At 70.6% G+C, this 54,560-nt stretch carries 58 protein-coding genes and 2 pseudogenes (2 of these 60 only partly in view); 22 read left to right on the top strand and 38 right to left on the bottom strand.

Annotated features, from left to right (window positions below):
* Positions 1-102, top strand: the final stretch of a protein-coding gene (locus tag ACQEV2_RS24735) for a cold-shock protein (protein WP_003992177.1). Its footprint begins 102 nt before the window's first position; 102 of the gene's 204 nt are visible here — the last part of the coding sequence; its start codon lies off the left edge, out of view; the stop codon is at positions 100-102.
* 99 nt (positions 103-201) lie between these two features.
* On the opposite strand, the gene ACQEV2_RS24730 is transcribed toward ACQEV2_RS24735, so the two are convergent.
* On the bottom strand, positions 202-750 hold the full coding sequence (locus ACQEV2_RS24730; protein ID WP_433045481.1) for a helix-turn-helix domain-containing protein: 549 nt from the start codon (positions 748-750) through the stop codon (positions 202-204).
* Between the two features lie 96 nt (positions 751-846).
* On the opposite strand from ACQEV2_RS24730, the gene ACQEV2_RS24725 reads away from it, so the two are divergent.
* From ACQEV2_RS24725 to ACQEV2_RS24715, 3 genes are all read left to right on the top strand, one after another.
* Entirely contained in the window at positions 847-1,560 is a 714-nt protein-coding gene (locus ACQEV2_RS24725; protein WP_433045478.1) for an AzlC family ABC transporter permease, read from the top strand.
* Entirely contained in the window at positions 1,557-1,871 is a 315-nt protein-coding gene (locus tag ACQEV2_RS24720; RefSeq protein ID WP_433045475.1) for an AzlD domain-containing protein, read from the top strand. The genes ACQEV2_RS24725 and ACQEV2_RS24720 overlap by 4 nt, the downstream gene beginning before the upstream one ends.
* A 65-nt stretch (positions 1,872-1,936) precedes the next feature.
* The gene (locus ACQEV2_RS24715; RefSeq protein ID WP_433045472.1) at positions 1,937-2,584 is read left to right on the top strand and encodes a class I SAM-dependent DNA methyltransferase; all 648 of its coding nucleotides are present in this window, start codon (positions 1,937-1,939) and stop codon (positions 2,582-2,584) included.
* 18 nt (positions 2,585-2,602) lie between these two features.
* Here ACQEV2_RS24715 and ACQEV2_RS24710 read toward each other — a convergent pair whose 3' ends face one another.
* A complete protein-coding gene (locus tag ACQEV2_RS24710; RefSeq protein ID WP_433045469.1) occupies positions 2,603-3,355 on the bottom strand; it encodes a helix-turn-helix domain-containing protein in 753 nt (250 codons plus the stop codon).
* Positions 3,356-3,579: 224 nt separating this feature from the next.
* On the opposite strand from ACQEV2_RS24710, the gene ACQEV2_RS24705 reads away from it, so the two are divergent.
* From ACQEV2_RS24705 to ACQEV2_RS24695, 3 genes are read left to right on the top strand one after another with little or no spacing between them, the layout of a single operon-like run.
* Positions 3,580-4,251 carry a DUF4097 family beta strand repeat-containing protein gene (locus ACQEV2_RS24705; protein ID WP_433045466.1) on the top strand — a complete coding sequence of 224 codons (672 nt, stop codon included), beginning with the start codon at positions 3,580-3,582 and terminating at the stop codon, positions 4,249-4,251.
* A gap of 20 nt (positions 4,252-4,271) precedes the next feature.
* The gene (locus ACQEV2_RS24700) at positions 4,272-5,237 is read left to right on the top strand and encodes an ATP-binding cassette domain-containing protein (protein ID WP_433045463.1); all 966 of its coding nucleotides are present in this window, start codon (positions 4,272-4,274) and stop codon (positions 5,235-5,237) included.
* Positions 5,234-6,022, top strand: a complete 789-nt coding sequence (locus ACQEV2_RS24695) for an ABC transporter permease (protein WP_433045460.1) — start codon at positions 5,234-5,236, stop codon at positions 6,020-6,022. The genes ACQEV2_RS24700 and ACQEV2_RS24695 overlap by 4 nt, the downstream gene beginning before the upstream one ends.
* Positions 6,023-6,164: 142 nt before the next feature.
* On the opposite strand, the gene kstD is transcribed toward ACQEV2_RS24695, so the two are convergent.
* Complete coding sequence (gene kstD, locus ACQEV2_RS24690) at positions 6,165-7,931, bottom strand: 3-oxosteroid 1-dehydrogenase (protein WP_433045457.1); 1,767 nt, start codon at positions 7,929-7,931, stop codon at positions 6,165-6,167.
* Positions 7,921-8,541, bottom strand: coding sequence for a DUF6817 domain-containing protein (locus ACQEV2_RS24685; protein WP_433045454.1), 621 nt, complete (start codon positions 8,539-8,541; stop codon positions 7,921-7,923). Before ACQEV2_RS24685 ends, kstD begins: the two co-directional genes overlap by 11 nt.
* A 211-nt stretch (positions 8,542-8,752) precedes the next feature.
* Here ACQEV2_RS24685 and ACQEV2_RS24680 point away from each other — a divergent pair, with 211 nt between their 5' ends.
* Positions 8,753-9,667 carry a LysR family transcriptional regulator gene (locus ACQEV2_RS24680; protein WP_433045451.1) on the top strand — a complete coding sequence of 305 codons (915 nt, stop codon included), beginning with the start codon at positions 8,753-8,755 and terminating at the stop codon, positions 9,665-9,667.
* A 40-nt stretch (positions 9,668-9,707) separates the two neighbouring features.
* On the opposite strand, the gene ACQEV2_RS24675 is transcribed toward ACQEV2_RS24680, so the two are convergent.
* The 3 genes from ACQEV2_RS24675 to ACQEV2_RS24665 all read right to left on the bottom strand — a co-directional run bounded on the left by ACQEV2_RS24675 (position 9,708) and on the right by ACQEV2_RS24665 (position 13,036).
* Positions 9,708-10,844, bottom strand: coding sequence for a sugar ABC transporter substrate-binding protein (locus tag ACQEV2_RS24675; RefSeq protein WP_433045448.1), 1,137 nt, complete (start codon positions 10,842-10,844; stop codon positions 9,708-9,710).
* 357 nt (positions 10,845-11,201) lie between these two features.
* On the bottom strand, positions 11,202-11,999 hold the full coding sequence (locus ACQEV2_RS24670) for an alpha/beta fold hydrolase (RefSeq protein ID WP_433045445.1): 798 nt from the start codon (positions 11,997-11,999) through the stop codon (positions 11,202-11,204).
* Between the two features lie 485 nt (positions 12,000-12,484).
* On the bottom strand, positions 12,485-13,036 hold the full coding sequence (locus ACQEV2_RS24665; protein WP_433045442.1) for an EF-hand domain-containing protein: 552 nt from the start codon (positions 13,034-13,036) through the stop codon (positions 12,485-12,487).
* A gap of 245 nt (positions 13,037-13,281) precedes the next feature.
* Here ACQEV2_RS24665 and ACQEV2_RS24660 point away from each other — a divergent pair, with 245 nt between their 5' ends.
* Positions 13,282-13,824 (top strand): hypothetical protein, encoded by a 543-nt coding sequence (locus tag ACQEV2_RS24660; protein ID WP_433045439.1) that lies wholly within the window; start codon positions 13,282-13,284, stop codon positions 13,822-13,824.
* A gap of 132 nt (positions 13,825-13,956) precedes the next feature.
* The gene (locus ACQEV2_RS24655; protein WP_433045436.1) at positions 13,957-14,529 is read left to right on the top strand and encodes a hypothetical protein; all 573 of its coding nucleotides are present in this window, start codon (positions 13,957-13,959) and stop codon (positions 14,527-14,529) included.
* 36 nt (positions 14,530-14,565) lie between these two features.
* Here the strand turns inward: ACQEV2_RS24655 and ACQEV2_RS24650 are convergent, their stop codons facing one another.
* From ACQEV2_RS24650 to ACQEV2_RS24635, 4 genes are all read right to left on the bottom strand, one after another.
* A complete protein-coding gene (locus ACQEV2_RS24650; protein WP_433045433.1) occupies positions 14,566-15,519 on the bottom strand; it encodes a CU044_5270 family protein in 954 nt (317 codons plus the stop codon).
* Positions 15,512-16,159 carry an RNA polymerase sigma factor gene (locus tag ACQEV2_RS24645; protein ID WP_433045430.1) on the bottom strand — a complete coding sequence of 216 codons (648 nt, stop codon included), beginning with the start codon at positions 16,157-16,159 and terminating at the stop codon, positions 15,512-15,514. Before ACQEV2_RS24645 ends, ACQEV2_RS24650 begins: the two co-directional genes overlap by 8 nt.
* A 113-nt stretch (positions 16,160-16,272) precedes the next feature.
* The gene (locus tag ACQEV2_RS24640) at positions 16,273-18,201 is read right to left on the bottom strand and encodes an AMP-dependent synthetase/ligase (protein WP_433045427.1); all 1,929 of its coding nucleotides are present in this window, start codon (positions 18,199-18,201) and stop codon (positions 16,273-16,275) included.
* A 213-nt stretch (positions 18,202-18,414) separates the two neighbouring features.
* On the bottom strand, positions 18,415-19,701 hold the full coding sequence (locus tag ACQEV2_RS24635) for an acetyl-CoA C-acetyltransferase (RefSeq protein ID WP_433045424.1): 1,287 nt from the start codon (positions 19,699-19,701) through the stop codon (positions 18,415-18,417).
* A gap of 84 nt (positions 19,702-19,785) precedes the next feature.
* Between ACQEV2_RS24635 and ACQEV2_RS24630 the strand changes: the two genes are divergently transcribed.
* Both ACQEV2_RS24630 and ACQEV2_RS24625 read left to right on the top strand, forming a co-directional pair.
* A complete protein-coding gene (locus ACQEV2_RS24630) occupies positions 19,786-21,090 on the top strand; it encodes a 3-oxoacyl-ACP reductase (RefSeq protein ID WP_433045421.1) in 1,305 nt (434 codons plus the stop codon).
* Complete coding sequence (locus ACQEV2_RS24625; RefSeq protein ID WP_433054738.1) at positions 21,090-21,980, top strand: MaoC family dehydratase; 891 nt, start codon at positions 21,090-21,092, stop codon at positions 21,978-21,980. Before ACQEV2_RS24630 ends, ACQEV2_RS24625 begins: the two co-directional genes overlap by 1 nt.
* On the opposite strand, the gene ACQEV2_RS24620 is transcribed toward ACQEV2_RS24625, so the two are convergent.
* From ACQEV2_RS24620 to ACQEV2_RS24575, 10 genes are all read right to left on the bottom strand, one after another.
* Complete coding sequence (locus ACQEV2_RS24620) at positions 21,962-22,624, bottom strand: TetR/AcrR family transcriptional regulator (RefSeq protein WP_433045419.1); 663 nt, start codon at positions 22,622-22,624, stop codon at positions 21,962-21,964. The two genes, ACQEV2_RS24625 and ACQEV2_RS24620, sit on opposite strands and share 19 nt — an antisense overlap.
* A gap of 60 nt (positions 22,625-22,684) precedes the next feature.
* Positions 22,685-24,016, bottom strand: coding sequence for an SPFH domain-containing protein (locus ACQEV2_RS24615; RefSeq protein ID WP_433045416.1), 1,332 nt, complete (start codon positions 24,014-24,016; stop codon positions 22,685-22,687).
* Positions 24,013-25,653, bottom strand: coding sequence for an SPFH domain-containing protein (locus ACQEV2_RS24610; RefSeq protein ID WP_433045413.1), 1,641 nt, complete (start codon positions 25,651-25,653; stop codon positions 24,013-24,015). Before ACQEV2_RS24610 ends, ACQEV2_RS24615 begins: the two co-directional genes overlap by 4 nt.
* 205 nt (positions 25,654-25,858) lie before the next feature.
* Positions 25,859-26,170, bottom strand: coding sequence for a DUF4229 domain-containing protein (locus ACQEV2_RS24605; RefSeq protein WP_433045410.1), 312 nt, complete (start codon positions 26,168-26,170; stop codon positions 25,859-25,861).
* 107 nt (positions 26,171-26,277) lie between these two features.
* Entirely contained in the window at positions 26,278-26,802 is a 525-nt protein-coding gene (locus tag ACQEV2_RS24600) for an N-acetyltransferase family protein (RefSeq protein ID WP_433045407.1), read from the bottom strand.
* A 16-nt stretch (positions 26,803-26,818) separates the two neighbouring features.
* Positions 26,819-27,478, bottom strand: a complete 660-nt coding sequence (locus ACQEV2_RS24595) for a UdgX family uracil-DNA binding protein (RefSeq protein ID WP_433045404.1) — start codon at positions 27,476-27,478, stop codon at positions 26,819-26,821.
* 60 nt (positions 27,479-27,538) lie between these two features.
* Positions 27,539-28,114, bottom strand: a complete 576-nt coding sequence (locus tag ACQEV2_RS24590) for a hypothetical protein (RefSeq protein ID WP_433045402.1) — start codon at positions 28,112-28,114, stop codon at positions 27,539-27,541.
* Between the two features lie 24 nt (positions 28,115-28,138).
* Complete coding sequence (gene mqnE / locus ACQEV2_RS24585) at positions 28,139-29,302, bottom strand: aminofutalosine synthase MqnE (protein WP_433045400.1); 1,164 nt, start codon at positions 29,300-29,302, stop codon at positions 28,139-28,141.
* An 80-nt stretch (positions 29,303-29,382) separates the two neighbouring features.
* Positions 29,383-29,838 (bottom strand): Lrp/AsnC family transcriptional regulator, encoded by a 456-nt coding sequence (locus ACQEV2_RS24580; protein WP_433045398.1) that lies wholly within the window; start codon positions 29,836-29,838, stop codon positions 29,383-29,385.
* Between the two features lie 80 nt (positions 29,839-29,918).
* Positions 29,919-30,602: a UbiX family flavin prenyltransferase gene (locus tag ACQEV2_RS24575; protein WP_433045396.1), complete on the bottom strand. Its 684-nt coding sequence runs from the start codon at positions 30,600-30,602 to the stop codon at positions 29,919-29,921.
* A gap of 91 nt (positions 30,603-30,693) precedes the next feature.
* On the opposite strand from ACQEV2_RS24575, the gene ACQEV2_RS24570 reads away from it, so the two are divergent.
* Positions 30,694-31,308 (top strand): rhomboid family intramembrane serine protease, encoded by a 615-nt coding sequence (locus tag ACQEV2_RS24570; RefSeq protein ID WP_433045394.1) that lies wholly within the window; start codon positions 30,694-30,696, stop codon positions 31,306-31,308.
* On the opposite strand, the gene ACQEV2_RS24565 is transcribed toward ACQEV2_RS24570, so the two are convergent.
* The 3 genes from ACQEV2_RS24565 to ACQEV2_RS24555 form a co-directional block, all read right to left on the bottom strand.
* Positions 31,286-31,762 (bottom strand): Uma2 family endonuclease, encoded by a 477-nt coding sequence (locus tag ACQEV2_RS24565; RefSeq protein WP_433045391.1) that lies wholly within the window; start codon positions 31,760-31,762, stop codon positions 31,286-31,288. The genes ACQEV2_RS24570 and ACQEV2_RS24565 overlap by 23 nt on opposite strands.
* 94 nt (positions 31,763-31,856) lie before the next feature.
* Positions 31,857-32,759, bottom strand: a complete 903-nt coding sequence (gene mqnP, locus ACQEV2_RS24560; RefSeq protein WP_433045388.1) for a menaquinone biosynthesis prenyltransferase MqnP — start codon at positions 32,757-32,759, stop codon at positions 31,857-31,859.
* Positions 32,756-34,213, bottom strand: coding sequence for a menaquinone biosynthesis decarboxylase (locus ACQEV2_RS24555; RefSeq protein ID WP_433045385.1), 1,458 nt, complete (start codon positions 34,211-34,213; stop codon positions 32,756-32,758). The genes mqnP and ACQEV2_RS24555 overlap by 4 nt, the downstream gene beginning before the upstream one ends.
* 87 nt (positions 34,214-34,300) lie before the next feature.
* Here ACQEV2_RS24555 and ACQEV2_RS24550 point away from each other — a divergent pair, with 87 nt between their 5' ends.
* On the top strand, positions 34,301-34,627 hold the full coding sequence (locus ACQEV2_RS24550; protein WP_433045382.1) for a PLD nuclease N-terminal domain-containing protein: 327 nt from the start codon (positions 34,301-34,303) through the stop codon (positions 34,625-34,627).
* Positions 34,628-34,685: 58 nt separating this feature from the next.
* Here ACQEV2_RS24550 and ACQEV2_RS24545 read toward each other — a convergent pair whose 3' ends face one another.
* Positions 34,686-35,027 carry an ArsR/SmtB family transcription factor gene (locus ACQEV2_RS24545; RefSeq protein ID WP_433045379.1) on the bottom strand — a complete coding sequence of 114 codons (342 nt, stop codon included), beginning with the start codon at positions 35,025-35,027 and terminating at the stop codon, positions 34,686-34,688.
* 132 nt (positions 35,028-35,159) lie between these two features.
* Between ACQEV2_RS24545 and ACQEV2_RS24540 the strand changes: the two genes are divergently transcribed.
* Complete coding sequence (locus ACQEV2_RS24540) at positions 35,160-36,137, top strand: quinone oxidoreductase family protein (protein ID WP_433045376.1); 978 nt, start codon at positions 35,160-35,162, stop codon at positions 36,135-36,137.
* An 11-nt stretch (positions 36,138-36,148) separates the two neighbouring features.
* Here ACQEV2_RS24540 and ACQEV2_RS24535 read toward each other — a convergent pair whose 3' ends face one another.
* The 3 genes and pseudogenes from ACQEV2_RS24535 to ACQEV2_RS24525 all read right to left on the bottom strand — a co-directional run bounded on the left by ACQEV2_RS24535 (position 36,149) and on the right by ACQEV2_RS24525 (position 39,897).
* Positions 36,149-36,670 carry a hypothetical protein gene (locus tag ACQEV2_RS24535; protein WP_433045373.1) on the bottom strand — a complete coding sequence of 174 codons (522 nt, stop codon included), beginning with the start codon at positions 36,668-36,670 and terminating at the stop codon, positions 36,149-36,151.
* An 87-nt stretch (positions 36,671-36,757) separates the two neighbouring features.
* Positions 36,758-36,939 (bottom strand): annotated as a pseudogene (locus ACQEV2_RS24530) (hypothetical protein); the annotation flags it as partial.
* A gap of 351 nt (positions 36,940-37,290) precedes the next feature.
* Entirely contained in the window at positions 37,291-39,897 is a 2,607-nt protein-coding gene (locus ACQEV2_RS24525; RefSeq protein ID WP_433045370.1) for an excinuclease ABC subunit UvrA, read from the bottom strand.
* 103 nt (positions 39,898-40,000) lie between these two features.
* Between ACQEV2_RS24525 and ACQEV2_RS24520 the strand changes: the two genes are divergently transcribed.
* The 7 genes and pseudogenes from ACQEV2_RS24520 to ACQEV2_RS24490 all read left to right on the top strand — a co-directional run.
* Complete coding sequence (locus ACQEV2_RS24520) at positions 40,001-40,723, top strand: MerR family transcriptional regulator (protein ID WP_433045367.1); 723 nt, start codon at positions 40,001-40,003, stop codon at positions 40,721-40,723.
* 66 nt (positions 40,724-40,789) lie between these two features.
* Positions 40,790-41,005: a hypothetical protein gene (locus ACQEV2_RS24515; protein WP_433045364.1), complete on the top strand. Its 216-nt coding sequence runs from the start codon at positions 40,790-40,792 to the stop codon at positions 41,003-41,005.
* Between the two features lie 129 nt (positions 41,006-41,134).
* Complete coding sequence (locus ACQEV2_RS24510) at positions 41,135-42,049, top strand: transglutaminase-like domain-containing protein (RefSeq protein ID WP_433045361.1); 915 nt, start codon at positions 41,135-41,137, stop codon at positions 42,047-42,049.
* Between the two features lie 16 nt (positions 42,050-42,065).
* Positions 42,066-42,524, top strand: coding sequence for a nucleoside deaminase (locus ACQEV2_RS24505; RefSeq protein WP_433045358.1), 459 nt, complete (start codon positions 42,066-42,068; stop codon positions 42,522-42,524).
* Positions 42,517-43,509: an isopenicillin N synthase family dioxygenase gene (locus tag ACQEV2_RS24500; protein WP_433045355.1), complete on the top strand. Its 993-nt coding sequence runs from the start codon at positions 42,517-42,519 to the stop codon at positions 43,507-43,509. Before ACQEV2_RS24505 ends, ACQEV2_RS24500 begins: the two co-directional genes overlap by 8 nt.
* A 90-nt stretch (positions 43,510-43,599) precedes the next feature.
* Entirely contained in the window at positions 43,600-45,012 is a 1,413-nt protein-coding gene (locus tag ACQEV2_RS24495; protein ID WP_433045352.1) for a condensation domain-containing protein, read from the top strand.
* An 89-nt stretch (positions 45,013-45,101) separates the two neighbouring features.
* A pseudogene (locus ACQEV2_RS24490) lies at positions 45,102-45,450 on the top strand (hypothetical protein); the annotation flags it as partial.
* Between the two features lie 13 nt (positions 45,451-45,463).
* Here ACQEV2_RS24490 and ACQEV2_RS24485 read toward each other — a convergent pair.
* From ACQEV2_RS24485 to hemL, 10 genes are all read right to left on the bottom strand, one after another.
* Complete coding sequence (locus tag ACQEV2_RS24485; protein WP_433045349.1) at positions 45,464-45,868, bottom strand: SRPBCC domain-containing protein; 405 nt, start codon at positions 45,866-45,868, stop codon at positions 45,464-45,466.
* Positions 45,869-45,906: 38 nt separating this feature from the next.
* The gene (locus ACQEV2_RS24480) at positions 45,907-46,824 is read right to left on the bottom strand and encodes a CU044_5270 family protein (RefSeq protein ID WP_433045346.1); all 918 of its coding nucleotides are present in this window, start codon (positions 46,822-46,824) and stop codon (positions 45,907-45,909) included.
* Positions 46,821-47,444 carry an RNA polymerase sigma factor gene (locus ACQEV2_RS24475; protein WP_433045343.1) on the bottom strand — a complete coding sequence of 208 codons (624 nt, stop codon included), beginning with the start codon at positions 47,442-47,444 and terminating at the stop codon, positions 46,821-46,823. The genes ACQEV2_RS24480 and ACQEV2_RS24475 overlap by 4 nt, the downstream gene beginning before the upstream one ends.
* Positions 47,445-47,524: 80 nt before the next feature.
* On the bottom strand, positions 47,525-48,625 hold the full coding sequence (gene ccsB / locus ACQEV2_RS24470; protein WP_433045340.1) for a c-type cytochrome biogenesis protein CcsB: 1,101 nt from the start codon (positions 48,623-48,625) through the stop codon (positions 47,525-47,527).
* Positions 48,622-50,373, bottom strand: a complete 1,752-nt coding sequence (gene resB, locus ACQEV2_RS24465; RefSeq protein ID WP_433045337.1) for a cytochrome c biogenesis protein ResB — start codon at positions 50,371-50,373, stop codon at positions 48,622-48,624. The genes ccsB and resB overlap by 4 nt, the downstream gene beginning before the upstream one ends.
* A 3-nt stretch (positions 50,374-50,376) precedes the next feature.
* A complete protein-coding gene (locus tag ACQEV2_RS24460) occupies positions 50,377-51,147 on the bottom strand; it encodes a cytochrome c biogenesis CcdA family protein (protein ID WP_433045334.1) in 771 nt (256 codons plus the stop codon).
* A gap of 1 nt (position 51,148) precedes the next feature.
* Entirely contained in the window at positions 51,149-51,754 is a 606-nt protein-coding gene (locus tag ACQEV2_RS24455; RefSeq protein ID WP_433045331.1) for a TlpA disulfide reductase family protein, read from the bottom strand.
* 66 nt (positions 51,755-51,820) lie between these two features.
* Positions 51,821-53,110, bottom strand: coding sequence for a hypothetical protein (locus ACQEV2_RS24450; protein WP_433045328.1), 1,290 nt, complete (start codon positions 53,108-53,110; stop codon positions 51,821-51,823).
* Positions 53,111-53,271: 161 nt separating this feature from the next.
* Entirely contained in the window at positions 53,272-53,970 is a 699-nt protein-coding gene (locus ACQEV2_RS24445) for a histidine phosphatase family protein (RefSeq protein WP_433045326.1), read from the bottom strand.
* Positions 53,967-54,560: the 3' end of a glutamate-1-semialdehyde 2,1-aminomutase gene (hemL, locus tag ACQEV2_RS24440; RefSeq protein ID WP_433045323.1), read on the bottom strand. Its footprint extends 726 nt past the window's final position; 594 of the gene's 1,320 nt are visible here — the last part of the coding sequence; its start codon lies beyond the right edge, outside the window; the stop codon is at positions 53,967-53,969. Before hemL ends, ACQEV2_RS24445 begins: the two co-directional genes overlap by 4 nt.

Raw genomic sequence — 54,560 nt, 5'->3', positions numbered from 1 at the left:
AACGCGAGCGGCTTCCGTTCGCTGGAGGAGAACCAGCAGGTCTCCTTCGACGTGACCCAGGGTCCGAAGGGCCCGCAGGCGGAGAACGTCACCCCCGTCTGATCCGAGGGATGCCCCTCTGAAGACGTCTGAGAGCAGTACCCAAGGAGCCCCTCGCCGTCCGGCGCAGGGGCTCCTGCCTTTACACGTACTAACGCGTGCTTATACGTGCTGCATGACCAGCACGAACGTCGTCCCGGGCGCCAGCGCCTCGTACGAGTGCGGCACATCCCCGCGATACGACATGTAGTCGCCCGGCCCCAGGTCGACCTCTTGCCCCCGGGGCCCCGCCTTCACCCGCCCCGTGCTGACGATCAGATGCTCCACGCTCCCCGGAATGTGCGGCTCCGACTCCCGGGCCGCGCCGGGCTCCGCGCGCAGGTGGTAGATGTCCCGACGGGCGCCGGGCGGGCTGGCGGAGAGCAGGGTGGCCACGTAGTCCGCCCGCTCGGACGCGACGGTGGGCCCCTCGCCCGCCCTGATCACCTGTACGGCCGGGGCCGGCGGCTCCACCAGCGCGCTGAACGGCACGCCGAGCGCCACCCCCAGCGCCCAGAGCGTCTCGACGCTGGGATTCCCGCCGCCCGCCTCCAGCTGGGACAGCGTGGACTTGGCGATCCCCGCCCGTTTGGCCAGCTCGGACAGGGACAGCCCGGCCCGGGTGCGCTCGCGCCGCAGCGAGGCGGCGATCCACGTGAGGGGCTCGCTCATGCGGCTCCCTTCCTGTCGTACGTTCCCTGTCGTTCGCTCTACAGGTACGTTCGTTCGCCTTGACGAACGCCCGCCTGTCCGTTCATTCTGAGAAACATGCGTTCGCTTCTCCGAACACCGATGATGGCATCTCTGACGGGACCTCTGACAGCACCTCTGGTGCGGGACAGTGCACTCGTCTGGCTGGCGAGTGGCGTCGTAGGTGTCTCCTTCGGCGCGATCGCCGTCACCGGTGGCCTGCCGGTGTGGGTGCCGGTGGTGATGTCGCTGGTCGTGTACGCGGGCTCCGCGCAGTTCAGCGCGGTCGGCGTGCTGCTCGCCGGGGGCGGGCCGGTGGCGGCCGCGGCGACCGGGCTGCTGCTCAACGCGCGCACGGCGGCCTTCAGCCTCACCGTCGCGGACGTCCTCGGCCGGGGCCGCGTCGCCCGTCTCCTGGGCGCCCATCTGGTGACCGACGAGACGGTGGCCTTCGCCCTCGCCCAGCCGGATCCGGCACGCCGGCGGGCGGCCTTCTGGATCTCCGGGCTCGGCCTGTTCGCCGTGTGGAATCTGGGCGTCCTGGCCGGGGCGCTGGCCGGCGGCGCGTTGGGCGACACCGGCACGTACGGCCTGGACGCGGCCTTCCCCGCCGTCCTCGTCGCCCTGGTGCTGCCCGCCCTGCGCGAGGGTCCGGCCGTACGGCGGTCCGCGCTGCTCGGCACCGGGCTGGCGCTGGCGGTGACGCCGGCCGTTCCGGCGGGGGTGCCGGTGCTGGCGGCGCTGGCGGGGCTCGCCGTGTACGGACGCGGCGGCAGGAGGCGTACGGCATGAGTGCGACGGTGGCCATGATGCTGGCGCTGGCGGTCGGGACGTACGCCTTCCGGCTGGTCGGGCCGGTGCTCCACGGGCGCGTCGAACTCTCGCCCGGAGTCCAGGAGGTGCTGTCGGCGGGCGCGATCGTCCTGCTGGTGGCCCTGCTGGCCACGGGTGCGCTGACCGAGGACGGCGGCTTCGCGGGGTGGGCGCGGCCCGCCGGGGTGCTGGTGGGCGGCGTCCTGGCATGGCGGAGGGCGCCGTTCGCGGTGGTGGTGCTGGGGGCGGCCGCGGCCACCGCGGTGCTGCGGGCGGTGGGCGTGGGGTGAGGAACTCCCTGGAAGAGAAGGCCCGGAGCGGCGAGTAGCCACCGGCTTCGCTAGGGTCCCCGGCCATGACCGAAGCCGACTTCCTCGCCACCACCCGCACCTTCTACGACGCCATCGCCGAGGACTACGCGGACCTCTTCCGGAACGAGCTGGCGAACAGGCCCCTGGAGCGGGCGGTGCTGGCTGTGTTCGCCGAACTCGTCGAAGGGGACGGCCCGGTGGCCGACCTGGGCTGCGGTCCTGGCCGGACGACCGCCCGCCTCGCCGCGCTGGGGCTGCCGGTGTTCGGGGTCGATCTGTCGGAGTCGATGCTCGCGATCGCCCGCCGCGAGAACCCGGAGCTGCGGTTCGAGCAGGGGTCGATGCTGGAGCTGGATGTTCCCGACGGCACTCTGGCCGGCGCGCTGTCCTTCTACTCCTCCATCCACACCCCCGTGGATCAACTCCCGGCCCTCTTCGCCGAGTTCCACCGCGTCCTGGCCCCCGGCGCGCCGTTGCTCGTCGCCTTCCAGGCCGGCGACCAGCACCGGCACCACGACCGGCCCTTCGGTCACCCGGTCTCGCTCACCTTCCAACGTCGCCGTCCGGAGCACATCGCCGACCTGCTGACGGCGGCCGGCTTCGCCCTGGTGTCCCGGACGGTGCGCGAACCGGACCCGGCGCTCGACGAGACGTGCCAGCAGGCGTTCCTGATCGCGCGGAAGCCTCGGTGAGCCTTGAGAGGCTGTCCGTCAGCGATCTGAACCTGGCTCGGCACTGCCGCCCGCCGCCGTGTCGGGCTTGGTGTGGAGGATGTCGCGGGCCTGGTCCGCGGCGCGGGCGGTGCTCTCGGAGACGAAGTCCAGGAAGCGGGCCATGCTCTCGAGTCGGGTGGCCGCCGGGGTGCCGGAACCGAGGACGCCGACGCCCTGTCGTGCGGTCTCGGCGACCTGGGCGATGGCGCGGGCGCTGGCCATCATCGACTGGTACATGATGTCGTCGTCGACGACGTAGCGCTCGCGGCGGCGTTCGTCGCGTTCCCGGCGAACGAGGCCTTGACTCTCGAGGAACGCGACCGCTTTGGAGATGGACGCCGGGCTCACCTGGAGGCGCTGGACGAGTTCGGACGCGGTGAGGCTGCCCGTGTCGCTGATGGTGAGACAGGCGTGCACCCTGGCCATCATCTTGGGCATGCCCGACTGCATGAAGACGGTGGTCAACGTCTCCTCGTACTCACGCACGGCCTCGGCGTCGCGTCCATTGGCCTGCGGCGGCGCCTCCGGCCCCCGGGGCGCGGCCTGCCTGCGCCGGTGGGCGCGGCGTTCGGTGGCGCGGTGGGCGAGGTCGGCGCGGTAGGCGGTGGGGCCGCCGTTGCGCATGACCTCGCGCGTGATGGTCGAGGTCGGGCGGTCGAGGCGTCTGGCGATCTCCGCGTAGGCGAGGCCGTCGGCCAGTCCCAGCGCGATCTGCTGACGTTCCTGCTGGGTGAGCCTGCCTCCCGGCATCGCGGTCTCCTTAGTGCTCCGTGGTGCCGTCAGCATAGCGTTCACCGCTACTCCATTGCAACGCGTAGCCGCGGTTAGTTGCATTACTCGTCAGGATCATTGCAACGATACTTCGACTCTGACCTGCTCCTATCTGATTTAGATGCAATGAACTCGTTGCCAGATCCTCGAACGCAACGTAGCGTTTCCATCGTCAGAAACAACGACGAACACAGGAGCGCACGATGCAGACGTTCAACACCCCCGCCCCGATCTCCGCCGTCCTCGACATCCCCGCCGGACGCGTCCGCTTCATCGCCGCCGACCGGGCCGACACCACCGTCGAGGTCCTGCCCGCAAACGCCTCGAAGAGCCGCGACGTAAAGGCGGCTGAGCAGACCACGGTCGAATACGGCGACGGCGTCCTGCGGATCGACGGCCCGGCGGCGCGGAACCAGTACCTCGGCCCCTCCGGATCCATCGAGGTGACCGTCCAGCTGCCCGCCGGCTCCCACATCGAGGCCAAGGCGGCCAGCGCCGAGTTCCGCGGCGTCGGACGGCTCGGCGACGTCACCTTCGAGGGCGCGCAGGGCCCGGTCAAGCTCGACGAGACCGCGAGCGCCCGCCTCACCGTCCTCGACGGTGACGTCTCGGTGGGCCGCCTGGGCGGCTCCGCACAGATCAACACCCAGAAGGGCGACATCCGGATCGCCGAGGCGGTGCACGGCACGGTCGTGCTGACCACCCAGATGGGCGACGTGTCCATCGACGCCGCCCACGGGGTGTCCGCCTCCCTGGACGCCAGCACCGGTTACGGCCGCATCCACAACGCGCTCAAGAACACCGACGGCGCCGACGCCGGCCTGACCATCCGCGCGACCACCTCCCACGGCGACATCACCGCCCGCAGCCTGTAGACCTCAAAGGAGCACTCCTCATGACCGATCTGGCCATCGCGGCGAACGGGCTGCGCAAGTCCTACGGCGACAAGACCGTCCTCGACGGCATCGACCTGGCCGTCCCGGAAGGAACGATCTTCTCCCTGCTCGGCCCGAACGGTGCCGGCAAGACCACCGCCGTGAAGATCCTCTCCACCCTCATCTCCGCCGACGGCGGTCAGGCCCAGGTCGCGGGCCACGACCTCGCCACCGACCCGCAGGCCGTACGTGCCGCGATCGGTGTCACCGGGCAGTTCTCCGCGGTCGACGGCCTGATCACCGGCGAGGAGAACATGCTCCTCATGGCCGACCTGCACCACCTGCCCAAGCGCGAGGGACGACAGGTCACCGCCGAGCTACTGCACCGCTTCGACCTCACCGAGGCCGCCACGAAGCCCGCCTCCACCTACTCCGGCGGCATGAAGCGCCGCCTCGACATCGCCATGACCCTGGTCGGCAACCCCCGGATCATCTTCCTCGACGAACCCACCACCGGCCTCGACCCACGCTCCCGCCACAACATGTGGCAGATCATCCGCGAACTCGTCACCAGCGGCGTCACCGTCCTCCTCACCACCCAGTACCTGGAAGAGGCCGACGAACTCGCCGACCGCATCGCCGTCCTCCACAACGGCAACATCGCCGCCCACGGCACCGCCGAACAGCTCAAGAGGATCGTCCCCGGCGGCCACATACGGCTCCGCTTCACCGACCCCGCCGCCTACCACCACGCCGCCTCCGCACTACGCGAGGTCACCCGGGACGACGACTCGCTCGCACTGCAGATCCCCTCCGACGGCAGCCAGCGCGAACTGCGCTCCCTCCTCGACTGGCTGGACTCCACCGGCATCGAAGCCGACGAGCTGACCGTGCACACCCCCGACCTCGACGACGTCTTCTTCGCCCTGACCGGCAGCACCGACGTCACCAACCAGCCGAACCAGCCCAAGGAGGCCGCACGATGAGCACCCTCTCCCTCGCCGTACGCGACTCGACCACCATGCTGCGCCGCAACCTCCTGCACGCCCGACGCTACCCCTCCCTCACGCTGAACCTGCTGCTCACGCCGATCATGCTGCTGTTGCTCTTCGTCTACATCTTCGGCGACACCATGAGCGCGGGCATCAGCGGCGGCCCGGACCGCTCCGCCTACATCGCTTACCTCGTACCGGGCCTGCTGCTGATGACCATCGGCTCTACCACGATCGGCACCGCGGTCTCCGTCTCCATGGACATGACCGAGGGCATCATCGCCCGCTTCCGCACGATGGCGATCCACCGCAGTGCCGTGCTCGTCGGGCACGTCATCGGCAGCGTCCTGCAGTCGGTCGCCAGCGTGGTCCTCGTCGGTGCCGTCGGCGTGGCCATCGGCTTCCGCTCCACCGGCGCGACAGCTCTGGAGTGGCTGGCGGCGTTCGGGCTGCTCGTGCTCTTCGCCACGGCGCTCACCTGGATCGCCGTCGGCATGGGCCTGGTCAGCCCGAACGCCGAGGCGGCCAGCAACAACGCGATGCCGCTGATCTTCCTGCCGCTGATCTCCAGCACGTTCGTCCCGGTCGACTCCATGCCCGGCTGGTTCCAGCCGATCGCCGAGTACCAGCCGTTCACCCCGGCCATCGAGACCCTGCGCGGGCTCCTGCTCGGCACCGAGATCGGCCACAACGGATGGCTCGCCGTCGCCTGGTGCCTGGGCCTCGCGGTGCTCGGCTACTTCTGGTCGACCGCGAGGTTCAACGACGACCCGAAGTAACCGCCATGACAGCGCGGGCCACCTCCGCAACACGTCCCACCCCAGGGCGGCGCACACCGACACCCCGTCGGAGTGCGCCGCCCCGTTCGTGTGCCCTGTTCGTGTGCCCCGTCCGTGTGCCCGTCCGTGTGGAAGGAGGACGTCATCCGGGCAGCCCGGCGATGTCCCGCGCCGCGATGTACCCGAACGTCATCGCCGGGCCGATCGTCGAACCGGCCCCCGCGTAGCTATGCCCCATCACGGCCACGCTCGCGTTCCCGGCGGCGTACAGGCCGGGGATCACCGAGCCGTCCTCCCGCAGCACGCGGGCGCGGGCGTCCGTGACGAGACCGCCCTTCGTGCCCAGGTCGCCGGGGACGATCCGGAAGGCGTGGTACGGGGGGAGCCAGAGCGGGGCCAGGCAGGAGTTGGGGAGGACCGACGGGTCCGTGTAGTAGTGGTCGTAGGCGCTGTCGCCCCGGTGGAAGTCGCGGTCGTTCCCCTTCAGTGCCTGGGAGTTGAAGCGGTCCACCGTCGTCCGCAGGGCCGTCGCCGGGACGCCGATCGAGGCGGCGAGCGCGTCCAGGGTCCACGCCTTGTGCGCGGCGCCCGAGTCGTACCAGCCGGCGGGGAAGGGCAGGGTGGGGGCGACGTCCTTGAAGAGATACCGGTTCCGGTAGTTCTGGTCGACGATCAGCCAGGACGGGATGGCGGGGCTGGTGTCGTTGACGTCGTACATGGTGTGGACGACGTCGCTGTAGGGGGCGGCCTCGTTGACGAAGCGGGTGCCGGCGGCGTTGATCAGCAGGCTGCCGGGGAGGGTGCGTTCGGCGAGGCAGAAGTACGGCTGGTCGGGGAGCGGGATCGCCGGGCCCCACCAGGCGTCGTCCATGAGGCCGAGGGCGGCGCCGATCCGCTGCCCGGCCCGGATGCCGTCGCCGGTGTTCTCCTTCGCGCCCACCGTCCAGTCCGTGCCGATGGGCGCGCGCTGGTAGCGCTCGCGCATCGCCGCGTTGTGCTCGAAGCCGCCGGAGCCGACGATCACGCCCCTGCGGGCGCGGACCAGGGCGGGACTGCCGCCCCGGGTCACCACGGCTCCGCTCACGGCGCCGCCCTCGACGTACAGCTCGGTGAGCGGCGTGTCGAGCCACACCGGCACCCCGGCGGACCGCAGTCCCAGCCGCAGCCCAGCCGCCAGCGACTGCCCCATGGTCAGCGGCTTCTCCCCGCGCAGGGCGGCAGCCGTACCGCGCGCGAGACACTCCGCCGCCACGGCGGCCCCCTTGGCGCTCACCGCGGCCAGGGCCAACCACTTGTAGTCGGCGCTGAAGACGACCATGCCGGCGGGCACCTTCATGTACGGCGGGTTCAGCCGGGCCAGTTCGGCGCCGAGGAGGTTGCCGTCGAGCTGGTCGGGCTCGACGGAGCGGCCGTTCGGGAGGCCTCCGGGCAGCTCGGGGTAGTAGTCGCTGTACCCCTCCATCCAGCGGAACCGGAGCGGGCTGTTGGCCATGACGAAGGAGAGCATCGCCGGGCCGTGGGCGAGGAAGGCCCGCTGCCGGTCGGCGGAAACGTCCGGGCCGACCACGGCGGCGAGGTAAGTGGCCGCCTTCGCGGGCGTGTCCGGCACGCCCGCCGCGAGGATCACGGAGTTGTTGGGAATCCAGATCCCGGCACCGGACCGGGCGGCGGACCCGCCGAAGGTGGCCGCCTTCTCCAGCACCACACAGCTCAGTCCCTGCCGGGCGGCGGTGAGGGCGGCGGTCATGCCGGCGGCTCCGGAGCCGATGACGACGACGTCGTAGGTGCCGAGGAGGGGCAAGTCGACGGCGTGTGCGCCCTGTTGGGATGTGCCCACAAGGGCTGTGGCCGTGCCCGCGGCGCCCGCGGTGAGTACGTGTCTTCGCGAGGGGTTCACGTCACCGTTCATGTCGCCGCTCCCGTTCTGGACCGTCCACCCGCCCTGACGATGTGTCAGAAATGCGAATGTGACGCGACCGCCCTGTGAAGTCAAGGGTCAGACAGTCTTTCCAGGCCGGCTCACTCAGCAGCGGCCGGAAGCGACTGAACAAGGAGAACAGGTCGGCGCCGTACTGTTCACGGAACTTCGGATCGTGGTCGGCGAGGTCGAGTTCGTTGGCGGCGGTGATCTCGGCGAAGTCGCGGCGCAGACGCACGCCCGGGGTGTGCCACCGGCCCGTGAAGCGATCGCGGACCTCGGAGCCCTGGTCCGCGAGGACCGGATACGTGGCCTTGCGGTCGCAGGCGCCGTAGAAGTAGACGATCGCCTCCGCCTCCGCGCCGATCGCCCCCACCAGATCGCCACGACGGTCGAGGGGCAGCAGGGCCGTCGGGAAGCCGTCCGTCCCGTAGAACGCATGGCAGACGCCTGCGAGTTGAAGCGCCGGGCGGGCGTTCCAGGCGGCGAGGCGAGTCCGCACCCGACGCAGGTGAGCGAGGAGGGTGCCTCCCGGGTGCGGGATGTCTGCGGCGCCGAGGTCCTTCAGCAGGGACTCGGCCTGAGCGGCGGGAATCGGCACGTGCCGTCCTTTCGGCGCATCCGGTCGTCCCGGTCGTCCGGTCGTCCGGTCGTCTTGGGTCGGCACCCGCTCCCTCCCCCGCGCTGGTCCGGACTCCGGCGAGGGCGTGGAGCGGGTTGCCGCCCGGGCCCGTGAAGGATCGTCGTACACCGGTCAGAGTGCAGTCAATCCTTGGGATTTGTTCCCAACTCCAAGTGGTAGCTTGGGGGTTGTGACCCTTGATGATCTGCGGGTGTTCGTGGCCGTGTGCCGGGCCGGAAGCCTGAGCTCGGTGGCGCGGGAGCTGGGGTGCACCCAGTCCGCGGTGAGTCAGCACGTGAAGCGGCTGGAGCGGGAGACCGGGGTCGCGTTGCTGGAGCGGCAGCCTCGGGGCGTCGTACCGACGCAGGCGGGGCGGGTGCTGGAGGCGGCCGCCGCCGAGGGCATATCCGGGCTGGATCTGGCGATACGGCAGCTGCGGGATCTCGTCGCCGGCGAGAGCGGGTACGTGCGCGTGGCGACGGGCGCGACGACCGTACGGCACTTCATGTCGGAGGCGGTCGTCGCGTACCGCCGCCGGCATCCCCGGGTCAACCTGGAGTTCCGCACGGTGAGTTCGGGCCGCGGCAGCTTCGACACGCTGGCCGACGGCACGCTCGACCTGGCCTGGATCACTCTCGGCCCGCCGGTACGCGGCATCGAGCAGCGGCCGGTGGTGGAGCTGCCGTGGGTGCTGGCGGTGCGGGCCGACGATCCGCTGGCCGAGCGGCCGTACGTCGATGTCGGCGCCGACCTGCGGGACGTACGGCTGATCCGGCTGCCGCCGAACTCCGCGTCGGCCGCTCATCTGGACGCGGCCTGCGCGGAGTCGGGCGTCCGGCTCGCGCACGACACGAGCGTCGCGGACTGGGACACGGCGTTGCTGCTGGCCGAGCTGGGGGTGGGGCGGGCGATCGTGCCCGCGCTGCCAGGGCTGCCCGTCGCCGGCGAGGGCGACGACGGGAACGGTGACCTTCGCCTGATCCCGGTCCCCGCCCTGCGGCCCCTCCCCGTCGGCTGGGCGGTGCGGCGCTGGGATGCGCTCAGCCCGCCGGCCAGGGCGTTCGCGGACCTGGTGGAGGGGTACCGGCGAGGCACGCAGGGCTGACGAGGCAGGCGCGCTCCCGGCACCGCCGGCTCGCTTCGGCCTACTTGAGGCCGATCGCCGCGCAGTCCGCCGCGTACTCGGCGGTGCAGATGTCCTTGACGGCGTAGACGCCGTCCCGGATCACGGTGTCCTCGATGTTCTTCCGGGTGACGGCGACCACCGCCACCAGCTGCGCCGGAATGTCGTCCTGCGACGCGCTGCTGACCGAGTCCTGGGTCAGCGCGTCGAACTCGATGTCACGCCCCTGGACCTTGTACACGGCCATCTTCGCGGCGTTGGTCGCCTCCTGCGCGAACGGCTTGTAGACCGTCATGAACTGCTCTCCCGCGACGATCCGCTGGATCGCGTCCAGGTTCGCGTCCTGCCCGGTCACCGGCGGGATCTCGGTGGCGCCGGCCTCCTTCAGCGCGTCGATGACCGCGCCCGCCATGCCGTCGTTCGCCGAGTACACGGCGGCGATGTTGCCGAGCCCGACGGAGGCGATCGCTCGCTGCATGTTCTTCTTCGCCACCTCGGGCGACCACTTGTCGGTGTCGTACCGCTTGACGATGTCGACCTCGCCCTCCAGCTCGTCGAGCGCGCCCTCCTTGAACCGGGCCGTGTTCGGGTCGGCGGGGTCGCCGTTCATCATGACGACCTTGCTGGACGCCGCCTTCGAGCCGAGTTCCTCGACGAGGGAGCGGCCCTGCACCTCGCCGACGAGCTCGTTGTCGTGGGAGACGTACGCATCGATCGGCCCCTCGGCGAGCCGGTCGTAGGCGATGACCGGAATGCCCGCGTCCTTGGCCTTCTGCACGTCCGAGGCGATGGCCTTGGCGTCCAGCGCGTCGACCAGGATGACGTCCACCCGGTCGTCGATCATCTGCTGGAACTGCCGGCTCTGCTTGTCCGGGCTGGCCTCGGCGTTGGCGTATGCGACCTTGCCCTTGTTGTGGGTGAGGGAGGCGACTTCCTTCTTGATGAGCGGGTAGTCGAACTTCTCGAAGCGCGCCGTGTCCTTGTCGGGCAGCAGCAGCCCCACCGTGATGTCGTCGCCCTTCTCCGGCGACGCGGAGCTGTCACCGCCCCCGATGCCGTCGACGACACCGCACGCCGCGAGCGACAGGGCCGAGGCGGATGCGGCGAGGGCTATGCCGAGGCGGCGTGCAGCGGACGGGTGGGGGGTACGAGCGTTCACGTGCGGGGCCTTCCGAGCGGAGGAGCGGCGTTGCTACCCGGGTTGGCGGTAGCCAACGCGGCCAGGGCATGTCACGTCAAGCGGTTGTCGTAACGAGACCGCAACCGTTTGCTGTTCAATTACTCATCCGCGCGCTTGAGGGCGAATCCCAACAACGCTCAGGAAGCGCGATCTCGGCCACGTCCGCGCCGCCGTCGGCCTTGATCCGCTGGATGAGGTCACATACGTCGGCCGCGGTGAACGCCAGCTCCGAGGAGGTGGCCGCGTCGGCCGACCACCGGCCGAACCGTGCTCGAACCGGAATTCCGCGCCCCGCCGCATCCGCCGACGGTGGTTGGATGGCCGGCGTCCTTCTAGCTACGAGGGTGCGCGCAGGAATGGCCTGATGGTGTGGACGAGTTCCTCGGGGTGGTCCCACTGCGGTGTGTGCGTGCCCGGGGTGTGCGCTACCTCCACCCCGAGTCGGGCGGCGAGCCAGGAGGCGACTTCATTGTAGAAATCCGGTGATTCCTGGCTGAGCAGGACCTGGGTAGGGGCGGCGACGCCGGCGATCGTCGCGTCGTCAGGGCGGTAGGGCTCGAATGTCCCCATCTCGACGCTGAAGAGGGTCTCCCCGTTTGAGACCATCCTGTGGCGCAGGTCTGGGTCCAGGCGATCCCAGTTGTCGTCGCCCGCGAAGAATCGGATGAAGCGTCCTACGGCTTCCGGAGGGCCTCCGGCCGCCATGCCTGCTTCGACGACCGACCCGACTGCGGCCTGGACCTCGCCTGGGTTCTCCAGTACTGAGAGCAGCGGAGGCTCGTGCAGGACCGCGCCGCGGACGACGCCGGGATGGCGGAGGAGCAGGTCGAGGGCGAGGATCGCCCCGTAGCTGTTGCCGAACACAGCGGCGGGAGCGAGCGCGAGCGCGGTAAGAAGTGCTGCGGCGTCGTCGGCCTGCTCAGCTACTGAGGTCGTCTCCCACCCACTGGGGCGGGGGCTGCGGGAGTTGCCACGCCTGTCGTAGGTGACCACCGTGAATTCATCGGCGAGCAAGTCCGCGACTCGGTCGAAGTGTCCGGCATCGCCGGTCGCGCCGGAGATGAAAAGCACCGATGGGCCATTTCCCCGGAGCTCGTAGTAGATGTCTGTCCCGTTCACGGCAATCGACGGCATAACAACTCCCTCAGCTGGACGAGGGCCTTGGCGCCTCTGCGAGATACTGCTGCCCTGCTACCTGTTGCGCGTCGGACGCGGCGCGCGGTGTCGCCTGCGGGTGGGCGCATCGAGCGGCCAAATGGCGGTCGCCGGCTGTCCCTCTTCAAGTTCCGGCTTCCGTGATCTCCGTCAGATGGTGTGGCCGTACTCCAGTCGCTGAAGAACAAGGGCGGCTGCCCCGATCCCCGTGATCCGGCTGGGGTCGAGGCGGTACATCGATCCGATCACTCGTGCAGGAATTCGCGGAATCCACCCTCACCGACGAAGAGCGCCGCGAGCGCGCCGAGCGGACCCGCACCTACCTCGCCGAGCACTTCGGCGTCGAGGTGACGGACGAGGAGAGCGCGGCCATGGGCCGCAAGTTGCGTGACGCCTTTGCGTACCGTACGAGGGACGAGGCGTCCCCTTCCTCGACCTCACCCGCTAGTACAGTGCCGCACCCGCTAGTACAGAACCTCTCCCATCGGTGAACTGTCCCCCACGATGTAAGCGCGGATCGACGCCAGGTACGCATCGCGGCCCACCCGGCCGTCACCGTCGGTGTCCAGTGCGTCGAACGCGGCGGCGGCGTTCCCGGGCGGGTTGTTCAGTGCGGTGCGCAGTGTCGTGAACTCCGCTTTGTCCAGGGCGCCGTCCCCGTCCGCGTCGGCGAGGTCGAAGAGGGCGCCGAGCGCGAACCGGCAGATGTTGTCGAACTTGTCGGCGCCCACCCAGGCGTTGTACTCGTCGAAGGTCAGCTTCCCGTCGCCGTCGGCGTCCATCTCACCCCACGCTTTGAGCCCTTCCGCGCGGGCGGCGACGACGAGCGGATCGTCCTCCGTGCGCCCCGTGGCCAGGACGGTCCGGTCGATCCGGGAGAGGTAGTCGTGCCGGGTGACGACCTGGTCCCCGTCGGCGTCCATCATGGCGAACACGCGCACGCGCGCCGTCGTCGCTGCGGCGACGGTGCTGGTGGCGGTGGGGGTGGGGGTGGGGGTGGGGGTGGTTCGGCTCACTCGGGTCTCCTCCTGATCGGTTCCTGCTCCTGCGCCGGCGCCTGCCTGCTCCAGCTCGACGAGGAATCATCCGGCGCTTCCTACCCTGCGCGTTCCGGGATCCAAGCGACCCACCTGGAGCAGACGCGTGCGCGGCGGCGCACGGGGCGGGCGTGCGCGGGCGGCGCGCTTCGAGGCGCCTGAAGCAGCGGGCTGGCCTGGGCAGTTGACGCACCAGTAGCGGCACACGACGTGTGGGAGGGCATGTGTTCGGCAAGCGCGGTACGGCAGTCACGCTGGGGTCCCTGGTGTTCACGGTCTCGTCGCTGGTGGGGGCGCCCGCCAGTCAGGCCGCGTCAGGCGGGCACGAGGCTGGTGTCGTCACCTGTACGGGCGACGCCGTCAGTCGCTATGACCCGCCGCTCACACTCCAACCCCGTAAGACCCACAACCGCGCGGACGTGCGCTACGTCTGCAGCACCGCGTCCGGGCACACGGCCCCGGCCGCCGGCTCCTTCCACGCCGTCGCGCCGTCGGCGTCCTGCGTCTCGCTGTCCGGCGCGCGGGGCACCGAAACCGTGCAGTACGCCGACGGCGGCCGGTCGCTGATCGTCATCGACGGCGCCACCACCGCCCGCGTCGCCGGCGTCCTGGTCGTCCTGCAGTCGGGCCGGGTCGTGGAGGGACGCGGCGCAGGTCACCTCGTACGCCGGACCGTGACCTCGCTGCCCGGGCAGCTGCCCACGGACTGCCTCACCGACGGCCTGCGGGGCACCGAAAGCGCGGTTCGGCTGGAGATCCTGCCGTAGTGCCGAGCCGCCGCGCGTGGCCGCGCCGCTGACGGGCGCGCCCTCGATCAGGTCAATGCCCGAACAGTCGTGCCCACCCGACCTACGGTCTCGCACTGTCACCCGAGTTCCAGTTCCAGGAAGGGAGCCCCCATGGCAACCGTCTCGCGTGCGGCGTCGACCGTCGAGGTCATGGAGATGCTGGCCCATCTCGACCCCCGCCTCTGGGAGATCGTCGAGCCGCCGGTCCCGCCCCACCCCATCAGCGTGCCGCCGGTCCCGCCCCACCCGATCAGCGATCCCGGTCTCGACCTCGGCTTCCGTTCGGCGCCCGCGGACGGGGTGCGGCTGAACCCGCAGCCGCTCCCGCCCGCGGACGGCCTGTTGCCGGCCGTCCGCACCATGGCCGTCTCGGTGGCGGAGGCGACCATCGCCGCCAGCCTGGCGGGGCGCAAGCCCGCCGAGGTGGTGAAGGAGGTCGGGGACGACATCTGCCCCGAGCCGCCCAAGATGCCCTGGCCGAAGAAGTGGCCCGTGCCCGTGCAGCTCCAGCAGCAGCTCCTCCTCGCGCCGGACCGCGTCTCCCCCGCTGTCCAGGCCACGGCCGCGCTGGTGTTCCAGTCCTACGCCCAGCGGACCACGGACAAGCCCCTGAGCACGGCCTTCACGGACCTGGCCGACCGGCTGCTGGACAGGGCGCTGAAGACCGCCAAGCAGTCGGGCTGAGCCCGAGCCGGGAGGCCTTCGGCGCGGCGCGCGGGCTCAGGCGTGCTGTCCGATGCGGTCGACCACCTGGAGGTCCTGCAGCGTCCGGGTCTCCCAGTACCAGCCGGTCTGCACCCACTCGTCCTTGCCCACCTTCTTCGGCACGCTGCCCTTGGTCCGCAGGCCCAAGTAGTCGTACGTCCGGCCATCGAAGAGGAAGGTCCAGTCCACCCCGGGGTACGAGACGCCGACCGCGCTCCGGCCGACGACGTCGACGTCGTCGTAGTCCAGGCGGATCCGGGGCAGCTTCGACAGCGCTTCGAAGGCGGCGGCCTGCAGGCCGGGGGGCATCACACGCGGGCCCATCATGAGCATGCAGCCCTCGAAGAAGGCATTCCGGTCGGCCTCGGGCGTCTTCTCGCCGCCGAACCTGAACTGGGCCAGGAGCTTGTCGGGGTCCGTCGGCATCGCCTTGAGCTTGGAGTAGACCGTGGGCGGCCATCTCACCTCGTGCTCGCCGAGCGGAGGGTCGTGGTGGATCTTGCCGTACTCCTCACGCAGGGAGGGCTTGGAACCGTCCACCGACATCCAGCTCTCGTCGGTCCACGTCCTGGTCTTTCCGCCCTTCACCGGCGTCCGCCTGATGTAGGTCTTGGTGTAGAAGTACTGGTCATTGCGCGGCACCGGCAGATCGCTGCCCTGGGAGCGTGACCTCTCGGCGGCCCTGCGCAGCACCTCCGTCGCGCTGACCGTGCTCAGCCGGGGCGTGCCGTCGTCCTCGTCGCCGCGTGCCACGACGACGGCGACGCCCACCGCGGCCGCGCCCAGGCCGGCGAGCGAGGCACGGAACATGACGCGTCGGCTCAGTGCACGGCCGCGGGACGCGGCGCTGCGGGACTCCTCGTCGATGGCGGTTCGGAGGCGGGCCCGGGCGTCGGCGCGGGCCTGGACGGAGGGCCCGTCCGAGGCGGTGCCCCCGTCCCATTCGCGCACCATCGTCAGTTCATCCATGGTCGGTCTCCTTCCGATGTGCGGTCGAGGGGGTGCGCTCCGGTCCGCCCAGGGTTCGTCGCAGCCTGGTGCGCGCTCTGTGCAGGCGGGAGCGCACCGTGCCGACGGGTACGCCCAAGGCCCGCGCGGCCTCCTCGTAGTCGAGCTCTCCCCAGGCGACGACCAGCAGTACGTCCCGGTACCGGGCGGGCAGTTCGGCGAGAGCGCCGGCCACCGTGCCGTGTGTCTCCCAGGCTCCGAGCCTCTCGGTGACCGCCTCCTCGGGACCGCTGTCCTCCCGGCCCGGAGGCAGGGCCGCCATGCGGGACAGTGCCCGCAGCCGGCGGGCCTCCTCCCGGCGGTGACGGCCGATCAGGTTGGTGGCGATGCCGTACAGCCAGGGCCGGGCGTGCGCGTGCGACAGGTCGTAGCGCCGGCGCCGCTGGAAGGCGATCACGAACGTCTCCGCCATCAGGTCGTCGGCGGTGTCGGAGCCCAGACGTCGTGCGATGTAGCGGTGGATGTCGTCGGCATAGCGGTCGAAGATCACGGCGAACGCGTCGGGCGTCTCCCAGGATCGTTCGATGACCGAGCCGTCGGAGCCGCCGTCCGCCTCCGTTGCCGTGGCGAAGGCGGCGCCCGAGCTCGGCGCGAGCGTCACGTCCTACCTCTGTGGTTCATGTCGTATCCCTCGAAGACCGGGTGTCATGGTCTCCCGCTGTTCGCCGACACCCGCCGTCGAGTTCCACCCCGCAGAGTGACGTGGCTCACACGCTACTTGGCGTACAACGCCTCCACCTCCGCCGCGAAGTCCCGCAGGACCGCCTCCCGCCGCAGCTTCATGGACGGTGTCAGATGGCCGTCCATCTCCGTGAAGTCGGTCGGCAGGATCGCGAAGCGGCGGATGGACTCCGGGCGGGACACCAGTTTGTTGGCCTCGTCCACGGCGCGTTGCAGGATCGCCCGCAACTCGTCGTCGTTGACGAGGAGTTCGGCGGGGACCGGGTGCTTGCCGTTCATCCGGCGCCAGTGGGAGACGCCGTCCATGTCCAGGGTGATCAGGGCGGAGACATAGGGGCGGCGATCGCCGAGGACGATGCACTGCGAGATCAGGGGGTGCGAGCGCAGCCAGTTCTCCAGGGGCGCCGGGGCCACGCTCTTGCCGCCCGCCGTGATCAGCATCTCCTTCTTGCGGCCGGTGATGGTCAGGTAGCCCTCGTCGTCGAGTTCGCCGATGTCGCCGGTCGCCAGCCAGCCCTCGGCCGCCGCGGGGACCACGCCGCCCGCCGCCGGGTCCCAGTAGCCGCGCAGCACCTGCTCGCCGGAGACGAGGATCTCGCCGTCCGCGGCGATGCGGACCCGGGTGCCGGGCAGGGGCCAGCCCACCGTGCCCAGGCGGGGCTTGAGCGGGGGCGTCACGGTCGCCGCGCCGGTCGTCTCCGTGAGGCCGTAACCCTCGTAGATCTCGATGCCCGCACCGGCGTAGAACGCGGCCAGGCGGCGGCCGAGCGGTGAGCCGCCGCAGATCGCGTACTTCACGCGGCCGCCCATCGCGTTGCGGATACGGCGGTAGACGAGGGGGTCGTAGAAGGCGCGGGCCGTCTTGAGCGCCGTGCCCGGGCCGGCGCCCGTCCCCGCCTGCCGGGCCTCCAGCGCCTCGCCGTAACGCTCGGCCACCGATGCCGCGCGGTCGAAGGACGACACCCGGCCGCCCGTCTCGGCCTTGGCGCGGGCGGAGTTGAAGACCTTCTCCAGCATGTAGGGGATCGTCAGGAGGCAGGTGGGGCGGAAGGCCGCCAGGTCCGGCAGCAGGTCCTCCGCCTTCAGGCTCGGCGCGTGGCCCAGGCGGACCCGGGCCCGGATACAGGCCACCGCCACCATGCGGCCGAAGACGTGCGACATGGGCAGGAAGAGCAGCACCGACGCCTCTTCGCTCGTCCTCGCCTTGAAGATCGGGTAGAGCAGCTCGATCGCGTTGTCCACCTCGGCGAAGAAATTGCCGTGCGTGAGCGCGCAGCCCTTGGGCCGGCCCGTGGTGCCCGAGGTGTAGATGAGCGTCGCCAGCGTGTCCGGTGCCAGCATGCCGCGCCGTACGGCCACCTCGCCGTCCGGCTGCTGAGCGCCGGACTCCGCCAGCCGCTCCACATGGCCCTTCTCCATCACCCACATGTGGCGCAGGTCGGGCACCCGGTCCAGCTCGGGGCCGAGGGCGGCCGCCTGGGCGGCGGTCTCGGTGACCAGGGCGACCGCGCCCGAGTCCTGGAGGATCCAGCGGGTCTGGAAGACGGAGGAGGTGGGGTAGACGGGGACCGTCACCAGACCGGCCGCCCATGCGCCGAAGTCGAGGAGCGTCCACTCGTAGCGCGTACGCGCCATGACGGCGATGCGGTCGCCCGGCATCAGCCCCTCGGCGATCAGCCCCTTCGCCACCGCCTGCACCTGCTCGGCGAACTGAGCCGCCGTCACGTCCACCCACTGCCCGTCCGCGCCCTTGCGGCTGAGCACCACCGCGTCGGGAACCGCGGCCGCGTTGTCGAACGGCAGGTCCGCGAGCGACCCATGCGTCACCGGGGGCGCGAACGGCGGTACGTACGCCTCCCGTACGGCCCCGTCCAGCCGCCGCGTCTCGGGCTGGACCAGCGTCGGTCCGGGAGCGTCGTCGAAGGCGGCCGAGGGGGCGAAGGAGGGAAGCGGGGTGGACACGGGCGGCTCCTGCGGCGGGCGTGCAGCGAAGAAACTGCTTGCTGCATGACGTACGTGCCTCGCGCACCGTGGCGTTCACCTGCGGAGGCCTGCGGAAAAGGGTTACCGCTGGTTAGGCAGGAGATCGTACGGCGCCTGCGTGTGGGGGGTGTGCGCGTTCGGCGGTGGTCCGGGGACGGGTATGTGCAACGTCGGGGGTTATGTGAGGGCCCCTCAGCTTCGTTCCAGGATCGCCGTCACGCCCTGCCCGCCCGCCGCGCAGACGGAGATCAGTCCGCGGCCCGAACCGCCCTTCTCCGCCAGCAACTTGGCCAGCGTCGCCACGATCCGCGCCCCGGTCGCCGCGAAGGGGTGGCCGGTGGCCAGGGAGGATCCGTTCACGTTCAGGCGGGCGCGGTCCACCGGGGCGAGACCCCGCTTCTCCCACGCCGCCAGCGTGGCCAGCACCTGGGACGCGAAGGCCTCGTGGATCTCGACGAAGTCGAAGTCGGGGAGGGTGAGTCCGGCCCGCTCCAGCATGCGCGGGACGGCGTACGCCGGTGCCATCAGCAGCCCGTCCTCGCCGCCCGCGACATCCCCGTGCACGAAGTCGACGGCCGCCGTCTCGTACGCGGTGAGGTACGCCAGGGGTTCCAGCCCCCGTGCCCGGGCCCACTCCTCGCTCGCCAGCAGCACGACCGCCGCCCCGTCCGTCAGCGGCGTCGAATTGCCCGCGGTCATCGTCGGATCGGGCTGATCGAGGCCGAACACCGGCTTCAGCGCGGCCAGTTTCTCCGGCGTCGAGCCGGGGCGAAGGTTCTGGTCCCGGCCCAGCCCCCGGAAGGGCACGACCAGGTCCTCGAAGAAGCCGCGCTCGTACGCAGCCGCGAGCCGCTGGTGACTCGCCGCCGCCAGTTCGTCCTGGGCCTCGCGGGTGATGCCCCAGGCGCGGGCGGTGACGGCGGCGTGCTCGCCCATGGAGAGGTGGGTGCGCGGCTCGGCGTTGCGGGGGATGTCGGGGATCAGGTGGGCGGGGCGGACCTTTGTGAGGGCCTTGATCCGCCCGCCGAGCGACCGGGCCCGCCGGACCTCCAGCAGGATCCGGCGCAGTTCGTCGTTGACGCCGAGGGGCGCGTCGCTCGCCGTGTCGGCGCCGCCCGCGATCGCCGACTCGGTCTGGCCCAGCGCGATCTTGTTGGCGGCGGCGATGACGGCCTGCAGGCCCGTGCCACAGGCCTGCTGGATGTCGTACGCGGGTGTGCGCGCGTCCAGCTTCGAGCCGAGGACGGTCTCGCGGGCGAGGTTGAAGTCCCGGCTGTGCTTGAGGACGGCCCCGGCGACGAACTCGCCGACCGCGCCCGGATCGCCGAGCTCGTACCGCTCCACGAGGCCGTCGACGACAGCCGTGAGCATGTCCTGGTTGGAGGCGGTGGCGTACGGGCCGTCCGAGCGGGCGAACGGGATGCGGGTGCCGCCGATGATCGCGACGCGCCGTACCGTCGGCGCTGTCAGAGAGCTCATCTCCACCCACTCCTCACGTCCACCTTGGCTTACCTCGGGTAACCTTACTCCGGAGTCAGCACCGGAGGGCACTGGGAGTGGGACATGGCCGATCGCTATCTGACCTTCACCGGCACCGCGCCCGGTCGCTTCCTCACCCGCCGCCTCGGGTTGCCGCAGCCCGCCGCGCTGAAACGCTGGTCACCCGAGCGGCCCGGGCTGGAGGGCGACCGGCTGCTGCTCACGGCCGGCAGGTCGGACCTCGCTCTCGCCGATGCCGACAAGGGCCTCGGCCTGACGGCCGCCTCCGAGAAGCCGGCCGCCGTCCTCCTGGACGCCACGGGAGTCCGGGACGTCGAGACGCTCGCCGAGGTGCACGCGGCCCTCCATCCCGTCGTACGGTCGGTCACCGAGAGCGGCCGGATCGTCCTCCTCGGCGCACCCCTCGACCCGGCCGACCACCACCAGGCGGCCGTCCAGCAGGCCCTGGAGGGCTTCACGCGCTCGCTCGGCAAGGAGATCGGGCGCGGGCGGACGGTGAACCTCGTACGGCTGACGGACGCACACGCGGCCGCGTCGACCCTGCGATTCCTCCTCTCCCCCAAATCGGCATACGTCAGCGGCCAGGTGATCGAAGTCGGTACCTACGACGAGAGCGCCCCGCCCGCCGACCCGGACCGCCCCCTCACCGGCCGCACCGCCCTGATCACCGGTGCCGCGCGCGGCATCGGCGAGGCGGTCGCGGAGACGCTGGCCAGGGACGGCGCCCGGGTCGTCGTCCTGGACGTGCCGCAGGCCGAACAGGACGCGCGGCGCGTGGCCGACCGGCTCGGCGGCACCGCTCTCGCGCTCGACATCACCGCGCCCGACGCGGGCGAGCGCATCGCGGCCGCGCTGCCCGACGGCCTGGACGTCCTGGTCCACAACGCCGGGATCACCCGGGACCGTCGCCTGGTCAACATGGCCGCAGAGCGCTGGAGTTCGGTACTGGACGTCAACCTGGCGAGCGTGCTGCGCACGACGGACGCGCTGCTGGCGAGCGGCACGCTGAGGCGGGGCGGCCGGATCGTGGCGACGGCGTCCATCGCGGGGCTGGCGGGGAACGCCGGTCAGACCAACTACGGCGCGAGCAAGGCGGGCATCGTCGGCCTGGTCCGCTCCCTCGCGCCGCGCGCGCTCGCCGAGCATGGGGTGACGGTGAACGCGGTCGCGCCGGGCTTCATCGAGACGAAGATGACCGCCGCGATTCCCTTGTTCATCCGGGAGGCGGGACGCCGGATGAACTCCCTCGCGCAAGGCGGACTACCGGTCGACGTCGCCGAGACGACCGCCTGGCTGGCCGATCCCGGGTCCGGGGCCGTCAACGGCCAGGTCGTACGCGTATGCGGCCAGAGCCTGCTGGGGGCGTGATGTCCCTCGTCCTCACCAGTGCTCCTTCCCTTCCGCCCCTGCTCGCCCGGGGCGCCCTGCTGTCACTCTTCAAACGCCCCAGCCCCGACGCGGAGTTCCCGCGTACCCGACTCGTTCTGCCCGGCCTGCGCGTCGACCTCGGCCGGCTGGCGGCGTACGAGAGGGTGTGCGGCTTCCCCACCGGGGAGGACGCCCTGCCGGTGACGTATCCGCATCTGCTCGGCTTCCCGCTGGCGATGCGGCTGATGAGCGGCCGGGACTTTCCGCTGCCGCTGCTCGGACTCGTCCATACCTCGATCACGATCACCCGGCACCGGGCCCTCACGGCCACCGGAGCGTACGAACTCTCCGTGCGCATCGACGGATTGGCGCCGCACCGGCGCGGTACGGAGGCCGCGGTGATCACCGAGATGCGGGCCGGCGACGAGGTTGTCTGGGAGTCGCGGAGCACCTATCTGGCCCGGCATCGCATCGGGCAGCAGGCCCCCGAGGCCGCGCAGGAGGTGGAGGAACAGGAGGTGGAGGAAGTGGAGGAGACGAAGGAGCCGCAGGACGTGCAGAAGCCGCTGCCCGAGGTCGCCGAATGGCGCCTCGCCGGGGACGTCGGCCGCCGCTACGGTGCCGCCTCCGGTGACCGCAACCCCATCCACCTCCACCCCCTCACCGCCCGCCTGTTCGGCTTCCCGCGCGCCATCGCGCACGGCATGTGGACGGTGGCCCGCTGCCTCGCCGCGCACGGCACACCGGAGGCGGTACTGGTACGGGCTCGGTTCCGGGCGCCGGTGCTGCTGCCGGGGACGGTGACGTACGCGGCGGAGGGCGGGCGGTTCGAGCTGCGCGGCGGGGACCGCATCCATGTGGCAGGGGAGGTCTATCCACTCACCTCGTGAGTGCTGTCCGGCGGGGTCCAGGGCCGGCCGCCCATGAGATTGCCCAGCCCCGACCACGCGAAGTTCATCAGCGTGGCCGCCGCTTCCCTCGCGGTCACGCCCGGCGTGGCGTTGGCCCAGTCGGCGAGGGACTCGGCGGCGCCGACCAGGGCCTCGGCGAGTCCGGCGACCTCGCGCTCGGGGAGGTCGGGGTCGTGATGGGCCTCCCGGGCCGCCGCGAGGATCAGCTGGGTCACGAACGCGGCGATCTCCGCGCGCATCGCGGCGACCTCGGACGCGAACGGCTCGCCATGGGTGCGGGCCTGGAGGTGCAGGACGGACCAGCCGTCCGGGTTCTGTGAGGTGTGCGCGAAGAACGCGCCCAGCCCTTCCCAGAGTTGGCGGTCGGCGGGCAGGTCCCGCCGCACGCCCGCGCGGACGGCCTCGATGAGCGCGGCGGCCTCCCGCCGGATGCAGGAGGTGAAGAGGTCTTCCTTCGAGTTGAGGTACAGATACACCAACGGCTTCGACACGCCCGCGAGTTCGGCGATCTCGTCCATCGACGCGGCCATGTACCCCCGCTGACCGAAGGTTTGCACGGCGGCGTCCAGCATCTGCTGCTCACGGACGGCACGCGGCATCCGCTTGGTCTTCACAGCACCCATGGCGATTAGCGTACGGGCCGGGAGGGGCGATCCCACCCGGCCCGCTGCAACCGCTGTCTCCTACTCGTCGTTCCCGTCGTCCTGGAACCGCGCGATCCGGTCGGTCAACACCCGGCCGTCCACCGCAGGCAGCGCCGTCAGCCGGGGCAGCAGCTGCGCGGTGAGCAGGGTGGACAGCGCGGAGGTGTCGGTGCCCGTGCCGTCGGTGCGGACGACCACCGGCTGCGGGGCCTTCCCGGCGAGCTTCGCGCCCACTTCCAGTCGGCGCCGGGCCAGTTCGTACTGCAGGACGGCGCGGTTGTCGCGGTAGGCCTTGGCGAGGGCGCGCTGGGCGCGGGCCTCGTTCTCGGCGGCGATCAGACCGCTGCGGCCCCGCGTCTCGATCTCGAACCGCACGCGCTGGGCGTTGGTCTCCTGCTGCTCGAGGAGCTGGGCGACCTCTTCGCGGGCCCGGTTCAGCGCGGCCTTGACCTCGACGATCCGGGCGTCGCGCACCTTCTTGGCGCGCTCGATGTCCATGCCCAGCTGGTCGATCCGGCGCTTGCGGATCAGGCCCCACTCCTGCTCGTACGCGGTGCGCTCCTTGGCGACGCGCTCCCGGGTGGCCAGGTGCTGCTGGTACTGCGCCGGCAGCTGTACGTCCGGGATGTTGGAGCCGGTGATGCGCACGCCGTAGCCGGACAGCTGGCGGTTGAGCAGTTCCTGCATGTCGGCCACGTCCGAGCCGCGCAGGTCGTACGCCCGCTCGGTGCGCATCTTGCGGGCGCGCTGCCGGATCGCGTCCTGGACGGCGCTGGAGAGCACCAGGTCGAAGTTGCCCGCGCCGATGGTGCGGACGAACAGCACGGCGTCGGTGATGCGGAACTTCAGGAAGAACTCGATCGAGCGCAGCGGCACGTTCTCCTGCGTCGGGCAGGCCATCACCGGTGCCGAGTACGGGATTTCGGTGGCCGTGTCGACGACGAAGTCCACCCGGGACCACGGGTGCCACAGGTAGTGGCGGCCGGCGTCGAGGGTGCGGGTGACGGCGCCGTAGCGGGTCAGCACGCCGTTGGTGCCCTGCTCGATCTCGACGATCGAGGAGCGCCACCACCACAGCACGCCGATCAGCAGCAGCACGACGCCGCCGACGTAGGAGAGGGCGGCGAGGGTGTCGTAGGCGAGGTCCCCGGCGGTCGAGTCCGCCTCACCCAGGGACAGCATCACGCCCGTCAGCAGGGCGTAGACGCCCAGCCACAGCGGCAGCATCCACCACAGGCGGCGCCGGTGGCGGGGGATGATGACCGGGATCAGGGTGTCGGCCTCGCCGCCGCGCAGCAGCCGCGCGATCTCGCTCCAGGGGGCGACGGTCTCGGCGATGACCGAACGGCGGTGGGAACGGGCGCTGCTCACTGGGCGGCCTCCTCGGAGACGTCGGAGCGGTCGGAGCTGTCGGTCGACTCGGGCTGCTCGGGCACCTGCGGCACCGTGGGCCGATCGGCGGCCAGCAGCGCGCCGATCTCCGTCTCGCGCGCGGCGATCCGCTCGGACACCTCGGCGAGCCGCGACCGTACGGCAGCCATGTCCTCGTCGGTGAACAGTTCCGTGCCGCGCTCGCCGACCAGTTCGCGGGCCAGCTCCAGGAAGTCGATCCCGGCGTCCGCGCCACCGCCGATGCGCACCAGGCGTGGCAGATGGTCGGCGACCTGCTCCAGCGTGTCCAGCACCTGCTGCTGGTAGCGGTACTCCAGGATCTCCGGCGCCTCCGCCGCGGTCACCGCGCGGATGTCGAGGGCCTGCGCCTCCAGGAGGGCGGCGTTGGCCTTCGCCTCCGATTCGGCCTGGACGTAGCGCTGCCGGGCGAGCGCCTCGGCGCGGTTGGTCTCGCGCTCCACGGCCGTGTCCATCTGCGCCTGGTACTGGGCGATGTCGGCCTGGATCGCGGAGAGGGTCTCCAGGCTGGAGGCGAGTTCCCGGGTGAGGTCGCCCTCGTCCTGCTCCTTGCGGAGCTGGAGCGCGTACTCGTGTGTGTACGCCTCCTTGGCCACCCGGACCATCTCGGGCGCCGCCAGGTCCATGCGGTAGCGCTGGTCGGAGGGCTCGGCGTGGGTGATGTTGGCGTTGGTGAGCTCGACGGCCGGGCGGAACTGCTGGTTGAGCTGCTCCAGCAGACGGCCGGTGTCCTCACCGACCATGTCGTAGATGCCGGCGGCTTCCTGCTCGTAGACGAGGGTGCGGATCGTCTCGCTCACCGCGTTGCTCAGCTTCTCCTCGAAGCCGCGCACCGCGCCCAGCGTGTAGACGAACTCGGTGGGGTCGCTGATCCGGAACTGGATGAACAGGTCGATCGACGCCTTCACGCCGCCCTTGGTCGGGGCCTCGCGCACCGGCGCGTTGAAGGGGTACTCGCGCGTGGTGTTGACGATGTACGACACCCGCTTCCACGGGCTCAGCAGCACGACCCGGCCCGGGCCGACGATCGTCTCCAGCTTGCCGAACTTGGTGATCAGCGCCTGGCAGCCGTCCGGCACCATCACCATGCCCTGCCGCCACCACACGAAGCCGACGGCGAGGACCGCGATGACCCAGTAGTGCACGCCGAACAGCGGGTTGGTCAGGACGTCGGCGCCGGCCGCCCCCACGATTCCAGCGCCCACCGCGCCCAGCACGAGCAGCATCAGCACCGGCAGCATGGAGATGAACGAGCGGCCCTTGGGCATCACCATCGGGCAGATGGCGTGCGCCACCTCGCCGCCCTCGCGCACCTGCTCGCTACGGCCGAGCGCCTCCCCTGCCTCGTCCAGCGGCACCGTCTTCTGCCGCATGACGGTGGCGGTGGAGCCACCCTGCTCCCGGGCGGCCAGGAAGTCGGCCGGGTCGATGGCCCAGCCCTGCGCGTCGTACTCCTCGCCGCCGGCGCCCTGCGTCCCTCGTCCGCCGATCTGCCGCCGCAGTTCCTCCTGCGCGGCCGTCCGCGGATCGGTGCCGGAGGCGACGGCCTCGGCAACGCGTTGTGCGCCCTGCTGCGCACGCGCTCGCCCTCGTGCCACGGTTCCCCCTTGTGTTGCGATGCCCGTTGGATGCGGGTCCTACTGGTGATACACCGGTGAGCCCGATGTGGTTCCAGTCATCCCACATCATGATCCGGGCCAGGGTAAGGGGGTCGACCCGCGCAGCTACCCATCGGTATCACTGCCGGGCCGGAAGGCCGAGGTGCAGGCCCGAAGCCGGGCCGGCAAAGGCCCTACGGCGGTCCTACGAGGCCTGGGAAGAAGCCTGCCCCTGTGCCTGGGCCGAGTCGACGGCCGCGTCCTCCTGGCTGCGGTTCGCCTCCAGGTTGGCCTTCATCCGGTCGACCTTCTGGACGATCCGGACGGAGGCGCGGTCGCGCTCCTTGCGCAGGACGACGAAGCTGATCGGGGCCGAGAGCAGCAGGGCGAGCAGGATGATCCACATGCCGTTGGAGTCGCCGAGGCCGCGCGGGGCGAGGCCGGAGTAGACGAGGCCCCAGACGACCACGAGGCAGCCCACGAAGATCCCGAGGCGCATCAGTGTGTAGCGGAGCATCTCAATCCACTCTTCCGATTCCAAAAAGGGCCACTGTCCAGTGAAGCACGCGGGGCAGCCGATCTTGCAGGGGGGTCGGCACGGTGCACAGGCGCCCTGGGCCGGGCTCAGTCGAGCGGCAGCAGCATGATCACGTCGTCGCGGTCGTCGCCCGGCGCGACCCGGATGGCGTCCGGGATCCGGCCGACCTCCTTGTAGCCGCAGGAGCCGTAGAAACGCTCCAGGCCGAGGCCGCCGCGGCAGGTGAGGCGGATCGCCTCGATGCCGTCGAAGGTGCGGGCGGACTCCTCGGCGGCGGCCAGCAGGTCGCGGCCGTAGCCCTTGCCCTGGTGGCGTGGATGCACCATCACCGTGTACAGCCACACCCAGTGGGTCATCAGGTGGTGCGTGTTGAAGGTGAAGAAGGCAGTCGCAGCCACGTCGCCGGTCTCGTCGTGCCCGACTAGCAGCCGGCTCTGTCCCTCCGTCATCGCCGCGAAGTGCTTCACGAGCGACGGCCGGATCGCCTCCCGCGTCACCGGCGGCACGAAGCCGACGGCTCCGCCCGCGTTGGAGACGTCGGTCCACAGGTCGAGGATGCCGTCGCGGAGGGTGGGAGTGACGGCGGGGTCGAGAGTGAAAGTAAGGGACACCGCGCCATCGTAGCCATTACGAGAGTGCGCGTGCCGCCACTTTCAGGTCCGAGACCAGACCCTCGTACGCGGCCTTCCGGTCCGCGTCGTCCTGCGCCCGCAGCACCGACGACGGATGGACCGTCGCCACCAGCTTCTCCTGCCGACCGTGGATCTCCCGCTCCAGCAGCGCCCCGCGCACTTCCCCCACCCGGAACGACGAGCCCAGCAGCGCCTTGCCCGCGGTCGCTCCCAGGATCACGATCAGCTCGGGCTCCACGACGGCCAGCTCGGCGGCCAGCCACGGCCCGCACGCGGTCATCTCCCGCAGGGACGGTGCCTTGTGGATACGGCGCTTGCGGGGCTCGGCCTGGGTGAACTTGAAGTGCTTGACGGCGTTGGTCACGTAGGCCTCGGCGGGGTCGATGCCGGCCTCCTCCAGCGCGCGGTCCAGGAGCCGGCCGGCGGGACCCACGAACGGCTTGCCCTGCCGGTCCTCCTGATCGCCGGGTTGTTCGCCGACGAGCATCACGCGGGCGTTCTTGTCCCCGGCGCCGAACACGGTCTGGGTCGCGTTCCGGTGGAGGGGGCAGCCCCGGCACTCGGCGGCGGCGCGGCGCAACGCCGGGAGGCCGCCGCGGTCCGGAACGAAGGGTGCAGCGGTGTAAGCGTCCTCAGGTGCCTTCGTGGTGACCATGCTCGACGGGTACCCCCGGTTGCCGCGAGTGTCCCGACCCAAGGGCATCCGATGGAGCCCTCAGCCCGATTGACCGACTCCATGAGCGAGCGGAAATCTCCGGGCACGGACTTCTCCTTGCTCGCCGTCGAAGTCGTACTCGTCGACCACGAGGAAACCCTGTTCGAGCCTGGGGAACGATGCCAGGAGAGAATCGGCGTCCACGCATACGACCGGCTGCAGATCCGAGCCGATCACCCACACCCTCCTGGCGCTGGCGATCACCACGCCGTCGGCGCCCGGCAGGGCGGAGACACCCGAAACTTCCAGCGACGGTCTGCCGACGGGCTTCAGCTCGTAGGAGGTTGTCACCGCACCGTTCGCGGCACCGAGGACCAGCGCTGTCGCATCCCCGAGAAGCACCAGCGTGTCCGTGGTCGCCCAGTAGAGACAGCCGTAGTCGCTCGTCTGCGAATCGGCGTATCGAAGACTCGGATCCTCACCGAGATCGCCGAGATCCGCCTCCCAGACAAGGGCGCCGAAGCCGTCCTCCCGCTGGACCCTCAGGTGCCCGCGGTCATCCATCGCACCGCGCAGGACATCGCCGTCGGGCAGTGGAACGACCGCTTCTCCGCCGAATGTGGCCCTCCGGGTCATCCGGTCACCAGCCGCAACCGACCGTCAGACCCGCATCGGCTGCGGCGACTCCCGGCGCAACGGGTCGGGGCCGTCGTACTCCCGAATGATCTCGTACCGCGTGTTCCGCTCCACCGGACGGAAGCCCGCGTCCCTGATCAGGTCCAGCAGGTCCTCGCGGGTCAGCTTGTTCGGCGTGCCGAAGTTGTCCGCGTCGTGGGTGATCTTGTACTCGACGACCGAGCCGTCCATGTCGTCGGCGCCGTGCTGGAGGGCCAGCTGGGCGGTTTGGACGCCGTGCATGACCCAGAAGACCTTGACGTGCGGGACGTTGTCGAACAACAGCCTCGACACCGCGAAGGTCTTCAGGGCCTCGGCGCCGGTGGCCATCTGGGTGCGGGCCTGGAGGCGGTTGCGTACCTTGCCGTCCTTCATGTCGACGAAGTCGTGCTGGTAGCGCAGGGGGATGAAGACCTGGAAGCCACCCGTCTCGTCCTGCAGCTCGCGCAACCGCAGCACATGGTCCACCCGGTGCCGCGGCTCCTCGATGTGGCCGTACAGCATGGTGCACGGGGTCTTCAGACCCTTCTCGTGCGCCAGGCGGTGGATACGGGACCAGTCCTCCCAGTGGGTGCGGTGGTCCACGATGTGCCGCCGGACCTCCCAGTCGAAGATCTCCGCACCGCCGCCGGTGAGGGACTCCAGGCCCGCGTCGATCAGCTCGTCCAGGATCTCGGACGCCGACAGACCGCTGATCGTCTCGAAGTGGTGGATCTCCGTGGCCGTGAAGGCCTTCAGGGAGACGTTCGGGAGGGCGGCCTTCAGCTCCCGCAGCGAGCGCGGGTAGTAGCGCCACGGGAGGTTCGGGTGCAGCCCGTTGACGATGTGGAGCTCGGTGAGGTTCTCGCTCTCCATCGCCTTGGCGAGCTTCACCGCCTCCTCGATACGCATCGTGTACGCGTCCTTCTCGCCCGGCTTGCGCTGGAAGGAGCAGTAGGCGCAGGACGCCGTGCACACGTTGGTCATGTTGAGGTGGCGGTTGACGTTGAAGTGGACCACGTCGCCGTTCTTGCGCGTCCGCACCTCGTGCGCGAGTCCGCCGAGCCACGCCAGGTCGTCCGACTCGTACAGCGCGACGCCGTCCTCGCGGGACAGCCGCTCACCGGATCGGACCTTCTCCTCCAGCTCGCGCTTGAGCCCGACGTCCATGCGTACACCTCTCTCAGACAGACTTCGTCAACCGTACTCCCCCACCCTTCGGGCGGGGGGACCCCCATACGGCCTGCGGCCTACGCTTCTTCCGGCAGCTCCCCGACCCGGTTCTCCCACTTGGTGGAGAGCACGATCGTCGTACGGGTCCGGGAGACACCCTTGGTGCCGGACAGCCGCCGGATGATCTTCTCGAGGCCGTCCACGTCGGCCGCGCGCACCTTGAGCATGTAGGAGTCGTCGCCGGCGATGAACCAGCAGTCCTCGATCTCGTTGAGGTCCCGCAGGCGGTTCGCCACGTCCTCGTGGTCGGTGGCGTCGGAGAGCGAGATGCCGATCAGCGCGGTGACGCCGAGGCCGAGCGAGGCGGCGTCGACGGTGGCGCGGTAGCCGGTGATGACGCCGGCCGCCTCCAGCCGGTTGATGCGGTCGGTGACGCTGGGTCCCGACAGGCCGACGAGGCGTCCCAGCTCCGCGTAGGAGGCCCGGCCGTTCTCCCTCAGGGCCTGGATGAGCTGCCTGTCCACCGCGTCCATGCGATTCGAAGCCTTCCACTGAAGAGGTCTTGAATGGTTCCCGAAGTGATGCGAGGTACTGCGACTTACTCAGAGGGCGTTCATGTCGTGCGGGCCCCGCCGCCGAGTTCGCCCTTCCAGCGGCGGTAGAGCCGGTGCTCGACGCCCGCCGCGTCGAGGACCCGTCCGGCGACGAAGTCCACCAGGTCCTGGATGTGCGTCGCCCCCGCGTAGAAGGCCGGCGAGGCGGGCACCACGGTCGCGCCCGCGTCGTCCAGGGTCACCAGGTGCCGCAGGGTCTGGCCGTTCAGGGGGGTCTCCCGTACGGCCACGACCAGCTTGCGCCCCTCCTTGAGGGTCACGCTCGCCGCGCGCTGCAGCAGGTCCTTCGACAGGCCGAGCGCGACGCCCGCCACGCAGGCTGTGGAGGCCGGCACGATCAGCATGCCCTTCACGGGGTACGACCCCGAGGACGGACCGGCGGCGAGGTCGCCCGCGCTCCAGTGCCGTACGCCCTCGATGTCCGCCTGGAAGGTTCCCGGCTTGCCGTCGGCGCCCCGCGACAACCATTCGCGCAGGTCGTCCTGCCAGTGCGCGTCCCGGAAGGAGATCCCGGTCTCGTCGAGCAGGGTGAGCCGCGAGGCCCGGGACACCACGAGGTCGACGCTCTCGCCGGCGGCCAGCAGGGCACGCAGCACCGAGGCGGCATAGGGGGTGCCGGAAGCGCCGGAGACCCCTACGATCCAAGGCGTACGCGGCGTCTCTCCTGGCTTGACTGGGTTCACGACACCGAGCCTATCCGGCGTCGCGGGGTGGGAACCGGCCAAGGGGGCCCGGGCGTTCCCCGGAGGGGACGAGGGAACAGTGGGGAGTGCCATGCCGGTCGGGGAGCTCGAGCGGTCGCGGGGCGACCGTGCGAAGGCCGCTGCCAAGCTGATGGTGGGCTGGGTCGCGCTGCTGTGGCTGCTGGAAGTGGTCGACGTGATCTCCGGGCACGCACTGGACGGCTTCGGCATCGTCCCGCGTGTCTCCTCCGAGCTGGTGGACGTCGTCCCGGCCTCCTTCATCCACTTCGGCTTCGCCCACGTCGCCGCGAACAGCGTGCCGCTGCTGGTCCTCGGGTTCCTCGCGGCGCTCGGCGGCATACGCCGGTTCGCCGCCGTCTGTGCCCTGATCATCGTGGCCGACGGCCTGGGCGTGTGGCTGATATCCCCGTCCGGCACCAACACCGCGGGCGCCTCCGGCCTGATCTTCGGCCTCTTCGGTTTCCTCCTGGTCACCGGCTTCGTGGAGCGGCGTCCTCTTGGCATCCTGGTCGGCCTGTTGGTGGGCGCGGTCTGGGGCGGCTCGATCCTGGCGGGCCTCGCCCCGACCCAGTCCGGGGTCAGCTGGCAGGGGCATCTGGTGGGGCTCGTGGCGGGAGTGGCGGCGGCGTTCGTGCTGCGGCGCCGGGCGGGCGGGCCGGCGCTCAGGGCCGGGTCCGCGCTTTAGGGTCGACGGGTAGGCCGGCGGTGGGGATCGTCAGCTTGCCGAGGGGGGAATCGAGGGTCAGGTCGGGGCCGTAGGGGATGGTGTCGCGGCTTCCGTAGCCCTCGGGGCCGGCGTTCCACATCGTGACGGCGTGGCCCCGCAGCGGGTCGAGAATCACGAAGTCGGCGATGGCTCGGGAGGCGTACCAGCGGGGCTTGATCTCGTAGTCTCGGCGGACCGTGCCCCCGGAGACGACCTCCACGACCAGCTCGATGAGGTCGGGTGCGTAGGCGATCCGGTTCCTCGCCGCCTCCGATGCGGGTATGACGGCCAGGTCCGGGCAGAACTCGTTGTCGGCGTCGAAGGCGAACGCGACATCGCTCACCACGCCCCACTGCGAGTCCAGCTGGGACTCAAGGGCGGTCCAGACCTCATGAATCGTCCTCCCGTGGTGCGATGTGACCGGGCTCGCCACGACGCTCCCCTCGACGATCTCCGTCCGGAAGCCGGGAACGCGTCCTCGAACCGGGCGAGCTGAGCGTGCAGGCGGTTCATGGCCCGCACGCTATTCAGACCGTCAGACCCCGGACCAGAAGATCCAGCAGCGCACACACGAACAGGGCAATCCCGATGAACCCGTTGACGCTGAAGAACGCCCTGTTTACGCGGGACAGGTCATGCGGGCGCACGATCGAGTGCTCGTAGAGGAAGGCGCCGGCCACGATCAGCAGGCCCAGCCAGAAGAACGCGCCCGCGTCCGTGGCGAGGGCGTACCAGACGAACAGTCCCGTCGTGACCGCGTGACAGACCCGCGCTCCCCAGATCGCCGCCGGGATACCGAAGCGGGCCGGGACCGACATGACGCCGATCTCGCGGTCGGTGTCGACGTCCTGGCAGGCGTAGAGGAGGTCGAAGCCGCCGATCCAGATGCCCACCGCGAGGCCCAGGATCACCGCGTCCCAGGACCAGGAGCCGGTGATCGCCAGCCAGCCGCCGACCGGGCCCATCGCCTGGGCCAGGCCCAGGATGGCCTGGGGGAAGTTGGTGAAGCGTTTGCCGTAGGGGTAGACCACCATCGGGATCACCGCGATGGGGGCGAGGGCCAGGCACAGGGGGTTCAGCAGGGCCGCCGCGCCCAGGAAGATCACCAGGGCGATCAGGGCGCCGGTCCAGGCGTGGCGGACCGACATCGCGCCGGTCACCAGTTCGCGCTGGGCGGTCCGCGGGTTCCGCGCGTCGATCTCGCGGTCGATGATCCGGTTGACCGCCATGGCGAAGGTGCGCAGGCCCACCATGCAGATGGTGACCAGGAGCAGCCGGCCCCAGTGGATGTTCTTGTCCCACTGGAACATCGCGGTGAGCGCGGCGATGTACGCGAAGGGCAGCGCGAACACCGAGTGCTCGATCATGACGAGGCGGAGGAACGCCTTCGTGCGTCCTGGCTGCGGAATCGCGGCGGAGGCGCTGCTCACAGTCCGTACTCCTTCCAGCGGCGGTCGACCTTCGCCGCGGTCTCGGGATCGGACTCCACCATGTCCGGCCAGCCGCCGTCGCGTGTGTAGCCCTCCTCGGGCCACTTCTTCGTCGCGTCGATGCCTGCCTTGCCTCCCCAGAACTGCTGGTAGGAGGCATGGTCGAGATGGTCGACGGGGCCTTCGACGACCGTGAGGTCACGGGCGTAGTCGGTGTTGCCGAGGGCCCGCCAGGCGACCTCGTGCAGGTCGTGGACGTCGCAGTCGGAGTCGACGACCACGATCAGCTTGGTCAGGGACATCATGTGGGCACCCCAGATCGCGTGCATCGTCTTCTGGGCGTGCTTGGGGTACTTCTTGTCGATCGAGACGATCGCACAGTTGTGGAAGCCGCCCGCCTCCGGCAGGTGGTAGTCCACGATGTCCGGGACGATGATCTTCAGCAGGGGGAGGAAGAAACGCTCCGTCGCACGGCCCAGCGGTCCGTCCTCCGTCGGAGGCCTGCCCACGACGATCGACTGGAGCAGGGGCCGGCGGCGCATCGTCACGCAGTCGATCTTCAGGGCGGGGAAGGGCTCCTGCGGGGTGTAGAAACCCGTGTGGTCGCCGAAGGGGCCTTCCGGCAGCATCTCGCCGGGCTCCAGCCAGCCCTCCAGCACGACCTCCGCCTGCGCCGGGACCTGGAGCGGGACCGTCTTGCAGTCCACCATCTCGATCCGCTTGCCCGCGATGAACCCGGCGAAGAGGTACTCGTCGATGTCGCCGGGGAGCGGGGCGGTGGAGGCGTAAGTCACGGCGGGCGGGCATCCGAAGGCGATCGCGACCGGGAGGCGCTCGCCCCTCCTGGCAGCCACCTGGTAGTGGTTGCGGCTGTCCTTGTGGATCTGCCAGTGCATGCCGATGGTGCGCTTGTCGTGGCGCTGGAGGCGGTACAGACCGAGATTCCGTACGCCGCTCTCCGGGTCCTTGGTGTGCGTGAGCCCCAGGTTGAAGAAGGAGCCGCCGTCCTTGGGCCAGGTGAACAGCGCCGGGAGACGGTCCAGGTCCACCTCGTCGCCGTGCAACACGACCTCCTGCACGGGCGCGTTGTCCGACTTCACCTTCTTCGGCGGTACGTGCGTCATCGCGCCGAGCTTCCCGAAGGCCTCGCGGACACCGACGAACCCGTGCGGCAGCTCGGGCTTGAGCAGTCCGCCGATCTTGTCGGAGATCTCGCCGTACGACTTCAGGCCCAGGGCTTTCAGCAGCCGCCGGTCGGTGCCGAAGACGTTCATCGCAAGGGGCATCGACGACCCCTTCACGTTTTCGAAGAGCAGCGCGGGACCGCCGGACTTCTGGACCCGGTCGACGATCTCCCCGACCTCCAGATACGGATCGACCTCGGCCTTGACGCGCTTGAGGTCGCCTTCGCGTTCCAGTGCCCTGAGCAGGGAACGAAGATCGTCGTAAGCCATGGGGTCAAGTATCCCCGAGCGGCTACCCTGGCCCTGAACCCGGGGGCGTGCCCCCGGCCCCGACGACCGTTTCGCTGGAGAGGACCCATGCTCCGGGTGCTGATGTTCCTCGTGCCACTGGCGCTGAGCGTGTACGCATTCATCGACTGCATCAGCACGAAGGACGAGGACATCCGCCACATGCCGAAGCCGCTGTGGGCGATCCTCGTCCTGCTGTTCCCGCTCGTCGGCTCGATCTCCTGGCTGATCGCGGGCAAGAAGCGCAGCCCGGCCGCCGACGGCTGGTCCGGCATGCGGGGCGGCCGGGAGCGGCAGCAGTGGGTCGCCCCCGACGACAATCCCGAGTTCCTGAAGTCGCTGGACGAGGACGACGACGGGAAGAAGGACGACCGGAACAAGCGGGACGAGCCCTGACGGAACACCGGGCGGCGAAAGCCGTTTAGTTTTTCGGCGTAGGGACCGCCGTCGAAGGTCAGCCGGACTCGTCCCCGCGCAGCACCAGGTCGAGCAGTCCCGGGAACCGGGCGTCGAACTCTTCCTTCCGCAGCCGGTTGACCCGCCTGGGCCCCTCGTCGCGCTGCTCCACGAGACCGGCTCCGCGCAGCACGGCGAAGTGATGGCTGAGGGCCGCCTTGCCGACGGGGACGTCGAAGCTGCCGCAGCTGCGGGACCAGACCTCGGACGCCGCCAACTCCCTTACGAGCGCGAGGCGTACGGGGTCGGCGAGCGCGGCCAGAGCGGTCTGGACGGAGACGTCGTCGGGGTGGGTGTGCTCGGGGGCGACCCGATGGCTGGTTCCGGTGCGCTCGGCCATGCCGTACCCCCTGAACTGTCGTCGGCTGGATCTGCGGCTCTGTGATGTGTGACCGGTTGCCGAGTGTTCGATGAAAACCATACACTCCCGAGTGTTCGATCCCTGTTGAACACTCGGAAGAGGTGTGTCGTCATGCGTGCGGTCGAGGTGCAGGAGTACGGCGGTCCCGACGTCCTCAAGGTCGTGGAGGCGGAGGTCCCCGAGCCGGGGCCCGGCCAGGTGAGCATCGACGTGGCGTACACGGGGGTGAACTTCGCCGACCTCAAGGCGCGTGCGGAGGGCTACCGGGTGGCGACGCTGCCGTACGTCCCCGGCCTGGAGGTCTCCGGGCGGGTCAGGGCGGTCGGCGCGGGCGTGACCGACCTGGCCGTCGGCCAGGAGGTGACCGCTCTGACGGAGGGCGGCGCCTATGCGGACGTGGCCGTAGCGGACGCGGTGACCGTCTTCGCGCTCCCCGAGGGCGTAGACCTGCGGACGGCGGCCACGTTGCCGACGGTGGTGACGACGGCGTACGCGCTGGTCCACGCCGTGGGCCGGCTGCAACCCGGCGAGACGGTGCTGGTGCAGGGGGCCGCGGGCGGCATCGGCACGGTGGTGGGCCAGTTGGCGAAGGCGGCGGGCGCCGGTGCGGTGTACGGCGTGGTGTCGGGCGAGGCCAAGGCGACGTATGCCCGTGAGCACGGCTATGACGAGGTATTCGTCGGCGACTTCGCGGAGGGGGTGCGGGCGGCGACCGGCGGCCGCGGGGTCGATCTGGCCCTGGACCCGGTGGGCGGCGACACCTTCCGGGGCTCCCTGGGCTCGCTCGCGCCGTTCGGCCGTCTGGTCTCCTTCGGCAATGCGAGCTCGGCCGAGCCGTGGAGCGTGGGGCAGCCCGAGCTGTATCCGCTCGGCGTCTCGGTGGGCGGCTTCTCCATCCTGACCTTGGCGAAGACCGCCCCGGCGGAGCTTCGGGCGCTGGCCGGGCGGGCGTTCGCGACGGTGGCGGACGGGACGGTGTCCCTGCCGGTGACGGCGGAGTTCGGACTCGAGGAGGCGGCCGAGGCGCACCGGCTGATGGGGGCGCGGTCGAGCACGGGCAAGCTGCTGCTGCGGGTGTCCGGGGACTGAGGGCCCGGCGCCTATGCGGCGTGGGCCTCGCTCAGCCGGCTCAGGCGTGCCCTCTCACGCTCGGCGGCCGCGCGATGGCCGAGGTCGAGGGCCATCGTGCCGCGCCCGTAGGTGTAGAAGACGTCCTCGCGCGTCTGCCGGTCCAGTCCTGGCACCCGGCGCAGGGCGAAGAAATCGGCGTCCAGGCAGAGCTTGGTCCACGACATCCAGTCGCGGTCCGCGATCGCCAGCCGGCCGCGCAGGATGTCCTTGACGTGGTCGCGCGCCTGCCGGTCGGCCTCGTCGGGGCGGGGTTCGCCGGGATGGTGCGGGTGATCCGCGAGGTCGTCGGCCCACTCGTCCAGCGTCCGGACGATCTCGTGGGCCGCGTCGAGGTCGGCAGGGCCCGGCCCGAGCAGCTGCGCCGCCAACTTGCGGGCCTCGCGGGCCCGTTCGGGGTCGTCGGTGCACGCGGCCACGAACGCGGCCAGGGCCCAGCCCCGCTGCCGCAGCGCGGCCACCTGCCAAGACCACTCCATCACCGACCAGGCCATCAAGCCTCCTCACCCGGCGTTCCTCGTGCCCTCGGGCCACGTCACACAACACCCGCCGGCCCGCGTACCGCCACCGAATTACCCGTGTCAGCGCGCTCCGGGCGCCGGACGACGAAGAGCGTGCGCGAAGGCGCCGAGGGCGGTGAAGTCCCCGTCGCGCAGGCCGAGTCGTGCGTCCACGCGGTGCAGCAGCGCGGGGCCGTCGTAGTGTGCTGCGACGAAAGCCCGGCTGCATCGAGTTCGTCGTCGACCCGGGCGAACGGTCTGCCCTCGGGGCGTGCGCCCAAGAGCTCGGGATTTCGGGTTCGACGGCGGCTGCTGGTTGTCGGTGGTTGGCCGCGCAGTTCCCCGCGCCCCTGGGCCGGCTGCGGCACCGCATGCCATCAAGCTGAGCCGCAACTCCCGGCCCCGCACCCACCGAGCCTGCGCAGCCCGTACCTACCCAGCCCACCCAACCTGCGGGCAGTCGTGCCGCTGGGGCGGCTCCCGACCCAAAGCTCGCCCACCTCCAGGAGCCGACGGCCGTGGTCCGCACGGAGGCTTCGGCCCCCTGCCGCATGCCTCCGCTTCCTTCGCCCCGGCACTCGCCCCGCCCGCTCCGTGCGGCCGGCCCCCAGCCGTCAGCCCGTCACCGTCCCCGGCGCCCCCTCCGCCACCAGCCTCCCCCCACCGGCCCCGCCCTCCGGCCCCAGGTCGATCAGCCAGTCCGAGGCGTGGGCGACGTCGATGTTGTGCTCGATGGTGATGACCGAGTGGCCGGTGTCCACGAGACGTTGGAGTACGGCGAGGAGGCGGGCGGTGTCGGCGGAGTGGAGGCCGGTGGTGGGCTCGTCCAGGAGGTAGAGGGTGCTGCCCGCCGCCTTGCGGCCCAGTTCCTTCGCCAGTTTCAGGCGCTGGGCCTCGCCGCCGGAGAGCGTGGTGGCCGGCTGGCCCAGCGGGAGGTAGCCGAGGCCGACGTCGGACAGGCGGCGCAGGCGGGCGGTGATCGCCGGGATGTCGGCGAACATCCCCAGGGCCTCGTCGACCGTCGCCTCCAGCACCTCGGCGATGTCGTGCCCCTCGTGGCGCACCGACAGCACCTCCGGCCGGAAGCGCCGGCCGCGGCAGCCCGGGCACCTCACCTCCACCGCCGGCAGGAAGTGCATGTGGACCGACAGCACGCCGGCGCCCTCGCAGCGTTCGCAGCGGCCGCCGGGGACGTTGAAGGAGAAGGCGCCCGGAGCCAGCCGTCCCCCGGAGCGGGCCGCGAACGCCTCCCTGATCGGGGTGAAGACGTCCGAGTACGTCGCCGCGTTCGAGCGCGGCAGCCTGCTGATCGGCTCCTGGTCGATGGTCACCACCTTGCCGAGGTGCTCCCAACCGTCGATCCCGTCGTGCTCACCGGGCAGGTCCCCCGCGCCGTGGAAGTGCCTGCGCGCGGCCCGGCCCAGGATGTCCAGCAGCAGGGTCGACTTGCCCGACCCGGACGGCCCGGTGACGGTGACCAGACGGCCGAGCGGGATCCGTACGGTGAGGTCCTTGAGGTTGTGCGCCCGCGCCCCGCGTATCACCAGCGCCCGGTCGGCGTCCCCCCGCCCCTTCGACGCGGGCGACGACAGCCGCCCCGACAGATACGCCCCCGTCACCGAGCCCGCGCCTCCGGTCAGCGGGTCCGCAGCCCTCGCCACCGGCCCCAAAGCCCCCGTCACCGGGTCCGCGACCCCCGTCACCGGGTCCGCGACCCCAGACACCGACCCCGCAGCCCTTACCATCGGGTCCGCAGCCCCAGACACCGACCCCGCGGCCCCCGCCTGCGCCACCTCCTCCGGCGTCCCCTGGGCCACGATCCGCCCGCCGTGCCGGCCGGCACCCGGACCGACGTCCACCACATGGTCCGCCGCCCGCAGCACGTCCAGATCGTGCTCGATCACCAGCACCGTGTTGCCGAGGTCCCGCAGCCTGCGCAGCACGTCGACCAGGCGGGCGGTGTCGGCGGGGTGGAGCCCCATGGTCGGCTCGTCGAGGACGTACAGCACCCCGGTGAGCCCCGAGCCCAGCAGCGCGGCCAGCCGCAGCCGCTGCGCCTCGCCCGCGGACAGGCTCGGCGTCGGCTGCTCCAGGGTCAGATAGCCGACGCCGACGTCGACCAGCCGCCGTACGCGCTCTGTGAGGTCGGCGACGACCGGCTCCACGAACAGCCACTCGTCCGGGGAGACCCGCTCGCGCAACCCGCCGAGCCAGGCGGCGAGTTCGTCGAGAGACGCACGGGCCGCCTCGACGATCGTCAGCCCGTGCACGGTGACCGCCCGGCTCTCCGCCCGCAGCCGGGCGCCCCCGCACTCCCCGCAGACCTCCTTCACCAGCGCCTGCTTCTCGGTGCGCTCCCGGTACTCGGTGTCCTCGATGCGCTCGGCGTAGCGCCGCATCAGCGCGGTGGCGACGCCCTCGAAGCGTCCGGCGGTGACGGTGGCGGGCGGCTCGGTCTTCGGGAAGTGGCGGCGGAATTCCGGGCTCTCGACTCCATGCAGGAGCAAGTCCCGCTCCCGCTGGGTCAGTTGGTCCAGTGGCCGGTCCGTGTCGAAGGTGAACCCGTAGTGCCGGGCCGCCGCCCGCAGCAACTGCACATTGCGCTCGACGGCCTTCGGGTGCCACCCCAGTACGGCACCCTCCGCGACCGAGCGCTCCCCGTCGACCAGGCGTCGTACGTCCGCCCGGATCACCTCGCCGAGGCCGGTGCAGGCCGGGCAGGCGCCGGCGGGCTTGTTGAAGGAGAAGGAGCCCATCACCAGCTCGGGGACGGGCGTGCCGCAGTGCGGGCAGGGGACCTGCCCGCCCTCGGTGTCCTCGTCGTCGTACTCGTACGCGTGCGACGGCGGGACGTCCTTCCCGCAGCCGGGACACGGCCGTACCCCGATCCTCGACCAGAGCAGCCGGAGGTAGGTGAAGACCTCGGTGACCGTGCCGACGGTGGAGCGGGGGCTGCGGTTGGTGAGGTGCTGGTCGACGCTGATGGACGGGGACAGGCCGGTGATGGAGTCCACGGAGGGGCGGCTGACGAGGCCGGTGACCATGCCCAGCGACTCCATGTACTGCCGCTGGCCCTCCCGGTGGAGGGTGTCGAAGGCGAGGGTGGACTTGCCGGAGCCGGAGAGGCCGGTCATGACGACCAGCTTGTTCTTGGGAATCGCGAGGGTGACGTTGTCGAGGTTGTGCAGTCGGGCGCCAGTGATGCGGATGCAGTCCTCCATGCCTTCAAGTTTTCCATTGAAGTGCTTGTGGAGACTCTGGCCGTACTTCTCTCTGATCATCCCTGATGACATGGGGGTTCCTGCCGCGTAACCTTCAACTCCCGTGAGGAACGACGACGAACGACTGCGGCCGGTCGACCTGGCCCGCCTCGCCGGGATCTCGACGCAGCAGGTCCGCAACTACGAGGAGGCGGGCGTCCTGCCCCCGGCCGCGCGCACCGCGTCCGGCTACCGGACCTTCACCCAGGTGCACCGGCGGGCGCTGCTGACGTACCGGGCGCTGCTGCACGGGTACGGGCCGGTGACGGCGACCGGGATCATGCGGGCCGTAAACACCGGTGACGTCCCGGCCGCGCTCGCCCTCGTCGACGCCGCGCACGCCGCGCTGCACGGGGAGCGGGCCGCGCTGCGGGCGACGAGCGAGGCCCTGGAGACCCTAACCGAGGCGCCCCCGGCCGAGCTGCCGCGCTCCGGTCTGCGCATCGGTGAGGTGGCCGCGCTGCTCGGCGTACGGACGTCGGCGCTCCGGGTCTGGGAAGCGGCCGGGCTGATCGCACCGGAACGGGAGCGGGGCACGAAGTACCGCGTCTATCGCCCGGCCGACGTCCGCGACGCCCGCCTGATCCACACCCTGCGCCGCAGCCACTACCTCCTCGGCCAGATCCGCCCGGTCCTGGACGGGCTGCGCCGGGAGGGCAGCACCGAGGCCCTGCGTACGGCGATCGCGACACGGGGCGAGATGCTGATGGCCCGCACCCGGGCGATGCTGTCCGGCGCGGGGCGCCTGGACGACTACCTGGAGTGCGTCGACCGCGTCGCCGGCTGATGCCCGAAGCTCCGCCAAAGGTGCAGAACAGAACATCCTGGTGCCGGTCTCGTCGTTGGGCCAGGCATGAAGATCATCGCTTCCGCCGCCCTCGTCTGCGCGGCCCTCCTCGCCGCCGCCGTTCCCGCCTCGGCAGACGACGGGCCCATCGACTTCGGCATCTTCCAGGGCGTCAACGACACCAAGGGCTCGGGCTCCACAGACAGCGGGTCGAACAGCACCGTCCCGAAGTCGGCCCTGGTCATGCTGGTGGAGGACCTGATGGCGCCCGGCCGACAGTGACCGGACCCGGACCCCGGAGCCCGGAGCCGGTGAGGAAGAGGGCATGGACAGTGCGCGGCGAATTTTGACACGGTAAGGAGCGCGAGCCCGCAATCGAACGCATACTCGGTTCCGCCTGGGGGTCCTCTCATGCCCGCGCACCCGGACGCCGTGGCCTTCTACGCCACCCAGAGCACCTTCTCCGATCCCTGCGAACTCGCCTGCCACTACGCCGGCCTCCCCGCCGACCCGTCTCAACTGGCCCGCATGACCCGGGGCTTGATGGTCCACCGCGGGGAGGCGGAGCTGTTCCGGCACACCCATCCGACCGACCGTCTCCACAACGACGCCGAGTCGCGCTACATCGACGACATCCTGCGGATCATCGTCGAGCGCAGCGCCGCCCCACTGTCCGAGCCGCGTGAGGTCGGCGACCGGTTCGTCGGAGTCTGCCGTGACTTCTCCTTGCTGCACTGCTCGTTGCTGCGCCACCACGGCATCCCGGCCCGGATCCGCTCGGGCTTCGCCGACTACTTCCGTGCCGACGGCTTCCACTGCGATCACGTGGTCACCGAGTACTGGGACGACCGGCGCGGCACCTGGCTCCTCGCCGACCCGCAGCTCGCCGACCCCGCCCTCCATCACGCCTGGCGCGTGGACTTCGACCCGATGGACGTCCCCCGCGACCGCTTCCTGGTCGCGGGCGTGGCATGGCGGGCCATCCGCGAGGGCGGCGCGGACCCGAGGACCTTCGGGCTCCACCCGCCGCAGGAGGGGCCCTTCTTCGGGGAGCGGTTCGTCGCGGGCAACATCCGGCTCGACCTCGCCGCGCTGAACAAGGTGGAGCCGCTGTTGTGGGACGTGTGGGGCGAGGACGAGGGCGAAGGACCGACCCTGCCGGAAGCCGCCCACGAGCTCTACGACCGGGTCGCCCTGATCGCCGGCGACGACGTCCCCTTCGACGCGGCCCGCCGGCTGTTCGCCGAGAACGACATCCTGCGCACCCCACCCACGGTGCGGTGCATGGCGCCGTACAACGGGACGAGTCTCGTCACACTCCGATAGGGGAAGAGTGGGGGGCATGGAGCTCTTGGACCCGGCGACCGCCCGTACATGGCTCGGCACCGCCTTCGCCGAGGCGCGTGCCGGGCTCGGCGAAGGCGGCATTCCCATCGGCGCCGCCCTCTACGGCCCCGACGGGGCCCTCCTCGGCCGCGGTCACAACCGGCGCGTCCAGGACGGCGACCCGTCGATGCACGCGGAGACGGCCGCCTTCCGGGCGGCGGGACGGCAGCGGTCGTACCGCGGAACGACCATGGTCACCACGCTTTCGCCCTGCTGGTACTGCTCCGGTCTGGTCCGGCAGTTCGGGATCTCCCGGGTGGTGATCGGTGAGGCGGTCACCTTCCACGGCGGGCACGACTGGCTGGCCGAGCACGGCGTGGACGTCGTGCTCCTGGACGACGCCGAGTGCATCGGGATGATGCGCGACTTCATCAAGAACCATCCGGCCCTGTGGAACGAGGACATCGGTGAGTAAGCCCCGCACGCCACGCACGCCACGCCCTCCGTGCATCCCCACGATCGACCTCGGGCCCTGGCTCGAAGGTGACGCGCAGGCGCGCCGGGCGATCGCCCGCACCGTCGACGAGGCGCTGCAGACCGCCGGGTTCCTCCTGGTCACCGGGCACGGTGTGGACCCGGCGCTGCGCGCGCGGATCCGGGCGGCGGCCCGCGCCTTCTTCGTGCTCCCCGTCGAGGTCAAGCAGGCCTACGAGGCCAAGGTCGGCGGCCGCGGCTGGCTCGGCCCCGGCGCCGAGGCCAACGGCTACGCGGAGGGCACCGAGACCCCGCCGGACCTCAAGGAGTCGCTGACCTTCGCGACGCACGAGCCGTTCGAGGACCCCGTCGTCAACGCCGAGTGGTACGCGCCCAACGTGTGGCCGGCGGAGGTGCCCGAACTGAAGTCGCTGTGCGAGGAGTACCTGGCGCGGATGGGGGAGCTGGAGAACCGGCTGCTCTCCCTGCTCGGCGAGGCGCTCGGGCTCGAACCCGACTTCTTCACCCGGCACATGGACCATCCGACGTACGGCTTCAACATCAACTGGTACCCGGGGACCGAGGTCGTCGGGGAACCGAAGCCCGGCCAGTTCCGCATCGGCCCGCACACCGACTTCGGGACGGTGACGATCCTCGACCGGCAGGCGGGCAAGGGCGGGCTGCAGGTCTACACGGACGAGGGAGGGTGGGAGGACGCGCCGTACGAGTCGGACGCCTTCACCATCAACATCGGGGACCTGATGGCCCGTTGGACCGGCGACCGCTGGCGGTCCGGGCGGCATCGCGTGCTGCCGCCGCCCGCGGACGCGCCCGCCGAGGAGCTGATGTCCCTCGTCTACTTCGGCGAGTGCACGCCCGGGACGCTGGTCGAGTCCGTGCCCGCGCCGGTGGGGCGGGTCGCGTACGAGCCGGTCGACTCGCATGTGTATCTGCGGGCGAAGCTGGACTCGATCACGGTCGGCTGATCGCAGCGAACCGTTTCTGAGGAAGGGTTGCCTCGTTGGGCGATATACCACCCTTTCGGGTGTGTCCCCCCGCCGCGAATGGAGCCGCCCGTGCGAATCACTGACATCCAGCGCTGCGAGGTCCGGCCCGGACGTCTCGTCGAATGGACGCTCAGTCCGGCGACCGTCGCGAGGGCGACGGGTCTGCCGGAGGACTCCAGACCGCCGGCGTACATCCAGGAGTCGCACATCAGAACCGCCCGGTCCGTACGCGACGACGGCCTGTTCGTGCCGACCTGGCTCGGTACGGCGTTCGACCTGCCGGGCCGGGCCGACCTCGACGCGCTGGAGGAGGCGCTGCGCGGCTGGACGCTGCGGCACGAGACGCTGCGCAGCGGCTTCCGCTGGTCCGGCGAACCGGGCGACGAGATGCGCCGGTTCACGCTCGCCGCCGACGCGGTGTCCCTGCAGCGCACGGAGGTCGGCGACTTCGCCCGCCCGGCGGACCTGGTCCGCCGCCTCCAGGACCGCTTCGACGTCACCGCGGACGCGCTGCGCTGGCCCAACCTCATCTACGCGGCCGTCGTCCGCGACGACTCCACCAGCGTGTACATGGCCTTCGACCACAGCAACGTCGACGGCCACTCCATCTACCGCATCCCGGCCGAGATCCAGGAGCTCTACGCGGCGGCCCTCGGGGGCCGGGCCACGGACCTGGCGCCGGTCGGCAGTTACGTCGACTTCTGCGAGATCGAGCGGACGGACGCGGACCGGATCGACGACAGCCACGAGATCGTCGCCCGCTGGCGGGAGTTCGTCGGCCGCTGCGACGGCAGGCTGCCGGAGTTCCCCCTCGACCTCGGCCTGGACCCCGACGGCGGGCTGCCCACCCAGCGGCTGCTGCGCGAGAGCCTCACGGACGCCGACACCGCCGCCGCCTTCGAGGCGTACTGCCGTCCCTACGGCGGCAGCGCGGTCGGTGTCCTGGCCGCCACCGCCCTCGCCGTCCACGACATCGGCGGACAGCCCGTCTACCGCACCGTCGTGCCCTTGCACACCCGAGTGAGGTCCCGCTGGTCGGACTCCGTCGGCTGGTACGTGGGCGGCGCCCCCATCGAGATTCCCATGAGCGAGGCCCGCGACCTGCCCGGCGCCCTGGGGACGGTGCGCGCCGCGCTGCACGCCAACCGGCACATGGCCCGCATGCCGCTCGCCCGGGTGCTGCGACTGCTCGGCGCGGACTTCCGCCCCACGTCACCGGACCTGTACTCGATCGTCTCCTACGTCGACGCCCGCGGCGTCCCCGGATCCGGGCGCTGGGCCGAGCAGAAGGCGTACGGGCTGATCAGGGTGTCGTACGGCGACCAGGTGTGCGCCTGGATCACCCGGCTCCACGAGGGCCTCTGGTTCGCGAGCCGCTTCCCGGACACCGACATCGCGCACAAGAACATGCGGCTGTACGTGGAGCGGCTGCGGGACGTCATCGTCTCGACGGTGCCTTCCTCACGCCCGCCCGTTTCGTAAGCGGACCGACAGTTTCGTAACCCAACGGCCATCACGCGATCTAGTCCGAACCAACTCCCCCTCCCTACTCTTGAGTCGTACCGAACGACCCGCCCGCGACCGGCGGGTCCGCCGAGGACGCGAAGGTCCTGGCGGACCTCGTGCGGGCGGCGCGGGAGCCGGAGACGGAGGGCTCCCAGGCGCAGGACTCGGGGGCGCAGGGCGGGCAGCGGGTCGGGCTCATCGGGCCGGTCACCCTGGACGACGGCCAGCTGATCATCGCCTACGACGCGATGACGCTGACCTACCGGGGCATCCGCGAGCCTGGACAAGCACGGCAACCCGTACGACAAGGCCGTACCCATCGTCGAGGTCACACCGGAGGGCCGCAGCCGCTTCGTCACGCCGGCCTGGCCGGACGGCAAGCCGCCGGCGAAGGAGTGCCTGCCGTCGGCGTAATCGCCTACGGCTCCTAGGAGCCGCCCTCCAGCACCTCGATCAGCCGCTCGAACCGGGCCCGCCAGCGCTGCTCCGACTCCGTCTCGCCCTGGAACTCATGGGTGAAGCGGAGCGCGGCGCCCTGCTCGCCGTCCCGTTCCAGGTGGAAGCGGATCCGGCCGCCGCCCTCGACCGTGTACTCGGCGACCCGGTCCACGTCCCAGGCCGTGACCCGCCCGCTGCCCAGGTCACGCAGGGTGACCGCGCCGCCGAGGTGGGGTTCCAGGACGTCGGCGGGCGTGCACCAGGCCGCGAGCCCCTCGGGGGTGCTGAGCGCCGGCCAGACCGTCTCCATCGGCCGGGGAAGCCGCACCAGGAAGTGCAGGATGTGCGTGTTCCCGTGGGTCTGGCTGGTGCCCTGTTCGATGGAACCGGTCATGACACCAGCCTGACCCCGCCGGGGACGATGTGCACCCCTTACGGCCGCTGACCTGCCTTGTCGACGACCGCGCGCTCCAGGATGGCGGTGCGGGCGGTCACCTCGCCCTTCTTGAAGCCCCCCGCCATGTCCTCGACGGCCACGGCCCGCTCGCCGAGGAATTCCTTCGTCTCCTTGTCGAAGATCAGCTCCTGGCGCTCCCCGTCGTCCAGCCGCGCCACCGCCACACCGTGCCGACCTGCCGCGTCCACGGCGTCGTCGATCACGAAGACGCCGGAGATCCTGGCGGCGGCCCGATAGAGGGCGGCGGCCTGCGCGGGCGGCATCAGGGACTCGCGGGCGAGGTCACCGACGAGGACGAAGTTGGCCTCGTCCTTGCTGCTGCTGCCCTCGCTGACGCTGTTCAGCCAGTCGTACATCTTGTCGGGGTCGGTCGGCAGGCTCTGGAGGTTGCGGTAATTGGTGCTGGACGCGTCGTCGGGGGCGTCCGCATCCAGCGGTTGCTCGTCGAACCCGGCGTCGGCGTCGCGCAGCAGGCCCTTCCGGGTGCCGTCCACCGACTTCCACACCTCGCGCTGGTGGATCGGTTCCAGCCTCGGGGGCTTGCCTTCCTCATACACGCTCCAGCCGACCTTGCTCTTGATGTACACGAACTGGTCGTCGCGGATGTCTTTCGGCACGTCACTGTGCGCGGCCGCGAGCGCGATGTCCTCCAGCAGGGCCGCGGCCTCCGGGGAGGCGGACGGCGGCGCGGGGTCGCCGGACGGCACGGTGAGCGTGACGGCGAGGGCGGTGACGGCCGCGGCGGCGCCCACGACCAGGGCGGTGCGCAGAAAGCGCCTGCGCACGGGGGTCTCGGACGGTTCCTGCCGGATCTCGGTCATCAGATGCTCCTTGAGGAGTCGGTGACGGCCCGGCGGAAGGTCTCTGTCCGGAAGTTCCGGGAGCTGGTTCATCGGTTTCCCTCCCTCAGGGGCCCGACCGCGGTGGTGCGGTCACTTCTCATCTGTCCGCGGGATCCGGGGAGTTCCCCGGATTTGAGATGCTTCGCGAGTTTTATTCGCGCCCGCGACAGCCGCGACCGTACGGTCCCCACCGGCACCCCCAGCGCGTCCGCCGCCGCCCGGTAGTCCAGCCCCGACCACACGCACAGCGCCAGCACCTCGCGCTCGGCCCGCCGCAGCCTGCTCACAGCAGTGCGTACGACGGCCAGTTGCGCCGCGTCGTCGAGGCGCTCGGCGACCTCGTCGGCGAAGTCGCGCACGGTGTCGTCCCGCTCGTCGCGCGGCAGCCGGGCCAGGGCGGCGGCGTGTCTTCGGGCGGCACGGCGGACATTGCGCGTGACGTTGGTGGCGATGCCGAGCAGCCAGGGCCGCGGCGAGCCGCCCTCCTCGTCGAGCCGCTCGCGCAGCCGCCAGGCCTCCAGGAAGGTCAGCGAGACGACGTCATCGGCCGTGCTCCACTCCCCCGTGAGCCGGAAGGCATGGTTGTAGACGGAGCGTGCGTACGCGTCGAAGAGCTCACCGAAAGCGTCGTGGTCCCCCGCGCGGATGCGTTTCCGCAGATTCGTATCCACGTCTCTCTGTCTGTCCGTACGACGAAGGCCGGTTCCAGTGACTCAGGTCACTGGAACCGGCCTTGGTCCGTAGAAGGGTGTCAGACCCCGGCGTACGAGTGCTTGCCGGAGACGAAGATGTTGACGCCGTAGTAGTTGAACAGCCAGCAGCCGAAGGCGATCAGAGCCAGGTAGGCGGCCTTGCGGCCCTTCCAGCCGGCCGTCGCGCGGGCGTGCAGGTAGCAGGCGTAGGCGATCCAGGTGATGAAGGACCAGGTCTCCTTGGGGTCCCAGCCCCAGTAGCGGCCCCAGGCGTCGCCCGCCCAGATGGCGCCCGCGATGATCGTGAACGTCCACAGCGGGAAGACGGCGGCGTTGACGCGGTAGGAGAACTTGTCGAGGGACGCCGAGGCGGGCAGCCGGTCGAGGACGGAGTTCGCGAAGCGGCCCGGGGTGCCGCCGTTCGCCAGCTTGTTCTCGTAGGAGTCCTTGAAGAGGTAGAGCAGCGTGGAGACGGCGCCGACGTAGAACACCGCGCCGCAGAAGATCGCCGTGGAGACGTGGATGTACAGCCAGTACGAGTGAAGGGCGGGAACCAACTGGTCGCTGGCGGTGTACAAGACAGTGACGGCGAGGCCGAGATCGAGGAGGACCGTGGTGATCAGGAACAGCCCGAGCCAGCGCACGTTCTTCTTCAGCGCCAGCAGGCCGAGGTACACACCGACGGCGACCGTGGAGAAGGTGATGTTGAACTCGTACATGTTGCCCCACGGCGCCCGCTGCACCGACAGAGCCCGCGCGAGCACGCCACCGAACTCGATCAGGAAGGCGAGGGCGGTGAGGGAGATGGCGATACGACCGTAGAGGTCGCCCTGCTCGTCCCCACCGTGCGCCCCGGGCCCGTCCGGCACGTCCCGCTGCCCGGCCGTGGACCGCACGACGACCTTCGGCCGCTCCAGTACGGCGGTGGAGCCGCCCTTCTGCACGGTGACGGCGGGCGCGGCGGCCTTCTGGGCCTTCGCCGGGGTGAGCGCGGCGGCGGTGCGGCCGACCTTGCTGCGGCTGCCGAGGAGCCATTCGGCGATGTACGCGAAGAAGGCCAGGGTGTAGACGGCCATCGACGAGTAGATCAGCGTGTTGCTGATGCTCGCGAGGTTTTCGTTGGTGGCGGCGGCCAGCTCGGTCGCGGCGGCGAGAGTCACTTGGTCTCAGCCCCTTCGGCGGGTGCGACTTGGGGGTCGGGGGTGGGGGTGTCGGTGTCGTCGTGGGAGCCGTCGCCCGGCGCGTCCTCGTCGGCGTCGGGTGCGCCCGGCGCCTGCTCGTAGAGGATCCCGGCGAGGTCGCCGAGTTCCTCGGGCACCTTCGCGGACTCGCTGCGGCCGAGGCCGGCCATCTCGACGACGGTGACGCCGTCGGTGCCGGTGGTGGCCCGCACCCACACGCGGCGGCGCTGGATGAAGAGGGAGGCGGCGAGGCCGAAGATCGCGGCGAGGGCACCGGCGAGTGCCCAGCCGCTGCCGGGCTGGCGGGCGACCTGGAAGCCGGCCCACTCCTTGATCTCCTTCTCGAAGGTGATCGACCCGGCGCCGTTCGGGAGCTTCATGGTCTCGCCGGGCTTCAGGTTCTCCCGCAGCTGCTCGCCCTTGGCGTTCTTGAAGCCTTCCAGGTTCTTCTTGTCGAGCTGGTACACGCTCTGCGGCAGCCCGGCGTTGACACCGAGGTCGCCGTGGTAGGCCTCCAGGTTCAGCACAGGATTCAGCAGCGCCGGGAACTGCGAGACGACCGCGGTGCCCGCGCCGCCGTACGACGGGAGGAAGAAGGCCTGGAAGCCGAGCTGGTCCCACTTGCCCTTGGCGTCGCGGTAGCCGTCCATGACCTTGATCGCGCCGGTGGAGGTGACGTTGCCGTCCAGCGGAAGGAGGGGCACGGCGTCGTGGAAGACTTCCTTCCCCCTGCCGTCGCGGACCGTGATGACGGGGGCGTAGCCGTGGCTGACGAGGTAGACCTTCGAGTCGCCGATCTCCAGCGGCTCGTTGACCTTGACGGTGGTCTTCTTGTCCTTGCCGTAGGCGCCGACGCTGTAGGTGATGTCGGCTTGGTAGGTGCGCGGGGTGCCGCGGTTGGGGCCGGTCACCTCGTAGGTGCCCTTGAAGTTCTTGAGGTTGAAGCTGAAGGGGTCGAGGTCGTCCTGGCTGAAGAGGCTGCCGGACTTGAAGTCGTCGTACTGGGTGAGGGTGTTGGAGAAGCCGTCACCCTCGACGACCAGCTTGTTGCCCTCGGACTTGAACAGCTGGCCCCAGGCGAAGGCGATCAGCATCACGACCAGCGCGATGTGGAAGGCGAGGTTGCCGACCTCGCGCAGATAGCCCTTCTCGGCGGCGACGGCGTCACCGGCGAGGTGGGCGCGGAAGCGGCGCTTCTTCAGCAGGGCGAGCGCGGCCTCGCGGACCTGCTCGGGCTCGGCCTCGGTGCGCCAGGTGGTGTAGGCGGGCAGCCGGGTCAGGCGCCTCGGAGCACCCGGCGGGCGGCCGCGCAGCTGGCCGACGAACTGCCAGGTGCGCGGGACGATGCAGCCGATGAGGGAGACGAACAGCAGGATGTAGATCGCGGAGAACCACACCGAGCTGTAGACGTTGAAAAGGCCGAGCTTGTCGTAGATCGGCGCGAGCGTCTCGTGCGCCTTGCGGAACTCGGCGACCTTGGTCTCGTCGATGCCGGTCTGCGGGATGAGCGAGCCGGGGATCGCGCCGAGCGACAGCAGCAGGAGCAGCAGCAGCGCGACCCGCATCGAGGTGAGCTGCCGCCAGAACCAGCGGGCCCAGCCGATCACGCCGAGGGAGGGCAGGCTCGCGATCTCCTCGGTGGGGGCGGTGGACAGCTGGGAGCCGGCGGCACCCAGGTCCTGGTCCTCGGCCCGGCCCGGGGTGTTGTCCGTTGTGGTGTTGCTCATCGATCAGATCCCCACAGTGAAGCCGTTGGACCAGACCTGCATCTCCTGCACGATGCGGTCCCACGCGCCGGTCAGGAGCAGCACCCCGGTCGCGATCATCATGATGCCGCCGATGCGCATGACCCAGACGTAGTGGCGCTTGACCCAGGCGAAGGCGCCGAGGGCCTTGCGGAAGGCTACGGCAGCGAGCACGAAGGGAATGCCGAGGCCCAGGCAGTAGGCGACGGTCAGGATGGCACCGCGGCCGGCACTGGCCTGCTGCATGGCGAGCGTCTGGACGGAGGCCAGCGTCGGGCCGATGCACGGCGTCCAGCCGATCCCGAAGAGGGCGCCGAGCAGCGGGGCACCGACGAGTCCGGTGGCAGGCCGCTTGTGGAAGCGGAACTCGCGCTGGGTGAGCCAAGGCATCAGGCCCATGAAGAAGACGCCCATGAGGACCATGAGCACGCCCAGGATCTTCGCCAGGACGTCCTTGTTCTCCTGCAGGGTCGAACCCCAGAAGCCGAACAGCGCCCCGCCGGAGACGAACACGGCGGTGAAGCCGAGCACGAAGAGGGAGGCACCGGCGACCATGCGGCCGCGCCGGGCCTCGGCCAGGTCGGTGCCGCTGACGCCGGTGACGTACGACAGGTAACCGGGGACGAGCGGCAGGACACAGGGCGAGAAGAAGGAGACGAGCCCGCCGAGCACGGCGATGGGAAGCGCCAGCACCAGGGCGCCGTTCATCACGGTGCCGTTGTAGGACTCGGCGGCGAGCGTGGACAGTGCGCTCACGTCACTTCTCCGCGAGGACCGGGTCGAGCATGCCGCGCAGCGACTCCTCGCTGAGCCCCTGCAGTGCCCGCGCGGCGATCTTTCCCTCCCGGTCGATGACGAGCGTGGACGGGATCAGCTGCGGGTTGAGCGTGCCCTTCTTGAACCGGAGCATCAGCTTGCCCGTCGGGTCGTACAGGCTCGGGAAGGTGACGCCGTGCTCCTTCTCGAAGGCGATCGCGGGACCGGTGCTGCTGTCGCGGGTGTTGATGCCGACGAACTGAACGCCCTGGTCCTTGGTGTCCTGGTAGACCTTCTCCAGGTTCTTCGCCTCGAGTCGGCACGGCCCGCACCAGGACCCCCACACGTTGACGACGAGGATCTTGCCCTTGTAGTCGGCGGTGCTGAGCTGCTCGCCCTCAATGGTCTTGCCGGACAGCACGGGAGCCGCGGCTCGCTTGCCCTGGGCGGCCGTGTCGATGCCGTTGTTGCCGGTGATGAAGTTGGTGTTGCCGCCACCGCCCGACGTGCCGCCCGAACTGCACGCGGACAGGGCCAGCGCGGCGACGGCGGCGCTGGTGATGGCGAGCAGGGCGACACGGCTACGGGCGCGACGGGCGGCACTCATGTGAAAAGTTTCGCATGCCCGTTCTGGGGATCTTGCGCACCCCCCTTGCGGGCGGAAACCCGCATTTCAGGCAGCGTTTTGCGAGCTTGTGGAGGAGCCGGCGGAGCCGCCCTTCATGAACGCGTTCCAGCCGCCCGCGGGCTCCTGCCCCACCTCGAGCGTGCGCAGCCGGTCGAGCACCTCCGGCTTCTGTACGTCCATCCAGTCCACGAACTGCCGGAACGAGACGAGCCGGATGTCGGCGCCCTTCTCCTTCTCCCGCGCGATGTGCTTGAGGGCTTCCTCGACGGCGTCCATGTAGATACCGCCGTTCCACTGCTCGAAGTGGTTGCCGACGAAGAAGGGTGCGCGGTTTGTCTCGTATGCCCGCTTGAAGCCCTGGATGTACGCCTGCGCGGACTGCTCACGCCAGGCCGGGTAGTTGTGGCTGGGCGCGTTGGTCGAGTTGATCGACTGGTTGGCGAGCATGTTGTAGTCCATGGACAGGACCTCGAACGAACGTCCGGGGAAAGGTATCTGCTGCAACGGCAGATCCCACAGCCCCTGCTTCTTCGCCGGCCACACCTGTCGCCCGCCCGGCGACGACGCGTCATAGCGCCAGCCCAGCTCACGGGCAGTGGGCAGCAGGTTGTCCTGGCCGAGGAGGCACGGCGTACGGCCGCCGACGAGCTCCTTGTCGTAGTCGAAGGGCAGGGACGACAGATCGGTCCAGCCGCTGTTGGTCCGCCACTCCTTCACGAAGGACTTGGCCTGCTCGATCTCGCTGCGCCACTGCTGCGGCGTCCAGTTCCCGACGGTGCCGGTGCCGCCGCAGAAGTGGCCGTTGAAGTGGGTGCCTATCTCGTGGCCGTCGAGCCAGGCCTGGCGGACGTTCTTGAGCGTCTGCTTGATGTGGTCGTCGGTGAGGTAGCCGATGTCGGAGGCGCCGCGCGGGTTGTTCGGGGGGTCGTAGAGCCGCTTCTTCGACTCGGGCAGCACATAGAGCCCCGAGAGGAAGAAGGTCATGTGCGCGTCGTGCTGCTTGGCGAGGTCGAGGAAGCGCGGGAAGAGGCCGTTGCCGACCTCGCCGGCGCCGTCCCAGGAGAAGACGACGAACTGCGGCGGCTCCTGACCGGGCTCCAGCGGCTCGGGCTTGGCCGGCTGGTGGGGCTGCTTGCCGGTGTAGGAGGTGGAGCCGTCGCCTATGGGGCGGGCGCGGTTGGCCTGGGTGCCGGGCTTGTTGTTCCCGTCACCACCGGAACCCGCACCCTGGCTCGACCCGTCTGACGACGTAAGGGCGCCGCATCCCGCGAGTCCGACAGATGCGGCAGCACCCACGCCGAGTCCGATAAGTCCCCTTCGACTGAAGTTGCGCATTTCTGGCCCGTCCGTCGCGTTTGGCTGGTGGTCACCCAGTCAGAGGGCGCGACGAACGGGGAGGTTCCTCCGGATCTCGGAGGATTCGCAACAAATGTCACAAACGTGTCTTAGGCGCCAGGGTTTGTCAGGCGCCGAAGCTTCTCAGACACGCATGCGCCTCAGGCGCCGAACGCCTTGTCCTTCCCCTTCACCGGCTTCGCACCGGCACGGAGATGGGCGGGCACGAGATCGATGGCGGGCTCGGTGTAGCCGACGGACACGATCCTGTCGCCCTGGTACGTGAAGCTCGTCAGGGACGCGAGCGTGCACTGCCGCTTGCGCGGGTCGTGCCACAGCCGCCGCTTCTCGACGTACGACCGCACGATCCAGATCGGCAGCTGATGACTGACGAGAACGGCCTCGTGCCCCCGCGCGGCGTCCTTGGCCGAGCCGAGCGCGCCCATCATGCGGATGACCTGGTCGACGTACGGCTCACCCCAGGACGGCTTGAAGGGGTTGACCAGGTGCTTCCAGTTCTCGGGCCGCCGGAGCGCCCCGTCCCCGACTCCGAAGGTCTTGCCCTGGAAGACGTTGTCGGCCTCGATGAGCCGCTCGTCGGTCGCGAGGTCCAGCCCGTGCGTCTTGGCGATCGGCGTCGCGGTCTCCTGCGCCCGCTCCAGTGGGGAGGAGCAGACGTACGTGATGTCCCGGGAGGCCAGGTGCTCGGCGACCCGGTCGGCCATCTGCCGCCCGAGCTCGGAGAGGTGATACCCGGCGAGACGGCCGTAGAGGATCCCGTCCGGGTTGGCGACCTCGCCGTGCCGCACGAGGTGGACGACGGTGATGTCGCTGCTGCTCTTGTCGATGCCGTTGCTCATGCCGCCGTGGCCTCCGCCGCCGCTCGGGCCGCCGCCGGGAGGGCGTCGGCGATCCGCTGTACCGCCCGCTCGTCGTGGGCCGTGGACACGAACCAGGACTCGAAGGACGAGGGCGGCAGATAGACGCCCTGCGCCAGCATCGAGTGGAAGAAGGCGGTGAAGCGGAAGGACTCCTGCCGCTTGGCGTCCTCGTAGTTCTGGACGGCCCGGTCCGTGAAGAAGACGGAGAACATGTTGGAGGCGTTCTGCAGCCGGTGCGCGACGCCCTCCTTGGTGAGGGCCTCGGTGACGAGGGACTGGAGGGTCGCCGACACGGCGTTGATCTTGTCGTACGCGACCTCGTCGAGGAGCCGCAGCTGGGCGAGCCCGGCGGCGGTGGCGACGGGATTACCGGAGAGGGTGCCGGCCTGGTACACGGGCCCGGCGGGCGCGAGGTGGGCCATGACATCGGCACGCCCACCGAAGGCGGCGGCCGGGAAGCCGCCCCCCATCACCTTGCCGAAGGTCATCAGGTCGGGTCGGACCCCGTCGATGCCGTACCAGCCGGCGCGGCTGGTACGGAAGCCGGTCATGACCTCGTCGGAGATGTA

The sequence above is a fragment of the Streptomyces sp. CA-251387 genome (genome assembly GCF_050936625.1).
Classification (GTDB): domain Bacteria; phylum Actinomycetota; class Actinomycetes; order Streptomycetales; family Streptomycetaceae; genus Streptomyces.
This window is presented reverse-complemented; position numbering and strand designations above follow the sequence as displayed.

Bases quoted from the DNA above. Each gene is read 5' to 3' on its own strand.
- ACQEV2_RS24730 (WP_433045481.1), bottom strand. From the start codon at position 750: ATGAGCGAGCCCCTCACGTGGATCGCCGCCTCGCTGCGGCGCGAGCGC.
- ACQEV2_RS24725 (WP_433045478.1), top strand. From the start codon at position 847: ATGCGTTCGCTTCTCCGAACACCGATGATGGCATCTCTGACGGGACCT.
- ACQEV2_RS24720 (WP_433045475.1), top strand. From the start codon at position 1,557: ATGAGTGCGACGGTGGCCATGATGCTGGCGCTGGCGGTCGGGACGTAC.
- ACQEV2_RS24715 (WP_433045472.1), top strand. From the start codon at position 1,937: ATGACCGAAGCCGACTTCCTCGCCACCACCCGCACCTTCTACGACGCC.
- ACQEV2_RS24710 (WP_433045469.1), bottom strand. From the start codon at position 3,355: ATGCCGGGAGGCAGGCTCACCCAGCAGGAACGTCAGCAGATCGCGCTG.
- ACQEV2_RS24705 (WP_433045466.1), top strand. From the start codon at position 3,580: ATGCAGACGTTCAACACCCCCGCCCCGATCTCCGCCGTCCTCGACATC.
- ACQEV2_RS24700 (WP_433045463.1), top strand. From the start codon at position 4,272: ATGACCGATCTGGCCATCGCGGCGAACGGGCTGCGCAAGTCCTACGGC.
- ACQEV2_RS24695 (WP_433045460.1), top strand. From the start codon at position 5,234: ATGAGCACCCTCTCCCTCGCCGTACGCGACTCGACCACCATGCTGCGC.
- kstD (WP_433045457.1), bottom strand. From the start codon at position 7,931: ATGAACGGTGACGTGAACCCCTCGCGAAGACACGTACTCACCGCGGGC.
- ACQEV2_RS24670 (WP_433045445.1), bottom strand. From the start codon at position 11,999: ATGCCGTCGATTGCCGTGAACGGGACAGACATCTACTACGAGCTCCGG.
- ACQEV2_RS24655 (WP_433045436.1), top strand. From the start codon at position 13,957: ATGGCAACCGTCTCGCGTGCGGCGTCGACCGTCGAGGTCATGGAGATG.
- ACQEV2_RS24650 (WP_433045433.1), bottom strand. From the start codon at position 15,519: ATGGATGAACTGACGATGGTGCGCGAATGGGACGGGGGCACCGCCTCG.
- ACQEV2_RS24635 (WP_433045424.1), bottom strand. From the start codon at position 19,701: ATGAGCTCTCTGACAGCGCCGACGGTACGGCGCGTCGCGATCATCGGC.
- ACQEV2_RS24630 (WP_433045421.1), top strand. From the start codon at position 19,786: ATGGCCGATCGCTATCTGACCTTCACCGGCACCGCGCCCGGTCGCTTC.
- ACQEV2_RS24625 (WP_433054738.1), top strand. From the start codon at position 21,090: ATGTCCCTCGTCCTCACCAGTGCTCCTTCCCTTCCGCCCCTGCTCGCC.
- ACQEV2_RS24620 (WP_433045419.1), bottom strand. From the start codon at position 22,624: ATGGGTGCTGTGAAGACCAAGCGGATGCCGCGTGCCGTCCGTGAGCAG.
- ACQEV2_RS24605 (WP_433045410.1), bottom strand. From the start codon at position 26,170: ATGCTCCGCTACACACTGATGCGCCTCGGGATCTTCGTGGGCTGCCTC.
- ACQEV2_RS24595 (WP_433045404.1), bottom strand. From the start codon at position 27,478: ATGGTCACCACGAAGGCACCTGAGGACGCTTACACCGCTGCACCCTTC.
- ACQEV2_RS24590 (WP_433045402.1), bottom strand. From the start codon at position 28,114: ATGACCCGGAGGGCCACATTCGGCGGAGAAGCGGTCGTTCCACTGCCC.
- mqnE (WP_433045400.1), bottom strand. From the start codon at position 29,302: ATGGACGTCGGGCTCAAGCGCGAGCTGGAGGAGAAGGTCCGATCCGGT.
- ACQEV2_RS24580 (WP_433045398.1), bottom strand. From the start codon at position 29,838: ATGGACGCGGTGGACAGGCAGCTCATCCAGGCCCTGAGGGAGAACGGC.
- ACQEV2_RS24570 (WP_433045394.1), top strand. From the start codon at position 30,694: ATGCCGGTCGGGGAGCTCGAGCGGTCGCGGGGCGACCGTGCGAAGGCC.
- ACQEV2_RS24555 (WP_433045385.1), bottom strand. From the start codon at position 34,213: ATGGCTTACGACGATCTTCGTTCCCTGCTCAGGGCACTGGAACGCGAA.
- ACQEV2_RS24550 (WP_433045382.1), top strand. From the start codon at position 34,301: ATGCTCCGGGTGCTGATGTTCCTCGTGCCACTGGCGCTGAGCGTGTAC.
- ACQEV2_RS24545 (WP_433045379.1), bottom strand. From the start codon at position 35,027: ATGGCCGAGCGCACCGGAACCAGCCATCGGGTCGCCCCCGAGCACACC.
- ACQEV2_RS24540 (WP_433045376.1), top strand. From the start codon at position 35,160: ATGCGTGCGGTCGAGGTGCAGGAGTACGGCGGTCCCGACGTCCTCAAG.
- ACQEV2_RS24535 (WP_433045373.1), bottom strand. From the start codon at position 36,670: ATGGCCTGGTCGGTGATGGAGTGGTCTTGGCAGGTGGCCGCGCTGCGG.
- ACQEV2_RS24525 (WP_433045370.1), bottom strand. From the start codon at position 39,897: ATGGAGGACTGCATCCGCATCACTGGCGCCCGACTGCACAACCTCGAC.
- ACQEV2_RS24515 (WP_433045364.1), top strand. From the start codon at position 40,790: ATGAAGATCATCGCTTCCGCCGCCCTCGTCTGCGCGGCCCTCCTCGCC.
- ACQEV2_RS24510 (WP_433045361.1), top strand. From the start codon at position 41,135: ATGCCCGCGCACCCGGACGCCGTGGCCTTCTACGCCACCCAGAGCACC.
- ACQEV2_RS24505 (WP_433045358.1), top strand. From the start codon at position 42,066: ATGGAGCTCTTGGACCCGGCGACCGCCCGTACATGGCTCGGCACCGCC.
- ACQEV2_RS24485 (WP_433045349.1), bottom strand. From the start codon at position 45,868: ATGACCGGTTCCATCGAACAGGGCACCAGCCAGACCCACGGGAACACG.
- ACQEV2_RS24480 (WP_433045346.1), bottom strand. From the start codon at position 46,824: ATGAACCAGCTCCCGGAACTTCCGGACAGAGACCTTCCGCCGGGCCGT.
- resB (WP_433045337.1), bottom strand. From the start codon at position 50,373: ATGAGCAACACCACAACGGACAACACCCCGGGCCGGGCCGAGGACCAG.
- ACQEV2_RS24455 (WP_433045331.1), bottom strand. From the start codon at position 51,754: ATGAGTGCCGCCCGTCGCGCCCGTAGCCGTGTCGCCCTGCTCGCCATC.
- ACQEV2_RS24450 (WP_433045328.1), bottom strand. From the start codon at position 53,110: ATGCGCAACTTCAGTCGAAGGGGACTTATCGGACTCGGCGTGGGTGCT.
- ACQEV2_RS24445 (WP_433045326.1), bottom strand. From the start codon at position 53,970: ATGAGCAACGGCATCGACAAGAGCAGCAGCGACATCACCGTCGTCCAC.